The sequence below is a fragment of the Xenorhabdus indica genome (assembly GCF_014467235.1).
Taxonomy (GTDB): Bacteria; Pseudomonadota; Gammaproteobacteria; order Enterobacterales; family Enterobacteriaceae; genus Xenorhabdus; species Xenorhabdus indica.
On the sequence record NZ_NKHP01000002.1, the window covers coordinates 119,527 to 177,197 of the forward strand.

A 57,671-nucleotide genomic window follows, 5' to 3' on the forward strand; every position below is an offset into this window, starting at 1 on the left:
GAATTAACTGTTTCAGTCACTCTTCAAGACTTTAATCTTTCTGGCCTTTCGGCCTTGTCGATAATGTCCTGCGAGTGCCCACACAGATTGTCTGATTAACTTGTTAAAGAGCAGGGCAACCGAACGTTCGTTCCGGGTTGCGAGGCTGCGTATCTTACGCTTTCCTCTCAGCGTGTCAAGCCTTTATTTTCTCAGCTTTTCACGCTTGTCATCCCGACTGGTTTGTGTGTTTGTCGTGACAACGGATGCGCATTATAGGGAGCATTCGAATTTACGCAAGCGTTTTTTATAATTCCCTTTCCAATCGAATAAAATTTAATCAAAAGAGTTATTTTTGCCTATTTTTTATCACATTTGGTAATTCTGCAAGGCTATTAATGACCAAATCGGCAGCCTGTTCTGCTTCTTGTGTTACAGGTTTCCCTGTACGTACGAGCACCTTAATTCCGACATTAGCGGCATTTGCTGCTTGCATATCTTCTATTTTGTCTCCCACCATATAAGAAGCCGCCATATTAATATGCAGTGCTTTTTGTGCATCAAGTAACATACCTGATTGGGGTTTGCGGCAATCACAGTTCTTTTTATAGTGTTCATCACTTGCTTCTGGATGATGTGGACAATAGTAGATACCATCAAGATCAATGCCCCGGTCCGCAAGTGACCAATCCATCCATTCTGTTAATTGTAAGAACTGATCCTCTGTGAACATTTCCCGGGCAATTCCCGATTGATTTGTTACTAATACCAATGCATAGCCCATTTTTTTCAATTCCAGCATGGCTTCAATCGTGCCATCAATAAATTGAAAATTATCTATTTCATGGACATACCCATGATCAATGTTGATCGTGCCGTCACGATCTAAAAATACGGCGGGAATACCTTGAGTCACCTGATTGCTCCAAGAATGTACTGAACAGACAGTATCGCATGATTTGTTAGTGAATGAGAATGCAGCATTTAATTTATTCCCAGTTGACTTAGACGTCTAGACGCCTTAACATCCACTTTAATTCATGACTTGTTGCAAATGCTTTCAAGTTACTCACTTTTATATCTCTAAGAAAAACATAAAAATGATAAGACTGACTCAGATAAATAAAGTATTTCAACAAGGAACGCGCAGTATAAAAGCACTTTCTGATATCAATCTGCATGTCCCGCAAGGGCAAATTTATGGTGTGATTGGTTCCTCTGGAGCTGGAAAGAGCACTTTGATTCGCTGTGTGAATATGCTTGAACGCCCTACTTCCGGTCAGGTACTCGTTGATGGGCAGGATTTAACTTCTCTTTCAGAACGTGAACTGACTCGTGCTCGTCGTCATATTGGAATGATTTTTCAACATTTTAATCTGCTGTCATCCAGAACAGTATTTAACAATGTGGCACTACCTTTAGAATTGAACAACACTCCAAAAGCAGAAATAAAAACGAAAGTTGATGAATTACTGGAATTAGTTGGTCTTTCTGAGAAACGTGATGCTTATCCTGCCAACTTATCTGGTGGTCAGAAGCAGCGTGTCGCCATCGCCCGTGCTCTGGCAAACTCACCAAAAGTACTTTTGTGTGATGAGGCTACCAGTGCGCTGGATCCAGCAACAACGCGCTCTATTCTGGAGTTATTGAAAGATATTAATCGTCGTTTAGGGTTAACTATTTTGTTGATTACCCATGAAATGGACGTCGTTAAACGCATTTGCGACCAAGTTGCCGTCATTAGCGGTGGTCAGTTGATTGAACAGGATGTGGTTAGCGAAATATTTTCTCATCCTAAGACGCCTGTTGCTCAAGAGTTTATCAAGTCCACACTACATTTGGACATTCCTGAGGACTATCAGCAAAGATTACAGTCTGAATCAACTCCGGATAGCTGCCCATTATTGAAACTGGAATTTACAGGTAAATCCGTTGATGCTCCGCTAATCTCCATGGCGGTACGCCGTTTTAATATCGATATCAGTATATTGAGTTCTCAAATGGATTATGCCGGTGGTGTTAAATTTGGCGTTATGCTGGCTGAATTGGACGGCGAAAATAGCAGTATTGAATCAACAATTACGTTCTTAAAAGAGCATCATGTGAAAGTAGAGGTTCTCGGTTATGTCTGAAGGAATGATTTTATTATTGGCTAAAGGAGTCTGGGAAACTCTGGTGATGACTTTTGTTTCCGGTTTTTTTGGTTTTGTGATTGGCTTACCTGCCGGTGTGCTTTTATATGTTACTCGTCCTGGGCAGATCATAGAAAATGGTACTTTGTACCGCACGCTTTCTGCACTGGTAAATATAACGCGGTCAGTTCCATTTATTATTTTGTTAGTGTGGATGATCCCTTTTACTCGGCTGATTGTGGGAACTTCAATCGGGTTACAGGCAGCGATTGTTCCTTTAACTGTTGGTGCAGCACCGTTTATTGCTCGCATGGTAGAAAATGCATTATTAGAAATTCCATCCGGGTTAATCGAAGCAGCACGAGCAATGGGCGCAACGCCATTCCAGATTGTCAAAAAGATTCTGCTACCAGAAGCATTACCTGGTTTGATCAATGCAGCCACAATTACCTTAATTACATTGGTTGGGTACTCTGCTATGGGTGGCGCTGTTGGTGCTGGAGGATTGGGCCAGATTGGTTATCAATATGGTTATATTGGCTACAATGCAACCGTGATGAACATCGTATTAGCATTATTAGTTGTCTTAGTATTCTTAATCCAATTAGGTGGCGACCATTTAGTTAAGGCCGTAAATCGTAAATAACTCAACAAGTGTGCCGATTAACGGCACTTATACCCGATAGTTTTCAGATGGCAGTAAACAAAACTGCAACTTAAAATCTAAAAGGTATATTACCGGGCTTACATCCAAAAGCCTCATTATAGTAGTACGCAATAACTTGATAAGACAGGTTATAAATCAGTATTCGATAGGGGTAAAAATATGTCAGTGAAATTGAAATCCATTGCTGTAATCGGGACATTATTGGGAACACTCGCACTTGCAGGCTGTGGTCAAGAACAGAGGGACCCAAACCACATTAAAGTGGGTGTCATTGCAGGGCCTGAATTACAAGTTGCTGAAGTTGCGAAACAAGTAGCAAAAGAGAAATATGGCCTTGATGTTGAACTGACAACATTCAATGACTATGTTCTACCGAATGAATCACTGAGCAAGGGGGACATTGACGTCAATGTTTTCCAGCACAAGCCTTACTTAGACCAGCAAACAAAAGAGCGTAACTATAAACTGGCAATTGTTGGTAATTCTTTTATCTATCCAATGGCTGCTTACTCTAAGAAGATCAAATCACTGGACGAACTACAGGCTGGTTCTCAGATTGCTATACCAAACGATCCAACCAACCAGGGGCGTGCTCTGCTGTTATTGCAAAAACAAGGTCTAATCAAATTGAAAGAGGGTGTCGGCTTGCTGCCAACAGTTCTGGATATTACCAGCAATCCTAAGCAGTTGGATATTGTTCAACTGGAAGCACCACAATTACCACGTTCACTGGATGATCAAAAAATTGCTTTAGCGCTTATCAATAATACCTATGCAGGACAAATTGGTTTAACGCCAGAGCAAGATGGGATCTTTGTTGAAGATAAAAATTCACCTTACGTCAATATCATCGTCAGTCGTGAAGACAATAAAGATGCAGAAAATGTTCAAAAGTTTGTGAAAGCCTATCAATCACCCGAAGTCGATCAGGAAGCTCAAAAAGTTTTCAAGGGTGGCGCAATAAAAGGTTGGTAATCTTTCATATTTAGGCAATCAAGATTAAAATTCTGGGGCGGATATTTTTATCCGCCCATTTTTATTTATTGGAGAAAGGAGAGCTTGTTATCATCGTTTCACCAATACTCAATCATCCCACACACTGATTCAATCAGAATAAGGATTCATCTCAATGCGTATGTTACCTGTCTGTTTCTTGGTGCTTTTTATGGTTGGGTGTACTTCTCTGCCAACCCGGTTTGATAAAACTGATAGGCCGGATTCAGAGACGGAAAACTATTCAATCAGAAAAAACCAGAGTTCAACTAATGTTCGGTTATACACAAAACCAGATGAACTATTAGGCTCACCATTTAAAGATCTCGGTATCGTTGCGGGGGAATCCTGCCGAAATACACGACAAGATCCTCCAGCAAGTATTGCTGTTGCACGACAGAAGATGCTGACAAAAGCCTCTGGCCTGAATGCCAATGCCGTTCTACTGCATCAATGTGCAATCCTGTCTGGTCAGGGGTGCTATCAAATTGCTATCTGTGAAGGCTCAGCGCTGAGAACCACGAATTAGACATTATCACGTTATTTATTAATAAAAATATCCGGTACTGAAAAAGGCTTATGGCAGATTTTCATTTTACTCAAATAGGAACAATTCACTCTCCTTACAAAGAGAAGTTTGCCATTCCCCGTCAGCCGGGTTTGGTGGAAGATGGCACAGGCCAACTCGAATTGCTCGCCCCTTATAATCAGGCAGATGCTGTGCGTGGTTTGGAACAATTCAGCTATCTCTGGATTGTTTTCATTTTTCACCAAACGATGAACGACGGCTGGAACCCATTGGTTCGTCCCCCCCGCTTAGGTGGCAATGCTAAAATGGGCGTATTTGCTACCCGTTCAACCTTTCGCCCCAATCCGATCGGTATGTCTTTAGTTGAGTTGAAAGGCATTGACTCTCAAAACAATCGCGTACTACTGCAACTGGGTAGCCTGGATTTAGTGGATGGAACTCCCGTACTCGATATCAAACCCTATCTACCCTTTGCTGAATCACGTCCTGAAGCCAAAGCAGGATTTGCTCAGGATACACCAAATGCAGATATGGATGTTTGTTTTTCGCCAACCGCAGAACATCAACTTTTATGCCACCAGGCAAGTTATCCCCATTTACGACGTTTTATCAGCCAAGTTTTGGCTCAAGATCCGCGTCCTGCCTACCGTAAGAAAGAGCAGGAAAAGCGAGTATATGCAGCTCATATACTGGATTTCAACGTACGCTGGCTGGTTAGCGACACCATAACGGAAGTGGTTTCTATCGAACCGCGCTAAAACTCCTTTTGACATCGTAAACTCACTGGTAGACTAGCGGCTTATTTTATTTTCTGGGCTGGGTGGCCCTATCTTATTTCGCCATCCAGAAGCAACTTGCTATCCAATGGAAACTTACTATGCGTACTAGCCAATATCTGCTCTCTACTTTAAAAGAGACGCCTGCTGATGCAGAAGTAGTCAGTCATAAGCTGATGCTTCGTGCCGGAATGATCCGTAAACTCGCTTCTGGTCTTTACAACTGGATGCCGACCGGTGTCCGCGTGTTGAGAAAAGTTGAAAACATTGTTCGTGAAGAGATGAATAATGCTGGAGCAGTTGAGGTTTCCATGCCGGTAGTTCAGCCAGCAGATTTGTGGCAGGAAAGTGGCCGTTGGGTACAATATGGCCCGGAATTACTGCGCTTGGAAGATCGCGGTGCCCGTCCTTTTGTTCTGGGGCCAACCCATGAAGAAGTCATTACTGATCTGATCCGGAACGAAGTAACTTCCTATAAGCAACTTCCATTGAATCTGTTCCAGATCCAAACCAAATTCCGTGATGAAGTTCGTCCGCGCTTTGGCGTAATGCGTTCACGGGAATTCATCATGAAAGATGCTTACTCTTTCCACACCAGTCAAGAGTCTCTGCAAGAAACTTATGACAAAATGTACGACGCCTACAGCAAGATCTTTACCCGCATCGGGCTGGATTTCCGCGCAGTTCAGGCAGACACGGGTTCTATCGGCGGTAATGCTTCCCATGAGTTTCAGGTTTTGGCAGCCAGTGGGGAAGATGATATCGTTTTCTCTACAGAATCTAACTATGCAGCGAATATCGAACTGGCCGAAGCGGTCGTGCCTTCTCAGGAACGTTCAGCGCCAACAGAAGATATGCGTCTGGTGGATACACCAAATGCAAAAACCATTGCTGAGTTAGTAGAACAATTCAATCTGCCGATTGAGAAGACGGTCAAAACACTACTCGTCCATGCCACAGAAGAAAGCGGACACAAACTGGTGGCATTACTGGTTCGTGGTGATCATGAATTAAATGAGATCAAGGCAGAAAAACTGCCATTGGTGGCCAGCCCACTAAAGTTCGCTACCGAAGAAGAAATTCGTGCTATCGTCAAAGCTGGCCCTGGCTCTTTAGGCCCGGTGAATCTGCCTATACCTGTTATCATTGACCGCAGTGTATCCGTTATGAGCGACTTCGGTGCAGGTGCCAACATTGATGATAAACACTATTTTGGCATTAACTGGGAGCGTGACCTGCCTGTGCCAGAAATCGCAGATATTCGTAATGTGGTTGACGGTGATATCAGCCCCGATGGTCAAGGGACATTACAAATCAAACGTGGTATTGAAGTTGGTCATATCTTCCAACTCGGCACAAAATACTCGGATGCCCTGAAAGCAACCGTACAGAACGAAGATGGTCATAACCAAGTTGTTACAATGGGATGTTACGGTATTGGCGTGACCCGTATTGTCGCGGCTGCCATTGAGCAGAATCACGATGATCGCGGTATTATTTGGCCAGATGCAATTGCACCATTCCAGGTAGCAATTTTGCCAATGAATATGCACAAATCCTATCGCGTCAAAGAGGTTGCCGAAAAACTGTATGCTGACTTACGTGCCAGCGGTATTGATGTGATTTTCGATGACCGTAAAGAGCGGCCAGGTGTGATGTTTGCAGATATGGAACTGATTGGTGTGCCACATACTCTGGTTATCGGTGATCGCAATCTCGATAATGACGAAATCGAATATAAATACCGCCGCAATGGTGACAAACAGATGCTGAAACTGGAAAACGTGGTTGAATACCTGAAAAGTAACATTAAATCATCTTAATTCTGATTAAGTATCCAGCCTGCCTTCAGGCAGAGTCAGTAATAAAAAACCTGCGTACTCAATGCGCAGGTTTTTTATATGTGACAAAAGAGATCACTTCTTACTTTTTAGTCTGGCAAGAAGAGGATTTATCAAAACGGATTTTACCTGTCTGAATTAATGCATTATCAAATAATCCATCTTCCATTGAAGGACGAAGTGTATAATACCCTTCCACTTCCACATAAACAGGCTTTTCACCTTCCACGCCCGTTGCGCTGTAACCTCGTTCCAGCTCGATATTTTCCGATGCATCATAGAATTTTCCGCTGTGGCATTCGATAAAAGTAGCACTGTCAGCAAAATAGCGATATTCACCTGACAGTTTCTTCGGAGTCACCTTTGCCAGCTTATAATTTAATTCTGACTGGATAGGTTCGCCTTTAATATCCAGCATAACCAGATCCTCTCCTGTCATCTGGTAATAGGCTTTTTCACCCTCATCACCGGTTAAATTTATCTTTTTACCATTGGCGACCCAATGTCCTGTCTCAAAAAAGGGTTTTTCTTGTCCGGATTCCAAATAAGTTTGTCCCAGAATATATGTGCCGTCATTTGAAAGCTGTAAGGTAGTCTCAATACCGGCACAATCGGCGCAAGGTATCACACCATTAAACACCTTCTCATTGATTCGAAACTGATTCTGAGGTGTCGAATCATTCTGATGAGTAGGATTATTCTGACACCCAACCACTGTAAGCACTCCTGATGCTACAAGAGCAAGTAATATGTTTTTATTCATCGCCATTTCCATTCAATACACCTAGCAGATACACCATCTTTATAACATCAGTCTTGTATAAGATATGAAGTTTTCTTGATCAGATTGACATTACTTTACTGTATCTCAAAATTCACAGTGAAAAGCCAAGTAATAATGGCGTAATTTTGTTGCGTAATGGTAGAGTAAAGATTTAACCTACTGACTTTTTCAAAGTAACTCAACAAACTTATCCAGTCATCAAGGAAAAGTTACTATGCTATAGTCGAAGGTAGCATTTTTGCATTTGAGTTTGGTCAATCACGGGCGGCACGATAACCGCCACTAATATGGTGGTGAGCAAATATGTCTATAGATACTGAATATCAACCAATTAACTGTGATGATTATGATAGCCTTGAGCTAGCTTGCCAAAACCAGCTTCACTTACATATCCAGCTACGGGATGGTGAAAGATTTGAGGGAAAAGCTAATAAATTGATTTTGAGAAAAAAAGTCGAATATATTCTCGTAGAATCAAATGAAGAAACCCGTGAATTAAGATTAGATCACATTATCAGTTTCAGTAACCCAGATATTGGAACAATTGTTATTGAACATTCTTCATTATAAGTAGCACGTAGAACACGTTTACTACACAACAAAGGCTAACTACATAACAAAAAGTCCTCATACTAAGTGAGGACTTTTATCGTTGGAAAAGTAAATTTCCCATGTAAATCAGACATAAAAAAACATTTTTCATGATACTCGCAAATGTCAACATAACCTAATTATAAAACGAATCATTCAATAGCATCCCAGGCACCTTTTCCGCGACTTCCAGATACAACTGTTGATGCTCCATCGCCAATGAAAAAGCCTAATAATGAATTATTCTTATCAAAAAATAATATGCCTGCAGTTGCAACAAATGTGTTGGTCCAATAATTAGTTGTATATCTCAAAAGCTTTTCATAATCACTGGCGTAACATGTCCCCCAATATTTCCCCCACCCAGGTGTACCTAACGCATCTCCCTTTCCGTTGAATGTCCTATCAGTGCTACTTAAATAGACAGTAATGTATGTTTTAAGTATAAGGCTAGAAATACTAAAAGTTGCGTCATAAAAATCACTTGATTTAATCAGAACAAATGCATGACATATTTCATCAATCTTATTTTGATCCAGTTTATCTTTCATTGCTGTAGAAAATGACTGTAAAATTTGAAGCTTAATTTCACTCTTATTATTTTCAATACTCATAACAATAACCTTAATCAAAATAAAGAACCAAATAAATAATAGAATTATTTTTATGACAAAATCATATATAAAATATCCCCCCAAAAAAAACCGGGACATCATCTTATTACCCGATGTTCTTTATTATTCACTCATTTGAGAGCAAACGAGGTTAAATTTATAGTAAGATTTATTTTTATAATAAATAATTCCACAAGATCAAACTTATTTGAATTTATAATTGGTTATACCTCTCAAAAATTATCCTACACTTTAAAATTTAGCACATGTTCTTATAATTTCAATAATAAATTATTTCTATTTTACATTTTTTCACTTATCGCGTTAATAACTAAAAATTAATTCATTAAACAACAAGAGATTACATTATTCCTAATGTAATCTCCTAAAACCGCAATTCAGGCTTCTACCGATGAGTAACTAAATATGAAGTAAGATAGTACGAGGTAAAATTTTCTGCCACTGAACTGAAAAAAACATCTCTTCAGCTAAAGGTTGCCCCTCTTTCGTCACAAAAACCCCCAATGCTGCAATGAGCTTATCATCATAGTAGAGCAATGGCGTTCTTTCCCTGAGCCAAGGTGCCACACCAAGCTCCTGCCATAACTTTTTACTATGGCGGGAATGCTGCCGCCCCACGATACTGATATTTCCCTGAACCCCAAAGCGGATTGTAACCCGCTCATTATACTTAGGTGCTCTGATGTTAACCGTATCTTCTTTACCCTCCCCACTTTCGGAAAGGAAAAGTGTGCCTAGGCCATCTGGTAATGGCAATTCCTGTTCTGTATTCCATTCTATAACCATACCAGCAAGTGATTGGTATTGAGAAACTAGCCATAACTGTTGTCGATAACGGCGGATATCAAACTGCCCTAACCTGAAACAAGGTTCTGCATCCTGTCGGGAAAGTGCGACTTCTGACCAGATCCGTTGAAGCTGTTCACGAGCGGGCATTTTCACGCCATGCCGACTGAGCCACCGACGTAGTAATGCGTTACGTTTAGCTACAGAATATGTTTCCAAAGGGGGAATGACTATCGCTCCTTCTGGAGTTATCAGCGAATTCAATAAATCATCAAGCAATTCATCCAGCAATTGTTCTTGCTCGCCGCACAAACTGGCACTACGGGAAACCGCTTGTGAAAAGTGCGGCCAACGCTGGTTGAGCAGTGGCATGATATTCAAACGCAAGAAATTGCGATCATACCGATCATCCTGATTACTATCATCTTCAACCCATTTCAGCCCTTGTTCTTGCGCATAGTTTTCTAATTCTGCACGACTGACATTCAGTAATGGGCGCATGAGTATTGTCTCAGCAAATGACATAGAGGATGGCATGGAAGATAAGCCAGCCGGTCCACTTCCCCGTTTTAACGCCAACAAAAATGTTTCAGCCTGATCATCAAGGTGCTGTGCCGTTACCAGAATCTCACCCTGTTGCAACTTATGCCGAAAAACCTGATAGCGGGCATCACGAGCCGCAGCTTCGACACCTTTCTTCCGGCTATCCAGGCTCACTCTTTCGGCGTGGAAATCAACCTGCCAGTCAGCACAAATCTGGCGACAATGAGCAACCCACTCATCCGCTTTTTCGTTTAAGCCATGATGGATGTGGATTGCCCTTAATGTGATAAAATTCTGTTTATCACCGCCCGCTTGTGAAGATTGCTGGCGCAGACGAACCAGCAAATGCAGCAACACAGTAGAATCCAGTCCACCACTAAACCCAACCAAGATTTTTTTATGTGTCCCTATCTGATCCGTCAATGCAATCATCAGAGGCTCATGTGTACTATTCATTGTGGATAACGCTCTTTTTTAATTCGGAATATCAATCCTCAATCAAATCATCCGACAATGTATTTTTCGTCGAAGTTTCATTCTTTGCACTGATACAAAGGACCCCAGATATGATAACAAGCCCTAATCCGACCACATAAGCCGGAACGAATTCATCACCAAAAAACAAAATCAACCACATCATCGACAATATTGGTGATAAAAATAGGATCGAGGCAATTTTCGGTGAGTCAGGGCTACTCATGGCCTTAAACCAGATAATATAGGAGATCCCATTCAATATGATGCCATTTAGCAGTGTTGGCATCAGGGGATCTCCCACAGGCCACTGGAATTTGCTAAACGCGAATAAAAATATGAGAGATACCACAGTTGAGTTAGCGAAAACCCAAAACGTACTGATATAAGGATCAATAGCAAAGTGTTTTGATAAAACAGACAGTAACGCAAAACAGAACGCTCCGCTAAACACCAGTAATAGAGCCTGTGGATACTGCACAGAAATTTGGGTGATATTGCCTTGAGTAAAAGTGATGACAACTGCAATAAAACCAATTGTCATACCTATCATCTGCTTGATAGACAATTTCTCTTTGAACAAGAGAAATGACAGTCCGATTATCATCAATGGCCAGCTATATTGAATGACCAAAACAGCAACACCATTTTCGATGGAATAACCATAGTAGAGCAGTAAATAAAAGAAACAGTCCAAAGCCCCTAATATAAAGACCTTAATCATTACAGGAAAAGGAATAAATAAGAGTTGTTTCCAGTTTCTCCCCATCATGACCGCAACCAGAAAGACAGCCAAAACAGACAGTACATTTGACCAGAATAAAAATTGGAAATGATCCATCTCTTTCTGACCAAAACGCGATATAGACGGAATGAAACTCCAAATGAATACACAGGAAAACGCATAAATAATATATTTATATTTGGCCATCGAAAACCCAACTTATTATTTTTAATACCCTGTAAATGAGATAATTTATCTCAACATGTGATAAAAATGATAATATCATTCAATATAGTTTCTGCTGATTTTTTTACCATATTCAATAAAACAAGTGGAAATAATGAAGAATTACCATCCTCCAATACTTCCACCTGTAAAAGAATTACCTGCAAAAATGGTATGTAAAATTATACTTAATCAGGTTATTAACAATAGCCGTACTGCATTAAACGTTCATAACGACGGTTCACTAATTCTTCACTGCTAAGCTCACTCAATTCAGTAAGATCAGCCAGTAATTGTGCTTTCAGCGTATCTGCTATTACTTCGTAGTTACGATGTGCACCACCTAATGGCTCCGGGATCACTGAATCAATCAGTTTCAGCTCTTTCAGACGGGGAGCTGTATTTCCCATCGCTTCTGCTGCCAAAGGTGCTTTATCAGCACTTTTCCATAAAATGGAAGCACAACCTTCCGGCGAGATGGTGGAAAACGTACTGTATTGCAACATGTTCACTTTATCACCAACACTCAGTGCCAATGCACCACCGGAGCCACCTTCACCGATAACCGTACAGATAACAGGCACAGACAAACGGGACATTTCACGCAGGTTACGAGCGATAGCTTCTGACTGCCCACGCTCTTCTGCTCCCACACCCGGATACGCGCCCGGAGTATCAATCAAAGTGATGATTGGCAGTTTGAAACGCTCTGCCATTTCCATCAATCGCAGAGCCTTGCGATACCCTTCTGGAGATGGCATACCAAAGTTACGACGGATCTTTTCTTTTGTCTCACGACCCTTTTGATGCCCAATCACCATCACCGGACGACCATTAATACGCGCCAATCCACCAACTATCGCTTTGTCATCTGCATAAGCACGATCACCAGACAATTCTTCAAAATCAGTAAAAATGTGCTGAATATAATCCAGTGTATAGGGACGAAGGGGATGACGTGAAAGCTGGGAAACCTGCCATGCTCCCAGATCAGAGAAAATTTTGCGGGTCAGCTCTACGCTTTTTTCCCGCAGACGCTGGACTTCTTCATCCAGATTGATATCTAGCTTTTCGTCTTGACGGCTAACTGCGGTGAGCGAATCAATTTTCGCTTCCAGCTCGGCAATCGGCTGTTCAAAATCCAGAAAATTCAGAATCATAACGTTCCTATTTTAGTCAAATTCTAATTCTACCTGCTCGCTACCCAGCAGAGTTCGTAGATCTGTCAAAAGGGTATCCGTTGGAGTTACCCGCCATGTTGCCCCGAATCGTAAACGGGCACGGGCATCCACCCGCTGGTAATAAAGATGAACCGGTATCGTACCTGAACGGTGTGGCTCCAATGTTCCACGGAGACGGTTCAATAATTGTTCATCAATTTGCCTGTCTGACAACGAGATAGCAAGCCCACGTGCAAATTTTTCACGGGCCTCACTGATATCCATTAATTCCCGGACTGTCATTTTAAGCCCACCACTGAAGTCATCAAAGCTGACTTGTCCGGTTGCGATTAAAATTTTGTCCTTCTCCAGCAAGTGCTGATATCTTTCCAGGGCATCAGAGAACAGCATGACTTCCAGCCGCCCTGAGCGATCATCCAATGTGCAGATACCAATACGATTACCCCGTTTGGTCGTTACAATTTTGGATGCCAGCACCAAACCTACCACAGTTGTAACTTGCCCACGAGGTGTTGGATTCACATCTTTTAGACGTAATCCATTTGTATATCGTTCAATCTCTTTTAAATAACCGGTGATCGGATGACCGGTCAAATATAACCCCAGAGTCTCTCGCTCACCATCCAATACCACCTGATCCGGCCATTTTGGTGTACTGGCATATGAACTCTCAACCTGTTCAGGTTCTTCCGCCAGCACGCCAAACATATCCGTTTGCCCAGTGGCTTCGGCCTTGGCATGTTGATCCGCTGCTTTCAGAGCATCTTCCAGTGAGGACATTAAGGCTGCACGGTGTGGCCCTAGCCTATCGAATGCCCCTGACATAATCAGTTTTTCCATCACCCGGCGGTTCAGTTTTTTGATATCAACACGGGCACACAGTTCAAACAGTTCCTTAAAATGTCCACCTTTCTGACGAGATTCAATAATGGCTTCAATCGGTCCTTCACCAACACCTTTGATCGCGCCAATGCCATAAACAATTTCGCCTTCATCATTGACGTGAAAATGGTATAAACCGCTATTAATATCAGGAGGCAGAACTTTCAAACCCATACGCCAGCATTCATCCACCAGGCCAACGACTTTCTCGGTATTATCCATATCAGCTGTCATTACAGCAGCCATGAATTCTGCCGGATAATGGGCTTTTAGCCATAATGTCTGATAAGAAACCAACGCATAGGCAGCAGAGTGAGATTTGTTAAAGCCATAACCTGCGAATTTCTCCACTAAATCGAAGATTCTCATTGCAAGTTCGCCATTTATTCCCTGTTTTACCGCGCCATCTTCAAATACTGAACGCTGTTTAGCCATTTCCTCCGGTTTTTTCTTCCCCATCGCACGGCGTAGCATATCTGCACCACCGAGGGTATAACCTGCCAATACTTGAGCAATCTGCATCACCTGTTCCTGATACAAGATGATGCCATAGGTTGGTTCCAATACAGGCTTTAAGGACTCATGTTGCCATTCGACATCCGGATAAGAAATTTCTTCCCGCCCATGTTTACGGTCAATAAAGTTATCCACCATGCCTGATTGCAGTGGCCCAGGACGGAACAGCGCTACCAGAGCGATCATGTCTTCAAAACAGTCGGGGCGCAAACGCTTGATCAAATCTTTCATGCCACGGGATTCAAGCTGAAACACAGCCGTTGTTTCAGAACGTTGCAGCATGTCAAAACTTTTCTGGTCATCCAATGGAATTGCCGCAATATCAATCGGTTCCAGATTTTTCTTGGCGCGACGTGCATTTACCATCTCAAGTGCCCAGTTGATGATGGTTAATGTTCTCAGTCCGAGGAAATCAAACTTCACCAATCCGGCATATTCCACGTCATTTTTATCAAACTGGGTAACCGGGTTCTGACCTTCTGGATCGCAGTAAATAGGAGCAAAATCAGTGATTTTAGTCGGTGCAATAACTACCCCACCCGCATGTTTACCTGCGTTACGAGTTACCCCTTCCAATTTACGCGCCATGTCAATCAGCGCTTTGACTTCTTCATCCGCTTCGTAAATTTCAGGTAACTGAGGCTCTGCCACAAATGCCTTTTCCAGTGTCATTCCCGGATCAGGAGGAACCAGCTTTGATATTCGATCAACAAAACCATAGGGATGCCCAAGTACTCGCCCAACGTCACGAATTACTGCTTTTGCCGCCATCGTACCAAAAGTGATGATCTGTGACACAGCATCCCGTCCGTACATATCAGCAACGTGTTCAATAACCTGATCGCGTTTTTCCATACAGAAATCGACGTCAAAGTCAGGCATGGAAATACGCTCTGGGTTAAGGAAACGTTCGAACAGTAAGTCAAATTCAAGTGGATCGAGATCAGTAATTTTCAGAGCATAAGCGACAAGAGAACCCGCACCAGAACCACGCCCAGGGCCTACTGGTACACCGTTATCTTTCGACCACTGGATAAATTCCATTACGATCAGGAAATAGCCTGGAAAGCCCATCTGGTTGATCACTTTCAACTCAATATCCAGGCGCTCATCATATTCTATGCGCTTTTCTGCCCTGATTGCCGGATCAGGATAAAGGAATGCTAAACGCTGCTCTAAACCCTGTTTTGATTTTTCAATCAGATAGTCTTCCGTGCTCATCCCCCCTGTCGGGAACTTTGGCAAGAAATATTCACCAAGACGGATCGTAACATTACAGCGTTTCGCAATTTCTACGCTATTTGCTAATGCTTCAGGGATGTCAGAAAAAAGCTCACACATCTCCTGCTCACTGCGCAGATATTGCTGGGGACTGTAATTTTTCGGGCGCTTGGGATCAGAGAGTGTATAGCCGTCATGAATGGCAACTCGAATTTCATGAGCTTCAAAATCTTCACTTTCCAGAAAACAGACATCATTAGTTGCTACAATCGGCAGATTTTTTTCTGCCGCTAATTCAACAGCGGCATGCAGATAAGTCTCTTCATCCTGACGTCCGGTGCGGATGAGTTCCAGATAGTAGCAATCTGGAAAGTGTTCCTGATAAAAATCAAGGCATTGTTCAACTAACACATGATTGCCACGCAGCAAAAACTTGCCAACATCGCCCATACGTCCGCCAGACAACAATATTAGTCCCGCTTTATATTTTACCAGCCACTCTTGTTTGATGGTTGGGCCAATTGCGCCATAGCCTTTCTGATAGGCTTCGGAAATCAGTAAGGTCAGATTCTGATAACCTTCATTATTACGGGCCAGAATGGTCAGATGGGCATATTCATCACCCAATTGATCACTTTCCATGTAGAAATCAGCCCCAATAATGGGTTTAATACCTGCACTATGAGCACTGCCATAGAATTTCACCAGACCACACAGATTAGTAAAATCCGTGATTGCAAGTGCAGGCATACCCAGTTCAGCCACTTTTTTTATCAGTGGTCCTGTTTTGGCTAAGCCATCAATCATTGAATAATCGCTATGAACACGCAAGTGCACAAAACGTGGTTCGGTCATAATCTGCTCAGATAATTATTCCAGATTTTATCCAAAAGCCAGCGCACGTTTGACTGGCGCAAAACTTCTACGATGGTGTTCCGTCACTCCCAACAAAGACAGTTTTTCCAAATGCAGAGCGGTGGGATAACCTTTGTGTTTCGCAAAGCCGTACTCAGGGAACTGTTTATCCAGTTCAGTCATTTCCCTGTCTCGTGTTACTTTTGCCAAAATAGAAGCGGCACTGATTTCCGCTACCAGGCTATCCCCTTTGACTACCGGCTGTGCTGACATCGATAATACAGGGCAACGATTTCCATCAATCAAAACATAATCAGGCTGAATAGCCAGACCTGCAACAGCCCGCTGCATAGCAAGCATTGTGGCATGAAGGATATTAAGCTGGTCAATTTCTTCTGGCTCAGCGCGACCAAGGCTCCAACACAACGCTTTTTCTTTGATTTCCAAATAAAGCACTTCCCGACGTTTTTCTGTCAGTTTTTTCGAATCCATCAAGCCTGCAATGGGGTTAGCAGGATCAAGAATAACTGCCGCAGTCACCACCGCACCTACTAACGGGCCACGACCAACTTCATCAACACCGGCAATCAAATTCGCCTGAGGATAAACAAAATTCATTATCTTCTCGCTAACTCCAGTACCGCCTGTGCCGCCTGCTCATCAGCATCACAACGAATACTTTCATGCAAATGCAGGAAGGTCTGTTTCAACGCTTCCACCTCAATACCACCACACAAGAGCGGCAGCAATGCCTCTGACAGCGCTTTTGGCTCGCATTCATCCTGTAGTAACTCTTTGACTAACTCTTTACCTGCCAACAAATTAGGCAAGGAGACATAGGGTGTTTTCACCAAGCGTTTTGCCAACCAATATGTAAGAGGTTTCATTCTATAGCCCACGACCATTGGGCACTTAGCCAGCATACATTCCAATGCTGCTGTACCGGATGCCAGTAAAGCCGCATCGCTGGCAATCATTGCTTCACGAGCTTTACCATCTAATAAATGAATGGATAATTCCGGTGCAATTTCATCTTTTATACGCTGAAATTGCTCACGCCGGTTGGCATTTACCAATGGAACTAATACATGCAAATCAGGCAAATCCTTCCTTAGCAATTGTACAGTTCTGAGAAAATCGGCACTCAGCATTTCTACTTCGGCATGGCGACTACCCGGCAGAAGCGCCAGGCAATGAGCACCTAATGGAATATCTAACGTTTCCCTGGCGGCAATTTTATCGGTTTGCAGCGGCATTGCATCTGCCATTGTATGCCCAATAAATCGGCATGGAACATTAAATCGATCATAGAACGCTTTTTCAAACGGCAAAAATGCCAGTACCAGATCTGTCGCACGACCAATTTTGAACACCCGTCTCTGACGCCATGCCCATACCGATGGGCTGACGTAATGGATAGTTCTGATCCCTTGCTGTTTCAGTCGGCCTTCCAAGGTGATATTGAAATCAGGAGCATCAATGCCAATAAAAACATCTGGTTTCAGCTCAGTAAAACGCGTCGTTAAATCTTTACGAATTTCCAACAAACGGGACAAACGCCCTAAAACCTCAACGATCCCCATGACCGCCAGTTCTTCCATCTCATACCAGACTTCACAACCTTCGGCTTGCATAAGAGGGCCTGCGACACCCACAAAACGGGCATCAGGGATTTTAGCTTTCAATGCGCGGATCAGTGCCGCACCAAGGATATCACCAGATGTTTCTCCGGCGACTAAGCCAATTATCAGTGGACGTTGATTATTGGCAGAAGAAAAGGTAGTCAAAGGAGTGTCCTTCATCTACTTAACGAATGATGCCACGGCTGGATTTTGCTGAACTCGCCAGAAAATCACTGAATACTTTCACATGTGGGTTGTTTACAGCCTGAATTTCAATTTCTTTTCTGGCTTCTTCCAAGGTTTTTCCACTACGATAAAGTTCCTTATACGCATTACGGATAGCGTGCAGCGATTCTTTATCAAATCCACGACGTTTCAGGCCTTCAATATTCAAACCAAAAGGCGTGGCATGGTTACCCTGTGCAATAACATAAGGAGGCACGTCCTGAGCAACGCCGGAACACCCTCCCACCATAACATGGGAACCAATTTGACAAAATTGATGAACTGCCGTCATTCCACCGATGATCACGTAATCACCAAGAATAACATGCCCCCCCAATGTACCGTTATTAGCAATGATACAACGATCACCGACAATACAGTCATGAGCAATATGGGCATTAATCATCAGCAAATTATCACTGCCAACTTTGGTGACACCACCACCCTGGACAGTGCCACGGTGAATCGACACGCTTTCGCGGATACAGTTACGATCACCGATTTCAACACGAGTGGGTTCACCCTGATATTTGAGGTCCTGATTGGCTTCACCAATTGACGCAAATTGATAAATCTGGTTATCACGACCAATCTTAGTTATCCCGTTGATCACAATATGGGATTTCAGTTCAGTCCCTTCACCAATTTCTACTTGCGAACCGATATAACAAAATGGGCCAATGTGAACATTGGCACCAATAACAGCGCCTTCTTCAACAATGGAAGAAGGGTGGATAGTAGCAGTCAGATCAATCATGCATTAAGCCTCACGGCGGCGGGCACACATCATTTCAGCTTCGCAAGCCACTTCTCCATCGACTTTTGCTACACCTCTGAAACGCGCAACACCACGGCGTTCTTTAATAAATTCTACTTCCAAAATCATCTGGTCACCCGGCAAAACTGGTCGTTTAAAACGTGCGCCATCAATAGCTGCAAAGTAATACAATTCTCCTGGCTTCAGTGTACCAACACTTTTGAATGCCAGAATTCCAGTTGCCTGGGCCATTGCTTCAAGGATCAATACACCAGGAAAAATTGGCTTACCCGGGAAATGCCCCTGAAAAAATGGCTCATTAAACGTTACATTTTTAACTGCTCGTAAAAACTTGCCTTCTTCAAAATCCAGGACACGATCTACCAGCAAAAAAGGGTAGCGGTGAGGTAGTAAATCCAAAATTTCTTCAATTTGCAGAGTATGATTATCACTCATCTAAATACTCTTCCTGTCTATATTCCAATCGTAGTATCAAAAAATGTGTTATTAAATAATATCGTCAAAACATACAGCATTAACGACACGGCCTGCATCAACTCCCGGAGGAGTTATCAGACAGGCCGCAAAAATAAAAGCATAACCAAAACGGTTGTATGATTACTTGCTGTCACCTTCAAGCTGGCGTTCCACAGATTTAAGCCGCTTATTCATTTCATTAATATTCATTACCAAAGCAGCTGTCTTACGCCAAACTTTATTCTGTTGTACTGGCATACCAGATGAATATACACCCGGCTCAGTAATAGGGCGTATCACCATGCTCATACCAGTCACAGTTACTTTATCACAGATTTCCATATGTCCGTTTATGACACTGGCTCCACCAATCATACAATAACGACCAATTTTCAGGCTCCCCGCCATAATGACACCACCCGCTATTGCAGTGTTATCACCAATTGTGACGTTGTGAGCAATTTGGCATTGGTTGTCAATGATAACACCATTACCGATAACAGTGTTATCCAGAGCACCACGATCTATAGTAGTACAGGAACCTATTTCAACACGATCACCAATCATTACCGTGCCTAACTGAGGGATTTTAATCCAATTACCGCGATCATTGGCATAACCAAAACCATCAGAGCCTATAACAGCTCCTGACTGAATGAGGCATTGTTCACCGATTTCAACATTATGGTACACAGAAACATTGGCCCAAAGGCGAGTTTCTGTACCAATACGCACATTTTTGCCAATAAAACAACCTGCACCAATGATAACGTTATCACCAAGCACAACACCTGATTCGATAACTGCATTTGCCCCAATTGCAACATTTCTGCCCAATGTTGCTTCTGGAGAAATCACTGCTGATGAATGGATATCCTGTGCGGGTCGTGGCGTCGTATCCATGATTTGCGCCATACGTGCATAGGCAAGATAAGGATTATCAACCACCAACGCTGGAATCTTACAATAAGGTAAATCGGCTTCGCGCAGCACAACAGCAGCAGCCTGACACTCTGCAAGTTTCTCGGTGTAACGGCTATCCGATAAAAATGTAATTTGTTCGCTATTTGCTGAATACATAGGGGCAATACCAGTGACGACGATATTGCCATCACCATGCAATTGCGCATTCAACTGCTGAGCAAGGTCAGCCAATCGAATCGAAACCATTTATTTATTTAACCTGCTTCAATACTTCTGAGGTAATATCTTTGCCAGATGCAGCATATACTGCAGTACTTGCATCAAGAACAAGGTCATAACCTTCTTTACCTGCAACCACTTTGACTGCATCCTGAATTCGGCCCAAGAGCTTGTTACGTTCTTCCATTTGACGACGACGGTTATCATTTTCAAAAGCCTGTGCTTTTTGTGCAAATTCATTACGTTTAGTCAGCACTTCCTTTTCTAATTTTTCGCGCTCACTTGCCTTCATGGTTGAACCATCACGCTGCAATTTTTGGAGCTGAGACTGCAAGTCGGATTCCATGCGCTGCAAATCAGATGCTCGGCCTTTAAATTCGTTTTCCAACTGTTTTGCAACAGCTTCATGAGCAGGCAGTTGTTGGAATATTTCACCAACATTCACGATAGCGATTTTTTCTGCCGCCTGAACACCAGCAGAAAAAGCTAATGCGATACCAAGGCTTGCTGCACACAGTACTTTCTTCACGATAAACTCCTTTGACTTACGCTATTGACATGTTGGGATATTTATAATCGCCTTATTTAATAATAAGGCGATTTTCCACCAAGAACGATTGATTTTTACCAGGTTCCACCAATATTAAACTGGAATTGCTCTGTTCTATCCCCTTTATAATCTTTGATTGGCTGAGCATAAGAGAACGTTAGAGGTCCCAATGGTGATAACCATTGCAACGCAATACCAGTAGAAACACGGACATTATTCGGTTTGCTGTAATCAGGTAAGCCAGCGTAATTGCTCCAGTTGGTATCCCATACTGTTCCTGCATCTACAAACAGAGACGTCCGCACAGAGTTAGAATATTTTGCATCCAGGAAAGGCGTCGGCGTAATCAGTTCGAAACTGGCAACTGCTGTTGCGTTACCACCTACTGCATCCTGGGACACTCCCCTGCTATCAACTTCAGGCAGACCATCTTTCCCTTTTTTGAAATAAACTGCTTTTGGACCAATATTATTGGGGCGGAAACCTCGAACACTAGTGGAACCACCAGCATAGAAGTTTTCATAGAATGGCATTTCCTTACCACCGAAACCGCTACCATAGCCCAGACGAGCACGTCCCATTATGACCCATGAATGATCATCATCAATAGGGTAATAACCCGCAGAGTTCAGAGTAACTTTATAGAATTGGTTATCTGAGCCAGGCACAGTGATTCTCGTATCTAACCCTGCTTTAAGCCCGGAAGTCGGGAAGAAACCACGGTCAAGGCTATTGTAATTCCAGCCAACTGTCAGCATAAAGTCATTGGCATCAAACTTGACCTTATCCGTAAAACCCGGATCTTTGTTCATTTTCTTCATGTAACGCCACATAGCCAACTGAGGACGTATATTAGACAATGAGTTATGAACATAGCCTAATCTGAAGAATAACGAGTTATTTTCATTCAGCGGAATACCAAAAGAACCATCTGTACCGTATGATTTGTTGGTATAGTTAGAAAGAGAGGCATCATCAGCACGAAAATCATTATAAAACAGTCGCCCCCCCAGACTCACACCGTTAACAGTGAAGTAAGGGTTCGTAAAGGACAAATCCGCCGACGTTGAGTAATCATTCTTGCTGGCATTGATCCCCACGGCATTACCTGTTCCTAGCCAGTTATCCTGCTGAACACCGATCTGGAAACTCATCCCACTTTCAGTACCGAAACCAATCCCAAAGTTCATGGAGCCTGTATTACGCTCTTTAACTTTATAAACCACATCAACCTGGTCAGGGCTGCCCGGTACACGTTCTGTTGCAACATCAACCGTTTCAAAATAGCCCAATCGATTGAGGCGTTCTTTTCCGTACTCAACCAGATCATTACCCAACCATGCCCCTTCCATCTGACGCATTTCACGGCGTAATACGGAGTCTTTACTGGTGTCATTACCAGTGAAACGTATGTTACGGACGTAGAAACGGTGACCTGCATCTACGTTGACATGGAGTTTCACAGTTTTGTCTGCATCATTGATTTCAGGTTGTGTCATGACACGAGGATAGGCGTAACCATAGCGGCCAAGAAGATATTTGATCGCCATTTCCATATGGGTTACCCCAGTTCCATTATACAATGAACCAGGTTTAATATTAGTCAGTTTCGTTATTTCAGATTGGTATCCTGCCAAATTACCATTTACATCAACACCTGAGATTTTATATTGATCCCCTTCCGTGATGTTAATAGTGATATAAATCCCTTTTTTATCGGGTGTCAGATTGACTTGAGTCGAATCAATGTTGAAACGAGCATAACCCCTGTCAAGATAGAAACTACGCAGTTTTTCAAGATCGCCTTCTAACTCCTGTTTTTGATATTTCTGATTAGCTGTCAGATTCCACCATGGAACATCGTCCCTGAGTTGGAAATTATCGAGCAATTCATTAGTAGAAAAGGTCTTATTGCCAACAATATTAATCTGCTGAATTTTGGCAGAAATACCTTCGGAAAAGACAAGTTTCAGATCGACACGATTACGGGGAAGGGGTGTGACAACGGCTTTTACTGTGGCACTGTATTTACCAACACTATAGTAGAAATCTTCCAGCCCCTTTTCGATATTTGACAGCATAGTGCGGTCAAGGGCTTCACCAACACGAACACGAGAGGCCTCAAGGTTTTTCTTGAGCATGTCATCTTTCACCGCTTTGTTACCGGAAAAAGTGATGCTGGCGATGGTTGGCCGTTCTTTTACCTGAACAACCAGTGAATTGCCATCACGCAAGACACGAACATCTTCAAAATTTCCAGTCGCGAACAAGGCGTGGATCGCGCGACTGATATCCCCGTCGCTGACTGTATCACCTACGCGAACAGGCATATTCAATAATGCTGCACCAACGGTGACACGTTGAAGACCCTCAAAATGAATGTCCCGAACTATGAATCCGTCTGAACCGTATGCAGTGGCGCTGCCGAACAGCAGCGACGCTATGAGCAACTTTTTCATCGCCATCGTTGTTATGCGTTTTCCTAACTGGTCTCCCACCTTAAAAGCGGGAGAAATCATTGAAAAGTGCAAGCCCCATTAATAACACCAGCAATATAGCACCAATGCGATAACTGAAGTCTTGTACACGCTCGGAGACCGGCCCTCCCTTGATTTTCTCGATAGCAAGGAAAAGCAGGTGTCCACCATCTAGTACAGGTAATGGGAACAAGTTAATGATCCCAAGATTGACGCTGATTAGCGCCAAAAACATCAAATAATACACCAAGCCAGAATCAGCCGATACACCAGCTCCCTTGGCTATGGAAATAGGGCCGCTAAGGTTATTGAGTTTTACATCTCCAACAATCAATTTGCCAATCATATTGACGGTCAGCTTCATCAATTGCCAGGTTTTATCCCCTGCCTCATAAAAAGCATAGAATGGCCCATATTGTTGAACTGTTTTGTATTCATCTGCCAGGGGAATGATTTTAAATTCGATACCAGCAAAACCTATTTCACGTCCATCGGAAAGCTTTTTAGCAGTTGGAGTCAATGATAAAGTGATCATGCTGCCAGCTCTCGCAACGTCTAATTTTAGAGAAATATTTGGATTTTTCCTGACATAAGATGCAAAACTGTGCCAAACATCTATATCCTGATCATTGACTTTAACGATCCTGTCCCCATTTTGTAAACCCGCTTTTTCGGCTGCCGAACCAGGATGGATTTTATCCACCTGAGAACTGGGATGTGGAATAACAGGCATAATTCCTAAAGATAGCAAGATATCCTGTTTGGATGGATCAAATGCCCAATGTCGCAAATCCAGTGTTTTTTGAATAGCATCAGAAGAGTCCATTGGTGCTACACTCACCTCAACGGAGGATTCACCAACTTGACTCACTAACGCCAGCCTTGCTGAGTTCCAATCAGGAGTTTCGATACCATCAACCGCTTTTAGTTCCATTCCGGGCAAAATATTTGCCTGCGCCGCTATAGAATCGGGTTTAATATCCAAAACCACTGGGCGTACCGAAGGCACACCAATCACAAAAACCAACCAATAAGCGACAACAGCCAGAATAAAGTTTGCGATTGGGCCTGCGCTGACAACTGCCGCACGCTGACCGATGGTCTTGTTGTTGAATGCCATATGACGACGTTCAGGAGCAACAGTTTCAACCCTTTCATCAAGCATTTTGACGTATCCGCCCAAAGGAATAAGGGCAATAACGTATTCGGTTCCCTGTTTATCTGTACGACGCCAAAGTGCTTTACCAAACCCAATGGAAAAACGCTCAACGTAAATACCACATCGTCTGGCCACCCAAAAGTGACCAAACTCATGCACTGTGATAAGCACACCCAATGCAACAATAAATGCAGCCAGATTCCAGAGAATATCCATTAATGTACCTTCAGAGACCAAAGCCAGAAGAAATTAACATTACCAGTCCTGCAAAAACAGGAACCGCCGCAGTCAAACTATCTACCCTATCCATCACACCTCCATGTCCTGGGATCAACTGACTGCTGTCTTTAATTCCTGATTCTCGCTTGAACATACTTTCGGTGAGGTCACCGAAAACAGATGCAATAACAACAACGGCGGAAATCAACAATAAGTTCTCAGGCATAACAGGCATTGGGGCAAATTTACTGAACAGCCATGATATAAACGCAGCAGTCAACAATCCACCAGCCAGCCCTTCAAGCGTTTTGCCCGGAGACACCTTAGGTGCCATTTTATGTTTACCTAATGTACGCCCGAAAATGTAAGCCCCCGAATCAGCGGCCCACACCAGTAACATCACATACAACAGCCACCACGCACCGTGATAAGTATTATTTTCATATCCTTGGGTACGCAACACCATCATTCCACAATAAAATGGCACAATTGTCAGAAAACCAAATGACATACGCAGTGTAACGGAGGATTTCCAAATAGAAGCTGAAGCAGGGTAAGCAATCACTAATAAAATAGCCGCAGCCCACCAGAGCATTCCTGCCCACAATAGATATACAATTTGTGGTTTTTCAATAAGGTGAGTAAGATCTGCCAAAGAGTATTGCAAGACCAGCAACCCCACAGTACACAACACTGCCAGAGTAACACGTTTAGTCTGTGTCAATAATCCGGCAAATTGCCCCCATTCCCATGCAGCAAGTGCTGAAACTGCAATAACAACCAACCCAAATCCTGAGGGGGGAAGTAAAAACAGAGCTGCAATAACAAGTGGAATTAATACTAACGTAGTTAAAAGACGGTACTTCAGCAAGTTCTCCTCCTATGATCCCACTTCGGCATCGTCTGGTGTTCCGCCAAATCGGCGTTCTCGTTTGGCAAAGGCATGAATAGCACCTTCAAAAGCTGTTTCATCAAAATCAGGCCAAAGTATATCGGTAAAATATAATTCTGCATAAGCGATCTGCCATAACAGGAAATTACTGATACGATGTTCACCTCCTGTCCTGATCACTAAATCAACTTCAGGCTGTTGACTCAAATTCATGAAACTACTGACTGTTGCTTCGGTAATTTCCTCAGGATGAAGCTGATTTACTCTGACTTTCTCAGCAATCTGCTTAACACTCTGAACCAAATCCCAACGGCCTCCATAATTGGCGGCGATATTAAGCTGCAATCCGGTATTGTCCGCCGTCAATTCCACTGAACGGCCGATACGTTCCTGTAACCGTGGGCTAAACCGACTGATATCACCAATAACAGATAATTTCACATTGTGCTTATGTAAGCTCTTCACTTCATTATCAAGGGCAAAAACAAACAGTTCCATCAATGAACTGACTTCTTGTTGTGGACGATTCCAGTTTTCACTACTGAAAGCATATAATGTCAGTGATTCGATATTATTCTTAACCGAAAAGCTCACAGCGCTTCGTACAGCTTTAATTCCAGCACGATGACCAAAAACTCTTAATTTCCCACGCTTTTTTGCCCAGCGACCATTACCATCCATAATGATAGCAACATGTCTGGGTAACGTTAGCGATGAGCCACAATCACTAGGCGATATCACTCAAACTAATCCTTAAATAACTAAGCTGACTTCTTGTGCTTCAAGAACTTTCACACATGAAAAAGCCGTGTTAATGATCACCACGGCTATTTCTGGCATAAACCCGAATGAAAGCCTTTATCTCTGATATACCCTTAATCTCTTAAGCTGTTTCTTTCGTTGTTGACTGTGCAACAACTCAGAATCTATTGGGTATATACGCCCACAAAAACGTATGCCAAATATCAAACTGGTTATTATAACAACTATGATTTACCTGCGAACTATATCATTTGACCAAACGCAAACAAACATATACTTATCAGCAAAATTCGCTATTTAGCAAAGGCTTTGATTTCCTCTTTCGCTAAAGTTCTCGCTATATTATCGATTTCTAAGACCTCTTCGATGCTTTGAGGTTCAGATAAATTTAATTTTTCAACTACCTGCCGATTCACCATAGCAATATCAGTAAAACAAATTCTATTCTGTAAAAAAGCACTAACGGTTTCTTCATTAGCTGCATTCAATGCTGTTGTTGCAGCCTGTCCTTCATGACATGCATCAATTGCCAATTTAAGGCATGGGTAGCGGCGATAGTCCAACACTTCAAAAGTGAGTGTACTGAGTTCAGTAAAATCCAGTGGTTTCGCACCGGATATAATGCGATTAGGATAGGCCATGCCATAAGCTATCGGAGTACACATATCCTGTGTTCCCAATTGCGCAATGATACTGCCATCATGGTAACGAACCATTGAGTGGATCACTGATTGCGGATGCAACAGTACTTCCATTTCATCAGCAGAAGCATTAAACAGATTACGGGCTTCAATATATTCCAACCCTTTATTCATCATTGTTGCAGAGTCAACGGAAATTTTACGCCCCATTGACCAGATGGGGTGAGCACAGGCCTCATCAGGTGTGACATAGGGTAATTTATCCAAGGAGGTTTTGCGGAATGGCCCACCGGAGCCCGTCAAAATAATGCTGGAGATACCATGATCTTTTAAATTTGCAGTGCCGAGGTTATGTTGCACTGATTCAGGCAAACTTTGGAAAATAGCATTATGTTCGCTATCAATTGGCAATAATTGCGCTTTATATTGGCTAACCGCCTCCATAAACAGGCGGCCACTAGTAATAAGAGATTCTTTGTTAGCGAGTAGAACTTGCTTACCCTTGCGAATCGCGGCCAGTGTTGGCAATAATCCAGCGACACCAACAATAGCAGACATGACTTGATCGACATCTTCCAGTGCTGCTAAATCACAAATGGCATCTTTTCCAGACAGGACTTCGATTTGGCTGCCTTGTTCCTGCAATAAACTCCGCAATTTTGTTGCTGAATTTTCATCTGCCATTGCGGCATATAGAGGCCGAAACTCCAGACATTGTTGTGCCATGAGTTCGCTATTTTTCCCGGCAATAAGTGCCACAACTCGGAATTTGTCTGGGTTATTTCTGACAACTGAGAGTGTACTTTTCCCGACGGACCCCGTTGAACCGAGGATAGTTAAGCGTTTCATTTTTATACTCTAAGTATTCTACTAACATAAAATCGCAATAGTTTGATCTGTCCTGATCGCCATGTCCATTGCTTGAGAAAGAAATGTGATACGAAATGGAAAATATTAATAATATTTAAATAATAAGATCAACGCCGCAGGGCTGCGGCGTTGATTCGAGAAGTGGCAATTAGAAATCCATCAACTCAGCTTCTTTATTTGCCAACGCTTCATCAATCTTTTTGATGAAACTATCAGTCAGTTTCTGAATGTCGTCCTGTGAACGACGTTCTTCATCTTCACTAATTTCTTTATCTTTCAGCAGTGCTTTAACCTTATCGTTAGCATCACGGCGTATATTACGAATGGACACACGGCCTTGTTCTGCATCACCACGAACGACCTTGATCAAATCCTTACGACGCTCTTCAGTCAGTGGTGGCAGAGGGACGCGAATGATAGTTCCAGCGGAAGATGGGTTTAACCCCAGATCAGAAGCCATAATCGCTTTTTCAACAGCTGCGGTCATAGAACGATCAAATACCGTGATCGCTAAAGTACGTGCATCTTCGGCAACAACGTTCGCGATCTGACGCAATGGCGTTGCCGCGCCGTAATATTCAACGCTGATACCATCCAACAGGCTAGGAGAAGCACGGCCAGTACGCACCTTGCTGATTTGGTTTTTCAGTGCTTCGACGCTTTTTTCCATGCGGTCTTGTGCGTCTTTTTTGATTTCATTAATCACGTTATAAACCCTTGGGAGCTGGTTATGTTCTAGACCATAAATATTAACATGATATTCTATGGCCCTGTGTCATTAAATTCGGCACATCAGGACACTGATCATACCGTCAAATTTCACCAATGTCTCTGAATACGGGAAGTGATAAATCCGATCGTGATAAATCAGCCGTGAGAAATCAACGTACCTTCACTTTCCCCCATGACAACACGACGAAGTGCGCCTGGTTTGTTCATATTAAAAACACGAATTGGCAGGTTATGGTCACGGGCCAGCGTAAAGGCGGCAAGATCCATGACTTTCAATTCACGCTCCAAGACTTCCTGATAAGCCAGCTTATTATAGAGAACCGCTTCAGGATCTTTTGTAGGATCAGCAGAATAGACCCCGTCAACTTTGGTTGCTTTTAACACAACATCCGCTTCAATTTCAATGCCACGCAAGCAAGCCGCGGAATCTGTCGTAAAGAACGGGTTGCCAGTACCTGCCGAGAAAATAACAACACGACCGTGACGCAGTAAGCTGATAGCTTCAGCCCAACTATAGTTGTCACATACGCCATTCAGCGGGATAGCGGACATCAAACGGGCGTTCACATAGGCGCGATGTAAGGCATCACGCATCGCCAGACCGTTCATCACAGTCGCCAACATGCCCATGTGATCGCCGACTACACGGTTCATTCCTGCTTCAGCCAACCCGGCTCCACGAAACAGGTTACCTCCGCCAATAACGACACCGACCTGAATACCCAACTCAACCAGTTCTTTGATTTCCTGAGCCATGCGGTCTAAGACGCTGGCATCGATACCAAAACCTTCTGCGCCTTGCAGGGCTTCTCCACTGAGCTTAAGCAGGATTCTCTGATATACGGGTTTTGCATTGGTTGCCATGGTGTTCAGTCCTAAGCAGATAAAGATTATTGGGGATTACTACGGTTTATTCAATGACTACACATCCACGCTATGCAGCCAGATGTAAAATTCATCTTTAAATAAAACAGAACCGCCAATCGGCGGCTCCGTTTAAACAATTAAGACTGTTTGCTCATTGCAGCAACTTCTGCTGCGAAATCAGCTTCAACTTTCTCAATGCCTTCGCCCACTTCGAAGCGAATAAAGTCGATAACTTTAGCATTGTTTTCTTTCAGCAGAGCACCAACAGTTTTGCTTGGGTCCATCACGAAGTTCTGACCAGTCAGAGAGATTTCGCCGGTGAATTTGTTCATACGGCCAGAAACCATTTTCTCTGCGATTTCGCGTGGCTTGCCAGACTGCATTGCGATGTCTAGCTGGATCTGATGCTCACGCTCAACAACGTCAGCAGGAACGTCAGTTGGGTTTACATATTCTGGTTTGCTTGCAGCAACGTGCATTGCGATGTGTTTGATCAGCTCTTCGTTTGCGCCTTCAGCAGCAACCAGAACGCCGATACGAGCACCGTGCAGGTAAGAACCTACCGCTTCACCTTCCAGAATAGCAACGCGACGGATGTTGATATTTTCACCGATTTTCGCGACCAGAGTAGTGCGCTGTTCTTCGAATTTAGCTTTCAGTGCATCAATGTCAGCGTTTTTATCAGCCATAACAGAAGCAATCACTTCTTTACCGAATGCCAGGAAGCCTGAATCTTTAGCAACGAAGTCGGTTTCACAGTTCAGTTCAACGATACCTGCGAATTTAGCATCAGATGAAACTTCAACCAGGATAACGCCTTCAGCCGCAACACGGCCTGCTTTTTTAGCTGCTTTTGCCTGACCTGATTTACGCATGTTATCGATAGCCAACTCGATATCACCATTTGCTTCAACCAGTGCTTTTTTACATTCCATCATGCCTGCGCCAGTACGCTCACGCAGTTCTTTTACCAGAGCAGCGGTAATGTCAGCCATTTGTTTTATTCCTCGATGTGTCTCGCGGGAAGATAAGATTCCGCGGGGAAAGTTATCAGATAATAGTTCTATATCAGATAAGTAAAGGGGGCCATAACAGGCCCCCTAACCAATATATTTCAATACCTGGTCAATAAGGGGCTCAAGAACGAGCATGCCTTATTATTCAGCGTCTACAAGACCTTCTTCAGCCTGAACAGCCAGATCTTGTGAACGGCCTTCACGAACAGCAGTAGCCGCAGCGTTCAAGTACAGTTTTACTGCACGGATTGCATCGTCGTTACCAGGGATGATGAAATCAACACCGTCTGGATCAGAGTTAGTATCAACAACAGCAAATACTGGGATACCCAGGTTGTTTGCTTCTTTGATAGCAATGTGTTCGTGTTCAGCATCGATAACAAACAGAGCATCAGGCAGGCCGCCCATGTCTTTGATACCGCCCAGGCTGTTTTCCAGCTTGCCAAGTTCACGAGAACGCATCAGCGCTTCTTTCTTGGTCAGCTTGTCAAAAGTACCGTCCTGAGATTGAACTTCCAGATCTTTCAGACGCTTGATTGACTGACGAACAGTTTTCCAGTTGGTCAGCATACCACCTAACCAACGGTGGTTAACAAAGTATTGGTCACAGCTCAGTGCTGCTTCTTTTACTGCTTCGCTTGCAGCACGCTTGGTGCCAACAAACAGAATCTTGCCTTTACGGGAAGCAATTTTGTTCAATTCTGCCAAAGCACCATTGAACATTGGAACAGTTTTTTCCAGGTTGATGATATGAACTTTGTTACGAGCACCAAAGATGAAGGGTTTCATTTTTGGGTTCCAGTAACGAGTCTGGTGACCGAAGTGAACGCCCGCTTGCAGCATATCGCGCATGGAAACAGTTGCCATTTTAGACCTCTATAAAGTTAATTGGGGTTATGCCTCCACAGATCCCATGACACCGACTCTTTAACTGTGTGCTATTCATACCATATGAAAGATATTCATACGAATTAGCCACATGAGAGCACCCCGGTGTATGTGCCGATCCGTGTGTGTTATTTACACAAATGAGTTTATTCAGCATTTCTGTAATATTACTTCTGCTATAGGAAACAATTACACAGAATACCGGCGCGCTTTATACCATAAACCGCCCCCATACACCAACATTTGTTACAGCTTTCTGCTAGTCTTGGCGATCAGCAGTTATTGTTAGATATACAGTGGGCTGATACCATTACCATCATCATTTCTTCCTTAATTAATATCAAAGAATCGGTAACTCCCCGATTCTGATGGACTGATTTCATGGCTATTACTATCAAAACAGACGAAGATATTCAGAAAATGCGCGTTGCCGGGCGTCTGGCGGCCGAGGTTCTGGAGATGATCGAACCGCACGTTAAGGCTGGCGTAACCACGGGTGAACTTGATCGCATTTGCCACGAATACATCACGAATAAACAGCAGGCCATTTCTGCCTGTCTGGGTTATCACGGTTTTCCTAAATCCGTCTGTATCTCTGTCAATGACGTGGTTTGCCACGGTATTCCAAGCGATGACAAGGTACTGAAAGAAGGCGATATCGTTAACATTGATGTGACTGTGATTAAAAATGAATTTCACGGCGATACCTCTAAAATGTTTATTGTCGGTACACCCACTATTCAGGGCGAACGCCTGTGCCGTATCACTCAGGAGAGCCTGTACCTTGCTCTGAGAATGGTTAAACCGGGTATCCGTCTGCGCAGCATCGGCAAAGCCATTCAGCAATACGTGGAAAATCACAATTACTCTGTAGTTCGCGAATATTGTGGTCACGGTATTGGCAGGGGTTTCCATGAAGAACCTCACGTGCTTCATTACGATGCTGATGACGGTGGCGTTATTCTGCAAAAAGGCATGGCCTTCACTATTGAACCTATGGTTAATACCGGCGATTTTCGTATCCGTACCATGAAAGATGGCTGGACAGTCAAAACTAAAGATCGTGGCTGGTCTGCGCAATATGAACATACCATTGTCGTTACCGACAATGGTTGTGAAATCATGACATGGCGCAAAGAAGAAGAGCCACATATTTCAGCCAAATTGGTTAATATATAACCATAACTACGCAAATAAGCAAAACCAGACTTTAAAAGCCCAATATCGAATTGGGCTTAAATAACTCATCGATTCAAAACGTCAATCTTCCTTAAATATAATATGGCCGCTTTCTCTTCATGGAAATATCAAAGAGCATAATCTATATGCCTAGCCAAGTATCTTACGGTTTAATAGATTAATTGAGTTACATAAAGTTAAATTTTAATTCATTCACAAAAGAACTTCACTCTATTTTTCCACATTATCTATAATATGTTTGTTGTATTTATTGGCTATATATTTTTCTATCTCCATTATATTTTCTCAAGAGAATTAAAATATGATACCTCATCAGATTGAGAGTTTTTTCTTCCCAAATTCTTACTGAATCTTCATACCAATTCGGTGTATCAAAAAATAATTGAGAAAAAACTAATTTCACATAGGAATCTTAAAAAACAAAAATCTAATTCTCTTCTTAAGAAGATATAACCCTAATTTAAAATAGTATGAATTTTTACATATTTTGCGTATTTATTGTGACGATGAGATTGACGGTTTTTTCAGATATAAACTGATTGAATGTTTAATTGGACGTGGGGCATCTGAATAATGATATTCTTGACCACACATTGAATATTTTATATGAGTCTGGTATTTCATAAAATTATCAGGTGATTGCTGAATAGCATATTGATAAATGCAGCCCTTGTACATAAACTGTCCCCATCAAGGCTTCATCATCGACCACTAACACCTGTTCATCCCACAGTTTTCTTATCATAGGTTTCTGAATATGCCAGTTGATATTGCTTTTGCGCACGCCCCCATTCCTCCTCTGTCTCCGGTGGAATTTTCCCATGATGACCTTCGGTGTCCCGCGCTGAAACAACATATTGATGAGTTTCAATTGTGGCTTGAGCAAGCATTCAAAGCTGGCATTTCCCCGACAGCATTGATTTATACCCGCAGTGATTATATTGACAGACTTCTGGTACGGTTATGGCAGCAACAAGGGTTTGATCAGATAGATTCACTTTCCCTGATTGCGGTCGGTGGTTATGGCCGACGGGAGTTGCACCCTCTTTCTGATATTGACCTTCTGGTTCTGAGCGAACATCCACTGACTGAAGAACAATCAACCCGTATCGGGCAATTTATTACGCTGCTCTGGGATATTCACCTGGAAGTCGGCCACAGTGTCAGAACATTCGAAGAGTGCATTGAAAAAGGACTTGCTGATCTGACAATCGCCACAAATCTGATCGAATCCCGTTTAATTTGTGGTGACTTACCGCTGTTCCTGCGCTTGCAGAAGCAAGTTTTCAGTGATGATTTCTGGCCATCAGCCCAATTTTTTGCTGCCAAACTGACCGAACAGAAAAAACGTCATCAACGCTATCACAGCACCAGCTACAATCTGGAACCCGATATCAAAAGTAGCCCTGGGGGATTGCGTGATATTCATACTTTACTTTGGGTTGCTCATCGCCATTTCGGGGCAACATCTTTAGATGAAATGGTCGATTTTGGCTTTCTGACCCGCGAGGAGCGTAATGAATTAAACGAATGCCAGAATTTTCTCTGGCATATCCGTTTTGCTCTCCATCTGGCTGTTACCCGTTATGACAATCGGCTGCTGTTTGAGCGTCAGTTTAGCGTAGCCCGGCTACTCGGTTATGAAGGCGAACGCAATCAACCCGTCGAGCAGATGATGAAGGATTTCTACCGCATGACACGTCGTGTCACTGAGCTGAATGAGATGCTACTGCAACTCTTTGATGAAGCCATTCTGACACTACAGCCTGACGAAAAGCCACGCGCTCTGAATGATGCATTTCAGCTACGGGGAGAACTTATTGATGTTATTGATGACACACTGTTTAGCCGTGAGCCTGCCTCAATTCTGAAAATGTTTTATCACATGGCTGTTCATCAGGAGATCACTGGGATCTACTCCACGACATTGCGCCAACTTCGCTATGCCCGCAGAAATCTCAGTCAGCCTTTGTGTAAGCTGCCTGAGGCCCGAAAAATGTTTATGGAGATCCTGCGCCATCCTCATGCGGTCAAAAGCGCTTTGCTTCCAATGCATCGCCATAGTGTTTTAAGCGCCTATACGCCACTTTGGAATAATATTGTCGGTCAAATGCAGTTTGACTTGTTCCATGCTTATACCGTTGACGAACATACTATCCGGGTATTGCAGAAGCTGGAAAGCTTTGCTGATGAAAATAACCGCATGCTCCACCCCGTATGTGTCGAACTTTATCCTCGTATTCCACAACCTGAATTGTTGCGACTGGCTGCTTTTTTCCATGATATCGCCAAAGGACGTAACGGCGATCACTCCGCACTGGGTGCCAAAGATGCGTTCACCTTTGCCATACAACACGGGCTGACAAATCGTGAAGCAGAATTAATAGAGTGGCTCGTTCACTATCATTTACTGATGTCAGTCACTGCACAACGTCGGGACATCCAAGATCCCGAAGTCATCCAGCAATTCGCCTGTCAGGTCAAAAATCAAAATCGCCTGAATTATTTGCTCTGCCTGACCGTTGCAGACATCTGCGCCACAAATACCAAACTATGGAATAATTGGAAACAGAGCCTGCTGCGTGAACTCTACTTTGCTACCGAAACTCAGTTACTCAAGGGAGTACAAAATACACCTGATTTACGTGATCATATCCGTCACAACCGCTTGCAGGCACTGGCTCTGCTGCGACAGGAGAATATTGACGAACAAAAGCTACACTCTATTTGGAGTCGCTGCCATGCAGATTATTTTTTGCGTCATACACCGGATCAATTAGCCTGGCACGCCAGCTATCTGGTTAACCATCAATCACCGGAACCAATGGTATTAATCAGTACTTCATTTTCTCATGGCGGAACGGAAATTTTCATCTGGTGTCAGGATCGGCCTTCTCTTTTCGCTGCTGTTGTTGGAGAGTTAGATCGACGCAACTTAAGCGTCCATAATGCCCAGATCTTTACCAATCGGGATGAAATGGCGATGGATACCTTTGTCATATTGGATCCGAATGATCACTCACTGGCACCAGATCGTCATGACCCCATTCGCCGGGCTTTACTCAAAGCCATTAATGCACCTCATCCCAAAGCCCCTAAGACACGTAATTTACCCGCTAAGTTACGTCATTTTGATGTTCCGCCTAACGTGAATTTTTTACCGACACAAAATCCCCGCCGTAGTTACATGGAACTGGTTGCGTTGGATCAACCAGGGCTGTTGGCACGGGTTGGCAGTATTTTCGCTGAATTAGGGGTTTCCCTGCATGGTGCCCGCATCACAACCATCGGTGAGCGCGTGGAAGATCTTTTTGTACTGGCGGACAAAGATCACCAGGCACTGGATAAAAAAATCAGAGAGGAATTATCAGAAAGGTTGACAGAAGCCCTTAACACCAAGGATAAAGTATAACCTTAACTAACCAATATTTGACTAAATATGAGGGACCCCATACCAATGCAGCAATTACAATCCATGACCGAATTAATGGCCATTATTGAAAATGCATTTGAAAACCGTGCCGATATCTCACCTGCAACTGTTAACGAAGCAACTCGTAACGCCGTCAATCAAGTGATTCAAATGCTGGACAGCGGTGAACTACGTGTCGCTGAAAAAATCGCAGGTGAATGGTTCACACATCAATGGCTGAAAAAAGCAGTATTGCTCTCTTTCCGTATTAATAACAACCAAGTTATGGAAGGAGCTGAAAGCCGCTATTTTGACAAAGTGCCTATGAAATTTGCTGATTATGATCAGGCTCGTTTCGAAAAAGAAGGTTTCCGTGTCGTGCCTCCTGCGGCAGTCCGTCAGGGAGCATATATTGCACGTAATACAGTGTTAATGCCATCTTACGTCAACCTCGGTGCCTATGTGGATGAAGGTACAATGGTAGACACTTGGGCAACTGTCGGCTCCTGTGCCCAAATCGGTAAAAACGTTCATTTGTCTGGTGGCGTTGGTATTGGTGGTGTTCTGGAACCATTGCAAGCCAACCCAACCATTATTGAAGACAACTGCTTTATCGGGGCCCGTTCTGAAATCGTAGAAGGGGTTATCGTGGAAGAAGGTTCCGTGATCTCAATGGGTGTTTACATCGGTCAAAGCACCAAGATCTATGATCGTGAAACTGGCGAAATCCACTACGGCCGTGTACCCGCAGGATCTGTCGTCGTATCCGGCAACTTACCTTCCAAAGATGGCAGCTACAGTCTGTATTGCGCTGTTATTGTGAAGAAAGTGGATGCTAAAACTCGCGGCAAGGTTGGCATTAATGAATTGCTACGCACAATAGACTGATTCTTTTAATAGCAGATAAAAAATTTGCTGTTTTTTTGATATCTTCCATTTCATTTAGGTGACTAGGTGACACGCTATGTACGATAACTTGAAGAGTTTGGGGATCACACATCCTGAAGATATTGATCGCTATAGCCTCCGTCAGGAAGCGAATAACGACATTCTTAAGATTTATTTTCGTAAGGATAAGGGCGAATTTTTTGCCAAAAGCGTTAAATTCAAATACCCACGCCAACTGAAAACGGTATCTGACAATAATTCAGGGCAAGGTTACAAAGAAGTCAAAGAGATCAACACTAATCTGCGTTATGTGCTTGAAGAGTTGGATCAAATCTGTAAACATGATCAGTCAGAAGTGGATTTGAAACACAAAATTCTGGATGACTTACGTCACCTTGAGCATGTTGTTGCCAATAAGATTGCAGAAATCGAAGCGGATTTGGAAAAATTGACTCGTAAGTAACGATATCAGCCGTGTCATACACCGCTTATTCCTCTTCGTAAATTGACCTGATCAAAATAAAGGGTATAAGCGGTGTGACAGAAATCCTATAGCAGGGTTCCCCACTCCTCAACCCAATCCTGGGCAAAGACTTCCGGCTCGACCACTTCAGCGGCATCGATCAGCAAAACCTCTCCGATCCGTTTAGCGCCCTGTTCTTGTAACAGTTCATCAAAGGCATGACCGCCTCCGCAAAATGTATCATAACTACTGTCACCCAATGCAATTAGGCCATAACGTAAATCAGGCTGATAGCCCAATTTATCACTCAACTCGGTATAAAGCAGTTGAATATTATCAGGCAGATCACCTTGTCCGGTCGTTGATGTCACCACCAGAACAACCTGCCGCAAATACACTTGCCATTGTTCCAGAGTCGCATCTTCAAAGACCTCGATCTCATGTCCTTGCTGTTCAAGAACTTGCTGCGCTTCTTCCGCAACCGCTAGCGCATTACCATAAACTGTACCAACGAAAATACCAATCTTTGCCATAGATATGATCTCTTTAATGTTTGATACTGCTTTTATTCGTGAGGGGTTGGCCCCTTTATGTTTCAAGCTGCTATTTTTTGGCTACAACTCGAAAGTTATCGGGCGTGGACATTCCAATTCTGGCACAATACCTTGCCAGCCAAATTGCTCAAGCAAATGCTGCCACGGTGAATCCCATCGGGCAGCCAACAACAAGTTTTCTCCTGTCACCGGATGCTGAAACTGAAGATGGCTTGCATGCAGCATTAATCTGCCCGTTTGATAATATTTAGCAACTCCTCGATTTTGGCGCAAATCCCCGTGTGTAGTATCCCCGATGATGGGATGACGGATATGCGCCATATGCCGCCGCAACTGATGCTTACGGCCAGTTTTGGGCTTCAGTTCCAACAAGCTAAACCGTGATGTCGGATAACGCCCAATTTCAACCGGACATTCAACTTTCGCTAATACACGGTAATGAGTAATGGCTGATTGTGCTTCCCTATCCGTATCAGCGAACTTATCCGCAATTTTATCCAATTCTTCCATTAATGCGTAGTCAATAATATCTTCGCCTTCGACATAACCACGCACAACAGCATGATAGGTTTTTTGCATCTGCTGGTATTCGAATTGTTGAGAAAGTGTTCTTGCCACTTCGCTTGACAGCCCCATCAACAAAACGCCCGATGTCGGTCTATCCAACCGATGAACAGGAAAAACATGCTGCCCAAGTTGATCACGTAATGTCTGCATGACAAACACGGTTTCATGACGAGCCAACCAACTACGATGAACCAACCAGCCCGCAGGTTTATTCACAGCAACAATATGTTCATCCTGATAAATAATCTCCAGCATATTAACTATTCCGTGTCGCTATTCTGGGTAAAATGTCCCTGTACAAACAGCTTGTCCAATTCGCGCAGGTGCTCAAGCAACGGCAAATAATGTTTTGTTTCTTCCTTATAGACCTCTTCAAAATAAGGAGCGATAACAAACGCCGTCGGTAGACAAGCTTTCTGTTCAATCAGAGCGCACATTCTCGGAATAAGCACCCACTGGAGCCACTCTTCAGCAGCCATAGTATCAATTGAAAAAGGTTCTGTGCTCTCGAACGCTTCTGCTTTAGGAGGATAGCTCTGCCATAAACCAACGGTTTTCATAGTGGCTTCAATAAGCTGTAATTTATGTAGAATTTGTTTCTCGATACTCATGGTTTTTATCTTATCTTAGTTGTGCTGATGACTGATGTTCTGATGACAGAAGTTGCCATCACGTCATTAGACCGTAAGAATACCATTGTTCGATTTCAGCGGAAAATTTGTGACAAGATAAAGTGTCACAAAATAAGAGGGGAGACAAAATCTCCCCCTCTTATTTGATTTGTCATAGCAGTCCTGCTAAATTGATCGCTTCCTGCTCATTCCCTGATAAAATACGTCCCTGTCAGTTATTCCTTAAAAGATCATTATACTGGTAATATTCGGCAAACCTGCCTATACCTTTTCGTCCCTGAGCCACCTTCCTGATGGTTCGATTCCTTAATGATTTTTTTGCTATGATTCCAAACGGAACAACAAAAGGATCTATTATTCGGTAGGTTGAAACAAGCTATCTGAATCGGCAGAAGAACTACATTGTAAGAAAGATATCGTGATAATAATTTGCATATTATTGATATAAAATAAAAATAATATTTATCAAAGATATTCATTATATGATTATGAGATATATCTTACATTCCACGTAAGATATATCTCACAAAAGATTAAACCGATATCTGCATCTACAAAACTGTCACAGGACTGATAGTAGAAAGAAAGGTCGCTAAATCAGCAGATAAGATGGTTCGTTCATGGCTGCCAAACTGTTCAAGTATCACCTGTCCTGTCAGATTACATACAGAAACCAGTTGCATCTCTGTATCCGTTGTTCCGATAAATGCCGTAGGTGGAAGTTTCAGCCGTTTCTGCGTCACAAGATGACCTATCAGATTTTCCTGCAATCGGATGAAATCATCTTCACTCCATACCTGAATCAAATTGAGAAATTGCCCCTCAAAATTGACAGTCATATCACCAGCAAACTGCGTGACATAGTAATCATGGATTGAGTCTTGCAAACGGATCTCCAGCGCATTTTCTACCTTACTGAGTTTTTCCCGGACAGAAAACGGTTTGGGGAACCAGTGCACTACACTATCTCCCGTCCGTTCGATACAAGGTGAAGGTACACCATACAGCTCGCTGCTGGCGGGCGGTAATCCTGTTTCTTTCTGCCACAGTTCAACATAGCGTTTGGTAAAGTCAGAAAGTGCCTCTGTTACTTTGAAGGTCATATGATTATTTCTTCCATTTTTCAGTCCAATATTACTGTTTTACTTATTCCTATACGTTTTTCAACGAAATAACAACTATACCCAATAGATTTCTGGCGGCATCACGTCCATAAAGTAATAGTATGAAAAATGATACTATTTATAGTTACAAAGAGAATTAATTCCCTTCAAGTAACCTATCTTTTGCACTCGATTTAGATTTATTGGGAATAGTCAATAAAAAACGTCTGCAAGCAATAAAATAAACATGATATTAATATAAAAAATAACATCACAGTATATTCATATTAAAAACATGAAATTAGAATGGTGATCTTATTTAGATAAAATAGGTCAATAACATGATGAATACAGAAAATAAAAAAGATCGTGAACTACATAAAGAATATACTGACATTAAGGAAAAACACAGTTTAATTAATTTCCCTAAAAATATAAAACTAACGTATCGCCGTTTTACCAATTGGTCAGAAGAAATTCATGCAGAGAATATTCCATGCTGTATACCTGATTCTGACAAAGATGTTATTTCTGTCGTCAATTGGGCCTGGAAACAAAATTATAAACTGAGAGTTGTGGGTGAATCACATAACTGGTCTCCCCTGATCATTCCACCGAAGGATCAAAATAACAACCGCATTATACTCATCGATCTCACACAACATTTTACACAAATAAGTATTAAGCACCTTCCTCAATATTCAATTGTTACCGCGCAAACTGGCGTATTGATGGAGACACTTACAACAAAAATGGAAGAACAAGAAATAGGCTTTACAGCTATCCCTGCACCAGGTGATTTAACATTGGGGGGAGTACTGGCGATAGGAGGCCATGGAACAGGGATAAAAGCACTTAATGAAAAATCGCAGCCAGGTCACAGTTATGGTTCACTCAGCAACGCTATACTGTCTTTGTCTGCTGTAGTGTGGGATGAAAAAAAGGCACAATATGTCATTAAGCGTTTTAAACGAAATGATCCGAATTGTGCGCCTCTTCTTGTTCACTTAGGGTGTTCTCTGATTTTAAATGTCGAGCTTCAGGCAGGAAAAAACCAACGTTTTCGGTGTGAAAGTATTATTAATATTCCGGCAGCAGAATTATTTGCTCCCGTACAAGACGCAAAAAATAAAAGAACTTTCAGCCACTTCCTTGATAAAAGTGGCCGTGCTGAAGCCATTTTATTTCCATTTACAATTCATCCTTGGTTAAAGGTATGGAGTGTTTCACCTGAAAAACCTCTTTCCAGCGTTCAGGTTACACAACCGTACAATTATCCATTTTCCGATAATATTCCCATTCAGCTATCTGATTTAATCAAAAATCTAACCCATAACCTCCCAAATATCACGCCGGCATTTGGGGCAGGCCAATATTTTATCATGGCCAGTTATTTTTTAACTGGGGGAGCCGACCTCTGGGGTTGGAGCAAAAACTTATTACTCTATGTCAAGCCGACTACATTACGTGTTACTGCAAATGGTTACGCAATATTAACCCGTCGAGATAATATTCAGAAAGTCCTCAACCTTTTTTACTCACAATGGAAGACGTTGATAAAAGAATATGAGAGACATGGAAAATATCCTGTCAACGGGCCAATCGAGATCCGGGTTTCAGGACTGGATACGCCTTCTGAGGTAGTACAAAAAGATGCTGTTGTGCCAAGTTTATCTGCGATCCGCCCACGCCAGGATCATCCAGAATGGGATGTTGCTATTTGGTTTGATGTTTTAACCCTGCCGGGAACGAAATATGCCGCTGATTTTTATAACAGACTTGAACAATGGTTGTTTCAGGAGTTTGACGGTTCTTACGCATCTATTCGTGTCGAATGGAGTAAAGGCTGGGCATACAGCAAAAATGCAGCATGGGATGACGAAGATGTATTAACCAAGAAAATTCCTGCTTCGTTTACTGATGGATTACCCACTGATACTCACTGGCATTCAACTGTCAACACATTAAAAAAATTTGACCCCTATGGTTTGTTCAGATCACCATTGTTAGAAAAGTTACTTTCCGATAAATAAAAAATTATATTTAGTCAAGTAACATTAAATGTTATAGCTATATTCTTTTCGTTGTTCAAGTTGTGGACTTTGTTCTGCAACTTGCGTGATACAAGAAATTTCTCCAGCTAAATAAAATTAAACATCTGTAGTAATAACAAAATGATAAAGTAACAATATACAATTATTTCCAATGTATGAAATGGTTAATTATATGTATAACGATATGAATTAAATTGTTTTAATTATCGGGCAATGAGGGATAAAAAATAAATTTGTTCCTATTATAAACAGATTATTTAAATTTTTTGCTGAATTTGTGATAAATGTCACTGACAGATATATATAATAAACTACCTTAACGACCATAATTTATATTATTAAAATATTTAGATTTAGCTAGCAATCTAACGTTCCAGATAACTTAGGTGAAATTGTGTTTACTGACCAACAAAAAATAATGATACCCCCAAATAAAATAAAATTGAATCATTAATAATAGGCTGTAATATATCTCGCTGTAAATGTTTACATTATGTTGCTTTTTCTCTGTTTCATGTTCCAGTTGATGAACATTTTTTTAGAAGGTAATAATGAATAACAAAATGACAGAAGCCATTAAATCGATATTTAATGGGCTACCTGATATCCCGCATGAAACCTATTTTCAAGAAGGTTTTTTCAGGGATCCTGCGAGAACAATTAATACAGATGACAGGTATTTTTTATCCCCTGCTGATGGGTTCGTTATTTATAGCGGAATAATAAACCCGGATGAGGCGATTACCGAAGTAAAAGGGAAAAAATACAGCATTCAGGATATTATCAGAGATAAACATTATGATAAGCGTTCACTTGTCATTGGTATCTTTATGACATGCTATGACGTACATATTAATAGAGTTCCCTATGATGGCATCCTTAGTTACTCGGAACATGAACCTCTAGAAACAAACAATCTACCAATGATTGATGTAGAGAATAATATTTTTTATAAAGAGAATATTGAGTTAGTTTATGACGATTATTTATCTCTGAATCAGCGAGTCGTCAATAAAGTCTATTCCCCTGGCATTAATAGAGAATACTATATGGTTCAGGTTGGTGATTATGATGTTGATACAATCACACCATTCCATATACAGCAACATAAGCCAGTATATCAGGGGGATAGATTCTCAATGATTCGGTATGGCTCACAAGTTGACTTAGTCATCCCTGTTACTGATGATGATGAATTAACCTCATTAGTGACTGAAAAAGAACATGTCACGGGTGGCATGACTAAGTTAGTCAGAATCAATGACAACTCTCTATAAATAAACTCTCTATAAACGAATAATATAAACTAGATTTGAGGTTTTAAGATGTTAAAGAATTCTCCCAATATCATTTCTGATTTAAAAATGCCAGCCTTTTTATTGGCTCCTCCATTTTCATTAAATACCAACGTAAGAAATAATATTTGGATGGAGGAACTTGATGAATCCGCTATTACTGTTAACAGTAATGTCGCATTAAGACAGTTTTATAAGCTGTACAGCTTTATGTCATCACAATCATTGGTTTATTTACTGCCATCTGACACTCATCAAGAGCTGCAAGATCAAGTATACGTTGCCAACTTGGGAATTATTGTTGGTGACGAAGATCCAACCGCAATAGTTGCCAATTTTGCATCAGAAATCAGAAGATCAGAAACACCTATTGGGGTGCGTTTCTTTGAATCATTAGGCTATAAAACTGAAGTTGCGCCTTACTTTTTTGAGGGTGAAGCTGAGTTAAAATATCTGCATGACAATGTATTGGTCGGCGGTTATGGCATCAGAAGTGACATCAGAACTTTCGACTGGATGGAAGAGAAATTCGGTCTTAATATCGTGAAAGTTGAAGAAAGAGATCCTTATCTTTACCACCTGGATTGCAGTATCTTCTCTCTGGATAAAGAAAATACTCTCGTATATACCGATGGGTTCAGCAGTGACGAACTGAAAGAACTGGAAAAAGTTACTAACATTATCAGCATCAGTAAAGATATCGCTTACAGTGGTATCTGTAACTCTGTCAGAGTTAATCAGTATGTTCTCTGTTCATCCAATATCAACGACCTGAAAGCAGGTACGGAGGATTATATCTATGAAATGAACAAAAACCATGAATTGGAAAAAATCTGTTCCAAACTGGCATTAACGCCAAAACTATTCAACTTATCTGAATATATGAAGAGCGGCGCGCTACTTTCCTGCATGGTTATGCATTTAAATAGATATTCTCACAAAATACAGGTAATATAATATTGTGATAAACAAAGCGATAATATTGATCACATCGTTTTCACTCATAGTTATTGAGTTAATTACAATATAAATAGTATCTTTGGTTTATATTATGCTCGTGCTTATTGGGTTCTTAATCCATTATAGATGGCACCATGATGATTTTTAAAACCGCCTGTATTTTATAGGATATATATACCCAATGGATTTCAAACTGCAATTTGAAAGACAACGGGTATATTCCAGGGATGGAGTCGGCTGCCTTTTTATAGGATGGAAAGCTTTAACATGTTATCTATACTAGTTAAATTGATAACTTAACAGTGATCAGTATATGAAATATATTACATTCCTTTACTCTTTTATACGGAAACAAAAAACAGCATTAGTGCTGGCTATTGTTTTTACTATAGTGGCAGCTTTAGCTGAGGTGGTATTTCCATTTCTTGTACAGGAATTAGTTAATACCTTGTTGAAGGACAAGTTGATTCTCTCCTTCTCATTTAACCAATTAATTGCTTCTCTAATTGGAGTATCATTATTAATTGTTATTAGTCACGCTATTATTATCTGGATGCAGACAATTAATGCGTCAGAACTGAGTTATAATATGAGGAAATCGCTGGTCGATTCTTTCCTCTCTTTCCCCTACCATATAACCAGAAAATTTCATTCAGCTAATCTGGCATTCAGAATAAAAAACGATACTTATCTCGTATCGGATAGGGTCAGAGATTTATATAGCGAATTTCTCTATGATACGCTATCTATAATTGGTCCATTTATTGCCATGGCTCTGATTGATATTAAATTAGCCATTTTGGCGTTTATGATGGTTTGTCTGACCACCTTGATTAGCAAACCAATCACTAATCGAGTCGCAGTTTATGAAAGAATTTTACAAATCTATAACTCACGATTAACCGGAGTGATACAAGAGTCTCTTTCCTGGATCAAGTCTGTCAAAATTTTTAATTCTGAAGAGTCAGAAAAAAAGAGAATTAATGATGCCAATACTAAAGTAAAAAACGTCGAGAGGATTACAGGGTTATTTATGTCCTTATCTGTTCCGCTTGGCTTTTTTGCACAGTTAGCATCAACAATTGCCGTGCTTTGGTATGGTGGCTTGTTATTGATGGATGGAACAATCAATCCCGGTAACTTTGTTGCTGCTTTTACCTACGAGCAATTAATGTCTGATTCGATTAAGAGATACAGCAATCACTTAAATAAATTTGCTTCACTCAAGTCGCTGTTAGACAGGGTTTTCGAATTGTTAGGTTCTTATAAGCCAATTCCCAAAAAACACAATAAATCAGCAGGCAATTACAGTCCTGATGCTATTGATATCAACATCAATACGTTTTCCTATAATGACAGAGATACTTTGTTCAGAGATATGAACATCTCTATACAAAAAGGTGAACGTATCCTTATTGTTGGTGATAACGGTCAGGGTAAAAGTACGATATTTGATATTGTAACTGGTTTAACCCCATTAACTGACGGTTATGTTTCAATTTTTGGTGAAGTTCTGGATAACCCCGATAATCAGCGTTGGTTGCAAAAATTTGGCGTGATGTCACAACAGACTCAGATTATAAAAGGCACGTTATACGATAATCTGCACATCGCCAATACAGAATCAACCAGAGAAGATATGATTTCTGCGTTAATTAAAGCGGGTGGCAGTGAACTATTAGGTAAACTGAAAGATGGTCTGGATTCACACATTGATGAAAAAGGCTCTTCCTTGTCAGGTGGAGAAAGGCAAGTCGTTGGTTTAGCACGTCTGTACCTTAAGACGCCGGAAATACTGCTCTTTGATGAACCGACCACTTATCTGGACAATAGTAAGATAAATAACTTTGCAGAAGCACTGAATAATATCGTTCATGGTAAAACAGTGCTCATGATAAGCCATGATCCACGTGTCTTTAGACTTGCAGAGCGGGTTATCAAAGTCGATAAAGGGAGAATTGCCTTTGATGGTTCTCTTCAGGAATATATGGAACAACCAAGAACAAACTGATTTTTGATATTTGATGATTGACATAACTCAGTCCGCTTAATGATTTGGTGATGAATCAGATCACAAGAGTCGGACTGAGTTCCCTTCAAGTGACCGACTCTTTCAATTGACCTACTATTATAAAAGGTTATGTAACTTCCTCTCTCGTATAAAATCAACATGAAAGCGCCACAAGAAGGCTCGGATCTACACGACTAAACTATACCAGCTTGATAAATACGGTAAGTAATGATTAATGCACAATAAAAATACGAATCATCAACATTCCTTGATACACTACAAGTTATTTAAACAACAATAATCTCTACCCGATAGCGCTTACAGGCAGGGTAATTATCTTTAAGGAATCTTATGTCTTTGTATCAAAATAATCAGGCCCTCACCGATCTTACTCTCGGAAAACCCACTTCCTATTGTGATACTTATGAGCCATCATTATTACAAGCCGTTCCTCGCAGCATGAACCGTGAGCCGCTTGGGTTGTTTCCCGATAACCTCCCATTTCACGGGGCTGATATCTGGACAATGTACGAGCTATCCTGGCTCAACTCACGGGGTGTTCCTCAAGTCGCTATTGGTCACGTTAGCCTGAATGCGGCCAGCGAAAATCTTATCGAATCCAAAAGTTTTAAACTTTATCTGAACAGTTTTAACCAAACCCGCTTTAGTGATTGGGAAACGGTGCAAAAGACACTGCAACAGGATTTATCCGCTTGCGCTAAAGGTGATATTGACGTTGTTTTACATCCTCTGCATGGCTTCAATCAACAGCCAATTACCGATTTTGAAGGTAAATGTATTGATAATCAGGATATTGAAATTGATGATTATGAGTTCAATCGCGATTATCTTAACAATGCAGCAACCGGGCCTGTCGTTGAAGAAATTCTGGTCAGCCATTTACTGAAATCAAATTGTCTGATCACAAATCAACCTGATTGGGGTTCAGTACAAATTCGCTATAAAGGCCCCAAAATCGATCAGGAAAAATTATTACGTTACCTGGTTTCATTCCGTCATCACAATGAGTTTCATGAACAATGTGTTGAACGTATTTTCAACGACTTAATCGAATTGTGTGGCCCGGAAAAACTCACTGTTTATGCACGTTATACTCGCCGTGGTGGATTGGATATTAACCCATGGCGCAGTAACGACACATTTGTACCAACAACCGGAAGATTGGCCCGTCAGTAATTGAATTAGCACAGATAGCATTTATCCTAATGCCATATCTAATCTCCTAATGGGCTGATTTTAATGTTCAATTAGCACCCAACATATTTCAGGGTAAAATCATTATTCAGGAAACCCCACTGGGGTATAAAGGAGCTATTCTTGATTACACATGTCAGCCCGTTAGGGTCAATGGATTTACTCTCTCAGCTTGAAGTTGATACATTGAAACACACTGCAAGCAGCGACCTATACCGTCTTTTCCGTAATTGCTCACTGGCCGTGCTCAACTCCGGCAGTCAGACTGACAACGGTAAAGAATTACTGTCAAAATGTAAAGATTTTGATATTAACGTCCTGCGCAGAGAGCGAGGAGTCAAACTAGAGCTGGTTAATCCACCAGAAAAAGCATTTGTTGATGGTAAGATCATTCGATCCTTACGAGCAAATTTATTCGCAGTATTGCGGGATATTCTGTTTGTTCACGCTCAACTTGTTGATGCACAAAAAGCAGACTCTCTGAATCTGAAAAATGGTATGCACATTACCAATACCGTTTTCTCCATTCTGCGCAATGCTAAAGCTCTGCCTCTTGCAGAAGATCCCAATATGATCGTTTGTTGGGGTGGGCATTCTATCAGTGAAAAAGAATACTTGTATGCCCGCAAGGTAGGTAACGAACTCGGCTTACGCGAGCTGAATGTGTGTACTGGTTGTGGAGCGGGTGCAATGGAAGCACCGATGAAAGGGGCTGCTGTCGGACATGCACAACAGCGCTATAAAAACAGCCGTTTCATCGGTATTACAGAGCCTTCCATTATCGCAGCCGAGCCACCCAATCCTCTGGTCAATGAACTGATTATTATGCCGGATATCGAAAAACGGCTGGAAGCCTTCGTTCGTATCGCTCACGGCATTATCATCTTTCCGGGAGGCGTTGGAACAGCAGAAGAACTGCTTTATCTACTGGGGATTTTGATGCATCCTGAAAATCAGAATCAGGTACTGCCTCTGGTATTAACAGGGCCAAAAGAAAGTACTGATTATTTTCGTGTTCTGGATGAGTTTATCGTCAATACACTGGGTGAACAGGCCCGTAATCACTATCGCATTATTATGGAAAACCCATCAGAAGTTGCCAAAGTGATGAAAACAGCCATGCCACAGGTTAAAGAAAACCGTCGTTCAACCGGAGATGCTTATAGCTTTAACTGGGCAATGAAAATCTCTCACGATTTGCAGTTTCCGTTTGAACCCACTCATGAAAATATGGCAAATCAGAATTTACATTCGAATCAGTCAACTGAAAGACTCGTGGCTGCTCTGCGACGTGTATTTTCCGGCATTGTCGCAGGCAATGTGAAAGAGATCGGCATTCAAGCCATCGAAAAACATGGGGTGTTCAAGATTCACGGTGATGCAGAAATTATGCGCCGAATGGATAATCTGTTGGAAAATTTTGTGAAACAAGATCGCATGAAACTTCCGGGTGGCACAGCTTATGAACCATGTTATAAGATCATCAGATAAGCACCCCAATGAGGCAGTCGCCACGGAATAACACCACGGATGGAGTATATAGTTAAAGACCATGATACACCTTTTGATTGTAGATGCCCTGAATTTGATTCGACGTATCCATGCTGTGCAGGGAAGCCCTTGCATTGCCGCTTGTGAACATGCGTTGAAGCAATTAATCTCTCATTCTTCTCCAACCCATGCCGTTGCTGTATTTGATGAAGATGGTAGACACCATAGCTGGCGCCATCAGCGACTGCCTAATTACAAAGCCGGGCGTTCTGCTATGCCAGAAGATTTACAGCAAGAAATGCCACTGATTAAGCAAGCATTTGATATTCAAGGTGTCGCCTGCTGGCATGCTGAAGGGCATGAAGCGGACGATTTAGCTGCAACACTGGCAACCAAAGTTGCAGCTACAGGGCATCAGGTGACCATTGTTTCCACGGATAAAGGTTATTGCCAGCTACTATCCCCCAATATCCAAATTCGTGACTACTTCCAAAAACGGTGGCTGGATTTGCCTTTTGTACAACAGGAATTTGGTGTTTCTCCTGTTCAGCTTCCCGATTATTGGGGGCTGGTGGGTGTCAGTAGCAGCAAGATCCCAGGTGTTCAGGGGATTGGCCCAAAAACAGCCGTTGCTCTGTTGCAACAAGCGGGCTCATTAGACAATTTATTCCAACATTTGGACGCTCAGCCAGAGAAATGGCGCAACAAATTAGCCTCTGACAAAGAAATGGCTTATATCTGCCGTGAAGTTGCTTCGCTAAAAACTAATTTATCGCTGAACGGTAATTTGCAACAACTTAGGCTGCCCCGTAATTAGGCTAATTCATATCTAAGTCAGAGATGACCAAATCGCTCAACCAAAATAATTCGAAATTAACTTAATGTGTTCACTATTTAACTGGCCGGACTCACTCAACAAACCAATCCAGGATTTCATATAGTCGTATTTTGCCTGGGAAAGCTCACGGCGGGCAGTATAAAGTTGCTGCTCCGCATTCAATATATCCACGTTTACCCGCTGCCCCAATAAAACGCTTTTTTGCGTGGCTTGAACCTGTAATTCTGCCGCTTCTACCGCCATTTCATAAGCACGTATTCGCTTCTGACCATTGATGCATCCATTATAATGGCGTCGCAGTGCATTCAGTATTTCCCCGGCCTGTGCATCCATTTCGAATTTGCTCTTGTTATAATTAGCCGCCGACTGACGCACCAATGCTGATGTCGCATTACCGTTATAAAGATTCATGGAAACACGCACTCCGACAGAATCGGTCCGGTATTTCTGATTGACACTGCTATCGTTGCTGGATTTATTCTCACTATGAGAAGCGTATAACTCCAGTTTCGGTAAGAACCCTGATCGGCTGCGTTCAATATCATGATACGCCACATCAATTTTCTGGCGGGCAACCGCTAATTGAGAATTCTGGCGTAATGCTGTCTGTTCCCAGTCGGCATAATGTTCAAATTCCAGCTTGATTGCTTTGAAGCGCTTAGCATCAGATAAACGTATCACAGGTACGTCCGTCGGTAACGGAATACCTACTAATAACTGTAAATCACGGATCGCAGCATCTAACTCATCCCGCACAGTTAACGCATCAGCCTGTACCTGACTGTAACGGGCCTGAGTTTCCGCTACATCAGTACGGGTGCCTTCACCAGAAGCAAACAACTTTTGGTTAAGTTCCAGTTGCTTTTCATAAGCCATCCGCTGCTGAACAACCTGTGTCAGTTTGTCCTGAGCATAAGCGACAGCCACATAACTGTTCACCACTCTCACAACCAGTTGCTGGCTGTCAGCCCGAAAACGAGCATCACTCATCAACGCATAAGCTTTACGGGTCTGATAACGTGCCCATGCTTCGACATCGAATAATGGTTGGGTCAGGACCAGCGCACCACTGTAGCTGTCGTACTGTCGCTCATAACGCTCTTTAACCCCATTACTCCGCCACTCTGAAACATTGGTTTCCACTTTTTGCCAATTCTTCGGGGCATTCTGGTAGCTAATTGACAACTTGGGTAACAATTCTGCCCGACCAAGCGTTTTTTCTTCCTGTCCTGCTTCCAGTTCTTTGATCGCGGCCTGAAATGTTGGATCATGTTGCAGTGCCAACACATAAGCCTCAGTCAAAGAAAGTGCTTTAGCCGGGCCAGAACACAACATTGTCTGCACCATGATCAAAAACAAGCTCATCAACAAGGAGAATCGTGCATAAGATTTCCCCGCTATTCGATGATTCCTGAACATGCCCATTACTCCTCAATCAGCGACGTAGATGCTCTGTCCACCAATGGCTTAAATAAATAGCTCAGCAATGAGCGTGACCCTGTTTTGACAAAAACTTCAACTGGCATACCCGGTTTGATATGTAGATCAGCCAGTTTTTCCATACCCTCTGGCGTAACCCTTACCCGGATTTGGTAATAAGATTCTCTGGTCACATCATCGACTAAACGATCGGCAGAAATGACCAATAATTTTCCGGTCACTTTAGGTGTACTGTTCTGGTTCAATGCAGTAAACATCAGATCAACATCCTGCCCGATATCCACTTTATCAATCAGGTGCACCATCAAACGTGCCTCAATTTCCAGCGCACTCTGATCAGGCAAGATTTCCATCAGTTTCTCCCCCGATGTCACAACGCCTCCCTGTGTAAATACTTTCAATCCCACAACGGTTCCCTCAACAGAGGCCGTAATAGAAGTATGGGATAAATCAAACTGCGCTGCTTCCAGTTTATTTTTCAGCTCATTGGCCTGAACCTGAATATCTGCAAGCTGGCTGCGTACTTCACGTTGATAATCTGCCTGCCGTTGAATCATGCGCTGATGCGTTTCCTGTTGCTGCTTCTCAAGCTGTCCAATTCGCCCGGCCATCTCAGCCATACTGCCACTTAACTCAATTTGGTTACGTTGCAGTTCCAGATAACGATTACGGGGAAAATAGCCTTCTTCCGTCAACGGACTCAGGTTAGTAATTTGTTCTTTAAGTGAAGCCTGCTGACGCTGTTTATTTGCCATTGCTTCCCGCAGCCCTTTGATCTGGAAAATCAATCCTTCCTCTGCCTGCTGTATTCCCGCCAGATCACTTCTCAACATTTCCCGACGTGACATGAAAAGCTGTTTTTGCAACGCCAGGATATTGTCAAATCGTGGTTCTGAGCGTTGAGCCAGTAAATCAGGTGGAAAAACCAACGTGTCCAACTCCTGTTGTTCCGCCAGTAATCTCGCCTCAGTTGCCAATGTGGTATGTAACTGTTGCGTCAAAGAATCAATCTGAGCATTCACTTGAACCTGACTGAGCTGAACCAATACCTGACCTGCACTGACATGCTCTCCTTCTGTCACCAGGATCTGCCTGATGATGCCATTAGTCGGAGACTGTACCGTTTTACGATTACCATCCACCACGACAATGCCAGAAGAGGAAACCCCTTTATCAAGCGGAGCAAATGCCGCCCAGATGAAAAATCCCAGTATGCCAATGCCGATAATCAACCAGCCTAACCGCAGATAGCGATTTGCATTCAGCGGCAATAATCCTGGCTCATCATTTTGTGTACTCTTTATATCAGTCTGAACACTTTTGGTCTGATAGGACATCTTTACTCCCGGACAAGTTTTTCCCCGGCCAGCGGCTAAAACTATGTTGAAACCATACTGAAACTGTATTAATGCTATGAAAAAGATGGCAGGTCATGATGCTGTACGCTCAGCAGCCTTTGACTGTGCTAATGCCGCCATAACTTGCTGAGATGGGCCAAAGAGTTTCATTTTCCCTTGTACTAACAATAAAACCTTATTTGTTTGGGAGAGCAATGCCGGGCGGTGGGTAACGACCACAACTGTTTTTCCCTGTTCCCGTAATTCTCCAATCGCACCGCTCAGCGCTTTTTCACCGATATCATCCAGATTGGAATTAGGCTCATCCAAGACAATTAACGATGGATTACCGTACAATGCCCGTGCCAACCCAATCCTCTGTTTTTGTCCACCAGACAGCCCCATCCCTCCCGCACCGATGACGGTGTCATAACCTTGCTCAAGATTAAGCACCAGATCATGTACGCCTGCTTTCTGCGCCGCTTCAATGACTTTTTCCGGATCAAAGTCATTAAAACGTGCGATATTCTCCGCAATTGTCCCGGCAAATAGTTCGATATCCTGCGGTAAATAACCAATGGAAGCACCCAGTTCATCCTTGTTCCATTGGTAAATATCTGCGCCATCAAGTCTCACGACTCCCTCTTGAGCAGGCCAGACGCCCACCAGCAAACGGGCCAGAGTGGATTTTCCTGATGCACTGGGGCCAATAACGCCCAAAACATCACCAGCTTCCAGAGAAAAATTGATGTCTTGCAAAACCTGCTGATTCTTTTCAATCGGTTGAGCTGCTTTAGTTTTACCGGGAGGAGTGGCAAAAACTTTCTCTAACAACAACGCGCCCTTAGGTACGGGTAATGTCATACCACTTTCGCGCTTTGGCTGTGCTTGCAGTAACTTATCCAGTCGCTGCCATGACAGACGAGCAGAACTCCAGCTTTTCCATGCCTGAATAAGTTGTTCAATCGGAGACAATGCCCGTCCCATCAAAATTGAACCCGCAATCATCATACCCGGCGTGATATTGCCTTCAATTGCCAGCCATCCTCCGAGTCCAAGAATTAATGACTGCAAAGCCATACGTACTGTTTTAGTGATTGCAGTAATGGATACCGCCCGTTCACTGGCAATGCGCTGGAAATTGAGAAAACGCTCATGCAGGCCAAACCAACGCCGGCGTAATGTAGGCAACATACCCAATGCTTCAATGACTTCGGCATTACGTAAGTTGGTACTGGCAAGGTTAGCGGAACGTAAAGAGAGCTGGTTTGCTTCCGCCAGCGGAGACTGAGATACCCATTGATTTAATACCGCCAATGCTATCAAAATCAGTGCCCCAATCAGCGCCAACAAGCCTAAATATGGACTGAACAGAAAAATGACACCGAGGTAAACAGGGAACCAAGGGGCATCAAAAAAGGCAAATAATGCACTGCCTGTCAGAAATTGACGAATTGTTGATAAGTCATTCAGCATCTGCCCCGCATCCGTAGAGCCATTTTTCAGGTTGGATTCATATGACGCGGTATAAACACGCTGGTTCAGGCACATATCAAACTGGCTGCCGACCCGGATCACTACCATACTTCGGATATATTCCAATCCACCGATGATGGCATACATACCAAGCGTAATCAGCGTCAACATCAGCAAAGTCATCTCGTTACCGGATGGCAGCACGCGATCATATATTTGAAGCATATAAATGGAGGGAACCAGCATCAGTAAGTTAATAAATGCTGTAAATAAACCAATCGTCCAGAATACTTTACTGCGTGCACGGATAACATCCGTCATTTCATCTTTTGGCTGGTGTAATTTCACAGAAATCCCTTCATTATCAGAAGCAAAATAGTTTAATTATGTTCTTATCTTTATATTATTTTTTTAATATCGCTTTCTTGATCACAGTTACATTTTTTTCTTGAGTGTCATGACAAGTTCCCTGCCATCAACAAGGTATGCCACCCATTGTTCAGATTCCTGACCAAAAAAGGCCCGGCTATTACCGTCCGCGTCTGTCAAAGTGATGCCATCAGGAGCTGGTCGCCAGCCTGCAACAGCATTTCCTATCAGTTTTGTCAGACAAGCATCACTTTTCAGCGCCCAGATAGAACCTTCTGGCAAACGTGTATCCGTGAGTTCAACGCTGCACACCTGATGTTTATCCGATATCTGCCATAATCCTGTCAGTTCAGCCGGTGCAGGGAGATTCAAACTACTGGCCATACATCCTCCAATCAAAAACAAAGATAACATTATTGATAAAGTGCAAGATTTCAATAAAGCAAACAACGCATTGAAGGAAACTAAATGTCGTTGTAACATTGCCCCTCCTATAAAAAGCTGCCGCCTGAACAACAGGCAGCAGTTTGTTTTATTAAAATGAATGTTACTAAACAATGAAATCAGCTTCAGGCGATGGCTGACCAATAATTTTCACCAGAAAATCGTTGCCAGCTAACCCTTCGCCAAGGCTGATAGACATATCCGTTACATCTGTTGATTCGTTATAAGTCAGTAAAATTTCACCTGCCTTACCTGAGAATGAATCAACAAATTTAAGATCCCCCTTGCCCCCGAAGTTAAATTGAGACAAATCGATTTTGTCTTCGCCAGACACAAAATCATGGATCCAGTCTGGATTGTCTTTTAAGGATTCTTTGCCATCCAGATAAACAAACGTGTCCTTGCCTGCGCCACCCCAGAGATGATCACCGCCTAAGCCGCCATAAATGACATCATTTCCGGCTCCACCTTTCAGAGTATTGTCTGCACTGTTACCAACAATGATATCGTCACCACTGCCGCCAATCGCATTTTCAATGACGACACCACGCGCAATAGAAACGTTACCTTTCAAGCCGCCTACATCAGAGAAAGCGCCTTCATTCAGGTTAATGCGCTGATTTTGGGTAAAACCGGAGAAATCAAATGTATCTTCTCCACCCGCATCCCAGACACTGAATATCAGTTTGCTATCAGCATCTGTTGCTGTCATAAAATCACGGTCAGTATTGGAATTGAAGCCATAGACTGTGTCACCTTTACGGGTTTCAGTATTGGCACCATATAACGCCTGAATGGCAGAGATATCATTCAACAAAGGCGCTGATGAGAAATTTCCTTTGAAATCTTGTCCGGTGTATTTCTCGTTGAAATAACTCATCACGGTGTAAGCACGGCTATCTTCGAAATATTCACCGACAGTGATATAACTTGGTCTTACGACATCGGAAGCATCATATTCAGCAGGATGTTCCAGACCCAGAGTATGCCCTATTTCATGAACAAACGTTTGTCGTCCATAACCATTCACACCAATATCATTTGTTTTGAAAGTTTCGTCTTTAGCATGATACCAAGAGTACGTTGTTTTTTGTCCCCTCGGCAAAGTTGCAAATGCATAATCATCAGTCTCACTATAATCAAAAAAGCCAAAAGTAATATTGGCATCAGAACGTGAGCTGACTTCAGTAAATTTTATATTAGCAACATCAGACCAAGACTGTAATGAAAACTTTGCGGCTTCTTTTTGTTCCTCATTAAAAGCACTGAAACCTGCAATACCAAATTTCGACATTATTAAAGCAGGTGCAGTTTTTAAAAAATGATAAGACAATTCCAACGTGCCAGAAGGTCCGATTTTACTGTCTTGCCAATGAAAATCAGTCCGCAAAAGTTCATTTGGGGCCTTATCCCCCAAAGGCTTATGCACGACACGAATATTCATATCAGAGTTTGGAACGTAGGCTGAGAGTAGTGCTTTCACATCCTGAACAGAGTTAGAGTCAGATAACCCCGAATAGGTATATTTTTTCTTTGAGGTCATGTAAATCTCCTGTAAAAAAGACTCATAATCTCAGACCCGATATATCAGCTATAACGGGTACTTGAGTTTTTTTATTCTTCCTAAGCAAGGTATTAGAAATAAATACCCTTGAATAAAATAACGCCAGTTTTTGACCATGTAAAAATGATTAAGATATCATTTTAAAAAATACATTAAACAAAATTAATTTATATGTCTAATTATTAATTTTTGATTAAACGTTTGCGTTAACAAAAAAATATATTTTCTTAACAATACACAAATTAATTCTTACTCATCTAAAATTAATCTAAATAAAGAAATATTTTAAAGTTAATATCTCTAATTGGTTTTATTTTAATAAAAGAAAAATAAATAAATGCCCCGGTTACGCAAGAAATTCGACAACCGGGGCATTTTCAGATTGCTTTCAGCAACAAGGGCAGGAAAAATAAAGAAGAGTATATACCCTACGGATTTTAAGATGCAGCTTGGATGCAACTTGAAAGACGACGGGTATACCAAACAAATAATCAATAATCGCGGTTCATTGCATAAACAGACCAGATACGTTGAATGTGTACTGTTATCTCTTCACGGTCGTGATACAAATGTTTCGCCTGAATTTTGGCATTAACTCCATTTTCTTTCAATTTTTGTTCAATTTTTTGTAAAATATTAGCAACTTCTTCGTAACGTTTTTTCATTGGCAACTTGAGGTTGAAAATAGCTTCCCGACACCAGCTTTTAACCAACCAATCCGTCATAA

General features: G+C 42.3%; 50 protein-coding genes (1 of these 50 running past the window's edge). 18 read left to right on the top strand and 32 right to left on the bottom strand.

Annotated elements, in window-relative coordinates; translation table 11 throughout:
• Positions 1-328: 328 nt before the first annotated feature.
• Complete coding sequence (gene gmhB, locus Xind_RS02200; protein ID WP_047679480.1) at positions 329-895, bottom strand: D-glycero-beta-D-manno-heptose 1,7-bisphosphate 7-phosphatase; 567 nt, start codon at positions 893-895, stop codon at positions 329-331.
• A gap of 184 nt (positions 896-1,079) precedes the next feature.
• Here gmhB and metN point away from each other — a divergent pair, with 184 nt between their 5' ends.
• The 6 genes from metN (at position 1,080) to proS (ending at position 6,899) form a co-directional block, all read left to right on the top strand.
• The gene (gene metN / locus Xind_RS02205) at positions 1,080-2,111 is read left to right on the top strand and encodes a methionine ABC transporter ATP-binding protein MetN (protein ID WP_047679478.1); all 1,032 of its coding nucleotides are present in this window, start codon (positions 1,080-1,082) and stop codon (positions 2,109-2,111) included.
• Positions 2,104-2,757, top strand: a complete 654-nt coding sequence (locus Xind_RS02210; RefSeq protein ID WP_047679476.1) for a methionine ABC transporter permease MetI — start codon at positions 2,104-2,106, stop codon at positions 2,755-2,757. The genes metN and Xind_RS02210 overlap by 8 nt, the downstream gene beginning before the upstream one ends.
• 180 nt (positions 2,758-2,937) lie before the next feature.
• A complete protein-coding gene (locus tag Xind_RS02215; protein ID WP_187649378.1) occupies positions 2,938-3,753 on the top strand; it encodes a MetQ/NlpA family lipoprotein in 816 nt (271 codons plus the stop codon).
• Positions 3,754-3,907: 154 nt separating this feature from the next.
• Positions 3,908-4,300, top strand: coding sequence for an Rcs stress response system protein RcsF (gene rcsF / locus Xind_RS02220; RefSeq protein WP_047679472.1), 393 nt, complete (start codon positions 3,908-3,910; stop codon positions 4,298-4,300).
• A 50-nt stretch (positions 4,301-4,350) separates the two neighbouring features.
• Complete coding sequence (gene tsaA, locus Xind_RS02225) at positions 4,351-5,058, top strand: tRNA (N6-threonylcarbamoyladenosine(37)-N6)-methyltransferase TrmO (RefSeq protein WP_187649379.1); 708 nt, start codon at positions 4,351-4,353, stop codon at positions 5,056-5,058.
• 119 nt (positions 5,059-5,177) lie between these two features.
• A complete protein-coding gene (gene proS / locus Xind_RS02230) occupies positions 5,178-6,899 on the top strand; it encodes a proline--tRNA ligase (protein WP_187649380.1) in 1,722 nt (573 codons plus the stop codon).
• A gap of 100 nt (positions 6,900-6,999) precedes the next feature.
• Here the strand turns inward: proS and nlpE are convergent, their stop codons facing one another.
• Positions 7,000-7,680, bottom strand: coding sequence for an envelope stress response activation lipoprotein NlpE (gene nlpE, locus Xind_RS02235; RefSeq protein WP_047679522.1), 681 nt, complete (start codon positions 7,678-7,680; stop codon positions 7,000-7,002).
• A gap of 324 nt (positions 7,681-8,004) precedes the next feature.
• On the opposite strand from nlpE, the gene rof reads away from it, so the two are divergent.
• Positions 8,005-8,271 carry a Rho-binding antiterminator gene (gene rof / locus Xind_RS02240; RefSeq protein ID WP_047679466.1) on the top strand — a complete coding sequence of 89 codons (267 nt, stop codon included), beginning with the start codon at positions 8,005-8,007 and terminating at the stop codon, positions 8,269-8,271.
• A gap of 173 nt (positions 8,272-8,444) precedes the next feature.
• On the opposite strand, the gene Xind_RS02245 is transcribed toward rof, so the two are convergent.
• The 20 genes from Xind_RS02245 to rpsB form a co-directional block, all read right to left on the bottom strand.
• A complete protein-coding gene (locus tag Xind_RS02245; protein ID WP_187649381.1) occupies positions 8,445-8,906 on the bottom strand; it encodes a VapA/VapB family virulence-associated protein in 462 nt (153 codons plus the stop codon).
• 420 nt (positions 8,907-9,326) lie between these two features.
• On the bottom strand, positions 9,327-10,712 hold the full coding sequence (gene tilS / locus Xind_RS02250; protein WP_187649382.1) for a tRNA lysidine(34) synthetase TilS: 1,386 nt from the start codon (positions 10,710-10,712) through the stop codon (positions 9,327-9,329).
• Between the two features lie 31 nt (positions 10,713-10,743).
• A complete protein-coding gene (locus tag Xind_RS02255) occupies positions 10,744-11,661 on the bottom strand; it encodes a DMT family transporter (RefSeq protein WP_187649383.1) in 918 nt (305 codons plus the stop codon).
• A gap of 218 nt (positions 11,662-11,879) precedes the next feature.
• Positions 11,880-12,839, bottom strand: a complete 960-nt coding sequence (gene accA / locus Xind_RS02260; RefSeq protein WP_047679458.1) for an acetyl-CoA carboxylase carboxyl transferase subunit alpha — start codon at positions 12,837-12,839, stop codon at positions 11,880-11,882.
• Positions 12,840-12,851: 12 nt separating this feature from the next.
• On the bottom strand, positions 12,852-16,334 hold the full coding sequence (gene dnaE / locus Xind_RS02265) for a DNA polymerase III subunit alpha (RefSeq protein ID WP_047679456.1): 3,483 nt from the start codon (positions 16,332-16,334) through the stop codon (positions 12,852-12,854).
• A 27-nt stretch (positions 16,335-16,361) separates the two neighbouring features.
• The gene (gene rnhB, locus Xind_RS02270) at positions 16,362-16,952 is read right to left on the bottom strand and encodes a ribonuclease HII (protein ID WP_187649384.1); all 591 of its coding nucleotides are present in this window, start codon (positions 16,950-16,952) and stop codon (positions 16,362-16,364) included.
• Positions 16,952-18,136, bottom strand: a complete 1,185-nt coding sequence (gene lpxB, locus Xind_RS02275) for a lipid-A-disaccharide synthase (RefSeq protein ID WP_187649385.1) — start codon at positions 18,134-18,136, stop codon at positions 16,952-16,954. The genes rnhB and lpxB overlap by 1 nt, the downstream gene beginning before the upstream one ends.
• A 4-nt stretch (positions 18,137-18,140) precedes the next feature.
• Positions 18,141-18,938 (bottom strand): acyl-ACP--UDP-N-acetylglucosamine O-acyltransferase, encoded by a 798-nt coding sequence (gene lpxA / locus Xind_RS02280; protein ID WP_047679452.1) that lies wholly within the window; start codon positions 18,936-18,938, stop codon positions 18,141-18,143.
• A 3-nt stretch (positions 18,939-18,941) separates the two neighbouring features.
• Positions 18,942-19,394, bottom strand: a complete 453-nt coding sequence (fabZ, locus tag Xind_RS02285) for a 3-hydroxyacyl-ACP dehydratase FabZ (protein WP_187649386.1) — start codon at positions 19,392-19,394, stop codon at positions 18,942-18,944.
• Positions 19,395-19,556: 162 nt separating this feature from the next.
• Entirely contained in the window at positions 19,557-20,585 is a 1,029-nt protein-coding gene (lpxD, locus tag Xind_RS02290) for a UDP-3-O-(3-hydroxymyristoyl)glucosamine N-acyltransferase (RefSeq protein ID WP_047679450.1), read from the bottom strand.
• Between the two features lie 4 nt (positions 20,586-20,589).
• Complete coding sequence (skp, locus tag Xind_RS02295) at positions 20,590-21,087, bottom strand: molecular chaperone Skp (protein WP_047679449.1); 498 nt, start codon at positions 21,085-21,087, stop codon at positions 20,590-20,592.
• A gap of 95 nt (positions 21,088-21,182) precedes the next feature.
• Entirely contained in the window at positions 21,183-23,573 is a 2,391-nt protein-coding gene (bamA, locus tag Xind_RS02300) for an outer membrane protein assembly factor BamA (protein WP_187649454.1), read from the bottom strand.
• 34 nt (positions 23,574-23,607) lie between these two features.
• On the bottom strand, positions 23,608-24,960 hold the full coding sequence (gene rseP, locus Xind_RS02305) for a sigma E protease regulator RseP (RefSeq protein WP_047679447.1): 1,353 nt from the start codon (positions 24,958-24,960) through the stop codon (positions 23,608-23,610).
• A 10-nt stretch (positions 24,961-24,970) separates the two neighbouring features.
• A complete protein-coding gene (cdsA, locus tag Xind_RS02310) occupies positions 24,971-25,834 on the bottom strand; it encodes a phosphatidate cytidylyltransferase (protein WP_047679446.1) in 864 nt (287 codons plus the stop codon).
• Positions 25,835-25,843: 9 nt separating this feature from the next.
• Positions 25,844-26,536: a polyprenyl diphosphate synthase gene (gene uppS, locus Xind_RS02315; protein ID WP_222941703.1), complete on the bottom strand. Its 693-nt coding sequence runs from the start codon at positions 26,534-26,536 to the stop codon at positions 25,844-25,846.
• A 374-nt stretch (positions 26,537-26,910) separates the two neighbouring features.
• Positions 26,911-28,107 carry a 1-deoxy-D-xylulose-5-phosphate reductoisomerase gene (gene ispC, locus Xind_RS02320; RefSeq protein ID WP_187649387.1) on the bottom strand — a complete coding sequence of 399 codons (1,197 nt, stop codon included), beginning with the start codon at positions 28,105-28,107 and terminating at the stop codon, positions 26,911-26,913.
• Positions 28,108-28,276: 169 nt separating this feature from the next.
• Entirely contained in the window at positions 28,277-28,834 is a 558-nt protein-coding gene (gene frr, locus Xind_RS02325; RefSeq protein ID WP_047679441.1) for a ribosome recycling factor, read from the bottom strand.
• A gap of 161 nt (positions 28,835-28,995) precedes the next feature.
• A complete protein-coding gene (gene pyrH, locus Xind_RS02330; RefSeq protein ID WP_047679439.1) occupies positions 28,996-29,724 on the bottom strand; it encodes a UMP kinase in 729 nt (242 codons plus the stop codon).
• A gap of 140 nt (positions 29,725-29,864) precedes the next feature.
• Positions 29,865-30,722: a translation elongation factor Ts gene (tsf, locus tag Xind_RS02335; protein ID WP_047679437.1), complete on the bottom strand. Its 858-nt coding sequence runs from the start codon at positions 30,720-30,722 to the stop codon at positions 29,865-29,867.
• 162 nt (positions 30,723-30,884) lie between these two features.
• Entirely contained in the window at positions 30,885-31,610 is a 726-nt protein-coding gene (rpsB, locus tag Xind_RS02340) for a 30S ribosomal protein S2 (RefSeq protein ID WP_047679435.1), read from the bottom strand.
• Positions 31,611-32,012: 402 nt separating this feature from the next.
• Here rpsB and map point away from each other — a divergent pair, with 402 nt between their 5' ends.
• The 4 genes from map (at position 32,013) to Xind_RS02360 (ending at position 37,594) form a co-directional block, all read left to right on the top strand.
• Positions 32,013-32,810 carry a type I methionyl aminopeptidase gene (gene map / locus Xind_RS02345; RefSeq protein ID WP_047679433.1) on the top strand — a complete coding sequence of 266 codons (798 nt, stop codon included), beginning with the start codon at positions 32,013-32,015 and terminating at the stop codon, positions 32,808-32,810.
• A gap of 778 nt (positions 32,811-33,588) precedes the next feature.
• Positions 33,589-36,243: a bifunctional uridylyltransferase/uridylyl-removing protein GlnD gene (gene glnD, locus Xind_RS02350; RefSeq protein WP_187649388.1), complete on the top strand. Its 2,655-nt coding sequence runs from the start codon at positions 33,589-33,591 to the stop codon at positions 36,241-36,243.
• A gap of 63 nt (positions 36,244-36,306) precedes the next feature.
• On the top strand, positions 36,307-37,131 hold the full coding sequence (gene dapD / locus Xind_RS02355) for a 2,3,4,5-tetrahydropyridine-2,6-dicarboxylate N-succinyltransferase (RefSeq protein WP_420856059.1): 825 nt from the start codon (positions 36,307-36,309) through the stop codon (positions 37,129-37,131).
• Positions 37,132-37,207: 76 nt separating this feature from the next.
• Positions 37,208-37,594 carry a DUF3461 family protein gene (locus Xind_RS02360; RefSeq protein ID WP_047679425.1) on the top strand — a complete coding sequence of 129 codons (387 nt, stop codon included), beginning with the start codon at positions 37,208-37,210 and terminating at the stop codon, positions 37,592-37,594.
• Between the two features lie 86 nt (positions 37,595-37,680).
• On the opposite strand, the gene Xind_RS02365 is transcribed toward Xind_RS02360, so the two are convergent.
• The 4 genes from Xind_RS02365 to syd all read right to left on the bottom strand — a co-directional run bounded on the left by Xind_RS02365 (position 37,681) and on the right by syd (position 40,450).
• Entirely contained in the window at positions 37,681-38,127 is a 447-nt protein-coding gene (locus Xind_RS02365) for a flavodoxin (RefSeq protein WP_047679423.1), read from the bottom strand.
• Positions 38,128-38,208: 81 nt separating this feature from the next.
• A complete protein-coding gene (gene truC / locus Xind_RS02370) occupies positions 38,209-38,970 on the bottom strand; it encodes a tRNA pseudouridine(65) synthase TruC (protein ID WP_047679421.1) in 762 nt (253 codons plus the stop codon).
• 5 nt (positions 38,971-38,975) lie between these two features.
• Positions 38,976-39,326: a YqcC family protein gene (locus tag Xind_RS02375; RefSeq protein ID WP_047679419.1), complete on the bottom strand. Its 351-nt coding sequence runs from the start codon at positions 39,324-39,326 to the stop codon at positions 38,976-38,978.
• 572 nt (positions 39,327-39,898) lie between these two features.
• Complete coding sequence (gene syd / locus Xind_RS02380; protein ID WP_187649390.1) at positions 39,899-40,450, bottom strand: SecY-interacting protein; 552 nt, start codon at positions 40,448-40,450, stop codon at positions 39,899-39,901.
• Positions 40,451-40,791: 341 nt separating this feature from the next.
• Between syd and Xind_RS02385 the strand changes: the two genes are divergently transcribed.
• The 7 genes from Xind_RS02385 (at position 40,792) to xni (ending at position 50,293) form a co-directional block, all read left to right on the top strand.
• Positions 40,792-42,483 (top strand): cholesterol oxidase substrate-binding domain-containing protein, encoded by a 1,692-nt coding sequence (locus Xind_RS02385; RefSeq protein ID WP_187649391.1) that lies wholly within the window; start codon positions 40,792-40,794, stop codon positions 42,481-42,483.
• 572 nt (positions 42,484-43,055) lie between these two features.
• Entirely contained in the window at positions 43,056-43,781 is a 726-nt protein-coding gene (locus tag Xind_RS02390) for a phosphatidylserine decarboxylase (RefSeq protein WP_052189396.1), read from the top strand.
• 48 nt (positions 43,782-43,829) lie between these two features.
• Positions 43,830-44,756 (top strand): dimethylarginine dimethylaminohydrolase family protein, encoded by a 927-nt coding sequence (locus Xind_RS02395; RefSeq protein ID WP_047679406.1) that lies wholly within the window; start codon positions 43,830-43,832, stop codon positions 44,754-44,756.
• Positions 44,757-45,072: 316 nt separating this feature from the next.
• The gene (locus Xind_RS02400; protein ID WP_047679404.1) at positions 45,073-46,770 is read left to right on the top strand and encodes an ABC transporter ATP-binding protein; all 1,698 of its coding nucleotides are present in this window, start codon (positions 45,073-45,075) and stop codon (positions 46,768-46,770) included.
• 351 nt (positions 46,771-47,121) lie between these two features.
• The gene (queF, locus tag Xind_RS02405) at positions 47,122-47,967 is read left to right on the top strand and encodes an NADPH-dependent 7-cyano-7-deazaguanine reductase QueF (RefSeq protein WP_047679401.1); all 846 of its coding nucleotides are present in this window, start codon (positions 47,122-47,124) and stop codon (positions 47,965-47,967) included.
• Between the two features lie 141 nt (positions 47,968-48,108).
• Entirely contained in the window at positions 48,109-49,476 is a 1,368-nt protein-coding gene (gene ppnN, locus Xind_RS02410) for a nucleotide 5'-monophosphate nucleosidase PpnN (RefSeq protein ID WP_187649392.1), read from the top strand.
• 61 nt (positions 49,477-49,537) lie between these two features.
• Positions 49,538-50,293 carry a flap endonuclease Xni gene (xni, locus tag Xind_RS02415; protein WP_047679397.1) on the top strand — a complete coding sequence of 252 codons (756 nt, stop codon included), beginning with the start codon at positions 49,538-49,540 and terminating at the stop codon, positions 50,291-50,293.
• A gap of 36 nt (positions 50,294-50,329) precedes the next feature.
• On the opposite strand, the gene Xind_RS02420 is transcribed toward xni, so the two are convergent.
• From Xind_RS02420 to rlmM, 6 genes are all read right to left on the bottom strand, one after another.
• Complete coding sequence (locus tag Xind_RS02420) at positions 50,330-51,733, bottom strand: TolC family outer membrane protein (protein WP_222941697.1); 1,404 nt, start codon at positions 51,731-51,733, stop codon at positions 50,330-50,332.
• Positions 51,734-51,738: 5 nt separating this feature from the next.
• Positions 51,739-53,091: an HlyD family type I secretion periplasmic adaptor subunit gene (locus Xind_RS02425; RefSeq protein ID WP_047679395.1), complete on the bottom strand. Its 1,353-nt coding sequence runs from the start codon at positions 53,089-53,091 to the stop codon at positions 51,739-51,741.
• A 93-nt stretch (positions 53,092-53,184) separates the two neighbouring features.
• Complete coding sequence (locus Xind_RS02430) at positions 53,185-54,888, bottom strand: type I secretion system permease/ATPase (RefSeq protein WP_187649455.1); 1,704 nt, start codon at positions 54,886-54,888, stop codon at positions 53,185-53,187.
• A 114-nt stretch (positions 54,889-55,002) separates the two neighbouring features.
• A complete protein-coding gene (locus tag Xind_RS02435) occupies positions 55,003-55,320 on the bottom strand; it encodes a protease inhibitor Inh/omp19 family protein (protein WP_047679512.1) in 318 nt (105 codons plus the stop codon).
• Positions 55,321-55,486: 166 nt separating this feature from the next.
• Entirely contained in the window at positions 55,487-56,923 is a 1,437-nt protein-coding gene (locus Xind_RS02440; protein WP_047679391.1) for a serralysin family metalloprotease, read from the bottom strand.
• Between the two features lie 512 nt (positions 56,924-57,435).
• Positions 57,436-57,671 carry the end of a 23S rRNA (cytidine(2498)-2'-O)-methyltransferase RlmM gene (gene rlmM, locus Xind_RS02445; protein WP_187649394.1) on the bottom strand. Its footprint extends 862 nt past the window's final position, so 236 of the gene's 1,098 nt are visible here — the last part of the coding sequence; the start codon falls outside the window, past its right edge; its stop codon occupies positions 57,436-57,438.

What these genes read in the sequence shown, in the direction of transcription:
- ispC (WP_187649387.1), bottom strand. Translation starts at nt 28,107, where the DNA reads ATGAAACGCTTAACTATCCTCGGTTCAACGGGGTCCGTCGGGAAAAGT.
- lpxA (WP_047679452.1), bottom strand. Translation starts at nt 18,938, where the DNA reads ATGATTGATCTGACTGCTACTATCCACCCTTCTTCCATTGTTGAAGAA.
- Xind_RS02395 (WP_047679406.1), top strand. Translation starts at nt 43,830, where the DNA reads ATGTTAAAGAATTCTCCCAATATCATTTCTGATTTAAAAATGCCAGCC.
- xni (WP_047679397.1), top strand. Translation starts at nt 49,538, where the DNA reads ATGATACACCTTTTGATTGTAGATGCCCTGAATTTGATTCGACGTATC.
- rseP (WP_047679447.1), bottom strand. Translation starts at nt 24,960, where the DNA reads ATGGATATTCTCTGGAATCTGGCTGCATTTATTGTTGCATTGGGTGTG.
- Xind_RS02245 (WP_187649381.1), bottom strand. Translation starts at nt 8,906, where the DNA reads ATGAGTATTGAAAATAATAAGAGTGAAATTAAGCTTCAAATTTTACAG.
- Xind_RS02425 (WP_047679395.1), bottom strand. Translation starts at nt 53,091, where the DNA reads ATGTCCTATCAGACCAAAAGTGTTCAGACTGATATAAAGAGTACACAA.
- Xind_RS02215 (WP_187649378.1), top strand. Translation starts at nt 2,938, where the DNA reads ATGTCAGTGAAATTGAAATCCATTGCTGTAATCGGGACATTATTGGGA.
- pyrH (WP_047679439.1), bottom strand. Translation starts at nt 29,724, where the DNA reads ATGGCAACCAATGCAAAACCCGTATATCAGAGAATCCTGCTTAAGCTC.
- lpxD (WP_047679450.1), bottom strand. Translation starts at nt 20,585, where the DNA reads ATGGTTTCGATTCGATTGGCTGACCTTGCTCAGCAGTTGAATGCGCAA.
- dnaE (WP_047679456.1), bottom strand. Translation starts at nt 16,334, where the DNA reads ATGACCGAACCACGTTTTGTGCACTTGCGTGTTCATAGCGATTATTCA.
- Xind_RS02440 (WP_047679391.1), bottom strand. Translation starts at nt 56,923, where the DNA reads ATGACCTCAAAGAAAAAATATACCTATTCGGGGTTATCTGACTCTAAC.
- Xind_RS02400 (WP_047679404.1), top strand. Translation starts at nt 45,073, where the DNA reads ATGAAATATATTACATTCCTTTACTCTTTTATACGGAAACAAAAAACA.
- Xind_RS02255 (WP_187649383.1), bottom strand. Translation starts at nt 11,661, where the DNA reads ATGGCCAAATATAAATATATTATTTATGCGTTTTCCTGTGTATTCATT.
- map (WP_047679433.1), top strand. Translation starts at nt 32,013, where the DNA reads ATGGCTATTACTATCAAAACAGACGAAGATATTCAGAAAATGCGCGTT.
- Xind_RS02385 (WP_187649391.1), top strand. Translation starts at nt 40,792, where the DNA reads ATGATGAATACAGAAAATAAAAAAGATCGTGAACTACATAAAGAATAT.
- Xind_RS02390 (WP_052189396.1), top strand. Translation starts at nt 43,056, where the DNA reads ATGAATAACAAAATGACAGAAGCCATTAAATCGATATTTAATGGGCTA.
- rcsF (WP_047679472.1), top strand. Translation starts at nt 3,908, where the DNA reads ATGCGTATGTTACCTGTCTGTTTCTTGGTGCTTTTTATGGTTGGGTGT.
- Xind_RS02435 (WP_047679512.1), bottom strand. Translation starts at nt 55,320, where the DNA reads ATGGCCAGTAGTTTGAATCTCCCTGCACCGGCTGAACTGACAGGATTA.
- Xind_RS02420 (WP_222941697.1), bottom strand. Translation starts at nt 51,733, where the DNA reads ATGTTCAGGAATCATCGAATAGCGGGGAAATCTTATGCACGATTCTCC.
- queF (WP_047679401.1), top strand. Translation starts at nt 47,122, where the DNA reads ATGTCTTTGTATCAAAATAATCAGGCCCTCACCGATCTTACTCTCGGA.
- Xind_RS02365 (WP_047679423.1), bottom strand. Translation starts at nt 38,127, where the DNA reads ATGGCAAAGATTGGTATTTTCGTTGGTACAGTTTATGGTAATGCGCTA.
- accA (WP_047679458.1), bottom strand. Translation starts at nt 12,839, where the DNA reads ATGATTCTGAATTTTCTGGATTTTGAACAGCCGATTGCCGAGCTGGAA.
- truC (WP_047679421.1), bottom strand. Translation starts at nt 38,970, where the DNA reads ATGCTGGAGATTATTTATCAGGATGAACATATTGTTGCTGTGAATAAA.
- bamA (WP_187649454.1), bottom strand. Translation starts at nt 23,573, where the DNA reads ATGGCGATGAAAAAGTTGCTCATAGCGTCGCTGCTGTTCGGCAGCGCC.
- metN (WP_047679478.1), top strand. Translation starts at nt 1,080, where the DNA reads ATGATAAGACTGACTCAGATAAATAAAGTATTTCAACAAGGAACGCGC.
- dapD (WP_420856059.1), top strand. Translation starts at nt 36,307, where the DNA reads ATGACCGAATTAATGGCCATTATTGAAAATGCATTTGAAAACCGTGCC.
- rnhB (WP_187649384.1), bottom strand. Translation starts at nt 16,952, where the DNA reads ATGAATTTTGTTTATCCTCAGGCGAATTTGATTGCCGGTGTTGATGAA.
- tsaA (WP_187649379.1), top strand. Translation starts at nt 4,351, where the DNA reads ATGGCAGATTTTCATTTTACTCAAATAGGAACAATTCACTCTCCTTAC.
- rof (WP_047679466.1), top strand. Translation starts at nt 8,005, where the DNA reads ATGTCTATAGATACTGAATATCAACCAATTAACTGTGATGATTATGAT.
- fabZ (WP_187649386.1), bottom strand. Translation starts at nt 19,394, where the DNA reads ATGAGTGATAATCATACTCTGCAAATTGAAGAAATTTTGGATTTACTA.
- tsf (WP_047679437.1), bottom strand. Translation starts at nt 30,722, where the DNA reads ATGGCTGACATTACCGCTGCTCTGGTAAAAGAACTGCGTGAGCGTACT.
- syd (WP_187649390.1), bottom strand. Translation starts at nt 40,450, where the DNA reads ATGACCTTCAAAGTAACAGAGGCACTTTCTGACTTTACCAAACGCTAT.
- lpxB (WP_187649385.1), bottom strand. Translation starts at nt 18,136, where the DNA reads ATGAAGGACACTCCTTTGACTACCTTTTCTTCTGCCAATAATCAACGT.
- glnD (WP_187649388.1), top strand. Translation starts at nt 33,589, where the DNA reads ATGCCAGTTGATATTGCTTTTGCGCACGCCCCCATTCCTCCTCTGTCT.
- Xind_RS02375 (WP_047679419.1), bottom strand. Translation starts at nt 39,326, where the DNA reads ATGAGTATCGAGAAACAAATTCTACATAAATTACAGCTTATTGAAGCC.
- tilS (WP_187649382.1), bottom strand. Translation starts at nt 10,712, where the DNA reads ATGAATAGTACACATGAGCCTCTGATGATTGCATTGACGGATCAGATA.
- Xind_RS02360 (WP_047679425.1), top strand. Translation starts at nt 37,208, where the DNA reads ATGTACGATAACTTGAAGAGTTTGGGGATCACACATCCTGAAGATATT.
- Xind_RS02210 (WP_047679476.1), top strand. Translation starts at nt 2,104, where the DNA reads ATGTCTGAAGGAATGATTTTATTATTGGCTAAAGGAGTCTGGGAAACT.
- proS (WP_187649380.1), top strand. Translation starts at nt 5,178, where the DNA reads ATGCGTACTAGCCAATATCTGCTCTCTACTTTAAAAGAGACGCCTGCT.
- uppS (WP_222941703.1), bottom strand. Translation starts at nt 26,536, where the DNA reads ATGGATGGTAATGGTCGCTGGGCAAAAAAGCGTGGGAAATTAAGAGTT.
- rpsB (WP_047679435.1), bottom strand. Translation starts at nt 31,610, where the DNA reads ATGGCAACTGTTTCCATGCGCGATATGCTGCAAGCGGGCGTTCACTTC.
- nlpE (WP_047679522.1), bottom strand. Translation starts at nt 7,680, where the DNA reads ATGAATAAAAACATATTACTTGCTCTTGTAGCATCAGGAGTGCTTACA.
- Xind_RS02430 (WP_187649455.1), bottom strand. Translation starts at nt 54,888, where the DNA reads ATGACGGATGTTATCCGTGCACGCAGTAAAGTATTCTGGACGATTGGT.